This is a genomic window from Vibrio sp. V01_P9A10T6 (assembly GCF_963877065.1).
Taxonomy (GTDB): domain Bacteria; phylum Pseudomonadota; class Gammaproteobacteria; order Enterobacterales; family Vibrionaceae; genus Vibrio; species Vibrio anguillarum.
In genome coordinates this window covers 1-44,617 of record NZ_CAWNTB010000033.1, presented here as the reverse complement: position 1 = coordinate 44,617, position 44,617 = coordinate 1, and the positions used below count along the sequence as shown (strand labels likewise).

The 44,617-nt window shown below is 45.9% G+C and carries 29 protein-coding genes and 1 pseudogene; 14 read left to right on the top strand and 16 right to left on the bottom strand.

Annotated features, from left to right (window positions below; all coding sequences use genetic code 11):
• Positions 1-185 (top strand): annotated as a pseudogene (locus AACQ21_RS02190) (transcription/translation regulatory transformer protein RfaH); the annotation flags it as partial.
• A gap of 81 nt (positions 186-266) precedes the next feature.
• Here AACQ21_RS02190 and asnB read toward each other — a convergent pair.
• The 4 genes from asnB to nagA all read right to left on the bottom strand — a co-directional run bounded on the left by asnB (position 267) and on the right by nagA (position 6,243).
• Positions 267-1,931 carry an asparagine synthase B gene (gene asnB, locus AACQ21_RS02185; RefSeq protein WP_017045499.1) on the bottom strand — a complete coding sequence of 555 codons (1,665 nt, stop codon included), beginning with the start codon at positions 1,929-1,931 and terminating at the stop codon, positions 267-269.
• Between the two features lie 272 nt (positions 1,932-2,203).
• Entirely contained in the window at positions 2,204-3,790 is a 1,587-nt protein-coding gene (locus tag AACQ21_RS02180) for a cation:proton antiporter family protein (protein WP_105976402.1), read from the bottom strand.
• A 99-nt stretch (positions 3,791-3,889) separates the two neighbouring features.
• Positions 3,890-5,104, bottom strand: a complete 1,215-nt coding sequence (gene nagC / locus AACQ21_RS02175; RefSeq protein WP_026028126.1) for a DNA-binding transcriptional regulator NagC — start codon at positions 5,102-5,104, stop codon at positions 3,890-3,892.
• A gap of 2 nt (positions 5,105-5,106) precedes the next feature.
• A complete protein-coding gene (gene nagA / locus AACQ21_RS02170) occupies positions 5,107-6,243 on the bottom strand; it encodes an N-acetylglucosamine-6-phosphate deacetylase (RefSeq protein WP_026028957.1) in 1,137 nt (378 codons plus the stop codon).
• 489 nt (positions 6,244-6,732) lie between these two features.
• Here nagA and nagE point away from each other — a divergent pair, with 489 nt between their 5' ends.
• The 9 genes from nagE to purF all read left to right on the top strand — a co-directional run bounded on the left by nagE (position 6,733) and on the right by purF (position 20,820).
• Positions 6,733-8,220 carry an N-acetylglucosamine-specific PTS transporter subunit IIBC gene (gene nagE, locus AACQ21_RS02165; RefSeq protein ID WP_013857296.1) on the top strand — a complete coding sequence of 496 codons (1,488 nt, stop codon included), beginning with the start codon at positions 6,733-6,735 and terminating at the stop codon, positions 8,218-8,220.
• Positions 8,221-8,548: 328 nt separating this feature from the next.
• Complete coding sequence (gene glnS, locus AACQ21_RS02160) at positions 8,549-10,219, top strand: glutamine--tRNA ligase (RefSeq protein WP_088732089.1); 1,671 nt, start codon at positions 8,549-8,551, stop codon at positions 10,217-10,219.
• Positions 10,220-10,445: 226 nt separating this feature from the next.
• A complete protein-coding gene (locus AACQ21_RS02155) occupies positions 10,446-14,795 on the top strand; it encodes a FimV/HubP family polar landmark protein (RefSeq protein WP_105976401.1) in 4,350 nt (1,449 codons plus the stop codon).
• A 171-nt stretch (positions 14,796-14,966) separates the two neighbouring features.
• Entirely contained in the window at positions 14,967-15,761 is a 795-nt protein-coding gene (gene truA / locus AACQ21_RS02150) for a tRNA pseudouridine(38-40) synthase TruA (protein WP_026027499.1), read from the top strand.
• 175 nt (positions 15,762-15,936) lie between these two features.
• Positions 15,937-16,863 carry an acetyl-CoA carboxylase, carboxyltransferase subunit beta gene (accD, locus tag AACQ21_RS02145; protein WP_013857293.1) on the top strand — a complete coding sequence of 309 codons (927 nt, stop codon included), beginning with the start codon at positions 15,937-15,939 and terminating at the stop codon, positions 16,861-16,863.
• 44 nt (positions 16,864-16,907) lie between these two features.
• Positions 16,908-18,173, top strand: coding sequence for a bifunctional tetrahydrofolate synthase/dihydrofolate synthase (gene folC, locus AACQ21_RS02140; protein ID WP_105976400.1), 1,266 nt, complete (start codon positions 16,908-16,910; stop codon positions 18,171-18,173).
• Positions 18,174-18,719 (top strand): SPOR domain-containing protein, encoded by a 546-nt coding sequence (locus tag AACQ21_RS02135; RefSeq protein ID WP_105976399.1) that lies wholly within the window; start codon positions 18,174-18,176, stop codon positions 18,717-18,719.
• Positions 18,720-18,780: 61 nt separating this feature from the next.
• A complete protein-coding gene (locus tag AACQ21_RS02130; RefSeq protein ID WP_013857290.1) occupies positions 18,781-19,272 on the top strand; it encodes a CvpA family protein in 492 nt (163 codons plus the stop codon).
• A 33-nt stretch (positions 19,273-19,305) separates the two neighbouring features.
• Positions 19,306-20,820: an amidophosphoribosyltransferase gene (purF, locus tag AACQ21_RS02125; RefSeq protein ID WP_105976398.1), complete on the top strand. Its 1,515-nt coding sequence runs from the start codon at positions 19,306-19,308 to the stop codon at positions 20,818-20,820.
• Between the two features lie 82 nt (positions 20,821-20,902).
• On the opposite strand, the gene AACQ21_RS02120 is transcribed toward purF, so the two are convergent.
• Positions 20,903-22,228, bottom strand: coding sequence for a Na+/H+ antiporter family protein (locus tag AACQ21_RS02120; protein ID WP_010318473.1), 1,326 nt, complete (start codon positions 22,226-22,228; stop codon positions 20,903-20,905).
• Positions 22,229-22,249: 21 nt separating this feature from the next.
• The gene (gene rnt, locus AACQ21_RS02115) at positions 22,250-22,909 is read right to left on the bottom strand and encodes a ribonuclease T (RefSeq protein ID WP_010318472.1); all 660 of its coding nucleotides are present in this window, start codon (positions 22,907-22,909) and stop codon (positions 22,250-22,252) included.
• Positions 22,910-23,111: 202 nt separating this feature from the next.
• Here rnt and motY point away from each other — a divergent pair, with 202 nt between their 5' ends.
• Positions 23,112-23,993: a flagellar protein MotY gene (gene motY / locus AACQ21_RS02110; protein WP_105976397.1), complete on the top strand. Its 882-nt coding sequence runs from the start codon at positions 23,112-23,114 to the stop codon at positions 23,991-23,993.
• 107 nt (positions 23,994-24,100) lie between these two features.
• Here the strand turns inward: motY and gloA are convergent, their stop codons facing one another.
• The 10 genes from gloA to fvtA form a co-directional block, all read right to left on the bottom strand.
• Complete coding sequence (gene gloA / locus AACQ21_RS02105; protein ID WP_013857285.1) at positions 24,101-24,517, bottom strand: lactoylglutathione lyase; 417 nt, start codon at positions 24,515-24,517, stop codon at positions 24,101-24,103.
• A gap of 168 nt (positions 24,518-24,685) precedes the next feature.
• Positions 24,686-25,321 (bottom strand): endonuclease III, encoded by a 636-nt coding sequence (nth, locus tag AACQ21_RS02100; RefSeq protein WP_010318469.1) that lies wholly within the window; start codon positions 25,319-25,321, stop codon positions 24,686-24,688.
• Positions 25,322-25,348: 27 nt separating this feature from the next.
• Positions 25,349-26,041: an electron transport complex subunit E gene (locus AACQ21_RS02095; protein WP_010318468.1), complete on the bottom strand. Its 693-nt coding sequence runs from the start codon at positions 26,039-26,041 to the stop codon at positions 25,349-25,351.
• Positions 26,034-26,672, bottom strand: a complete 639-nt coding sequence (rsxG, locus tag AACQ21_RS02090) for an electron transport complex subunit RsxG (protein WP_105976396.1) — start codon at positions 26,670-26,672, stop codon at positions 26,034-26,036. Before rsxG ends, AACQ21_RS02095 begins: the two co-directional genes overlap by 8 nt.
• An 8-nt stretch (positions 26,673-26,680) precedes the next feature.
• Positions 26,681-27,727: an electron transport complex subunit RsxD gene (gene rsxD, locus AACQ21_RS02085; RefSeq protein ID WP_013857282.1), complete on the bottom strand. Its 1,047-nt coding sequence runs from the start codon at positions 27,725-27,727 to the stop codon at positions 26,681-26,683.
• Positions 27,727-29,937, bottom strand: coding sequence for an electron transport complex subunit RsxC (rsxC, locus tag AACQ21_RS02080; protein ID WP_105976395.1), 2,211 nt, complete (start codon positions 29,935-29,937; stop codon positions 27,727-27,729). The genes rsxD and rsxC overlap by 1 nt, the downstream gene beginning before the upstream one ends.
• Positions 29,938-29,945: 8 nt before the next feature.
• Positions 29,946-30,533, bottom strand: coding sequence for an electron transport complex subunit RsxB (rsxB, locus tag AACQ21_RS02075; RefSeq protein WP_013857280.1), 588 nt, complete (start codon positions 30,531-30,533; stop codon positions 29,946-29,948).
• Position 30,534: 1 nt separating this feature from the next.
• Positions 30,535-31,116: an electron transport complex subunit RsxA gene (gene rsxA, locus AACQ21_RS02070; protein ID WP_010318463.1), complete on the bottom strand. Its 582-nt coding sequence runs from the start codon at positions 31,114-31,116 to the stop codon at positions 30,535-30,537.
• 149 nt (positions 31,117-31,265) lie between these two features.
• Positions 31,266-32,066, bottom strand: coding sequence for a 4'-phosphopantetheinyl transferase family protein (locus tag AACQ21_RS02065; protein ID WP_258174165.1), 801 nt, complete (start codon positions 32,064-32,066; stop codon positions 31,266-31,268).
• 55 nt (positions 32,067-32,121) lie between these two features.
• Positions 32,122-34,197, bottom strand: a complete 2,076-nt coding sequence (gene fvtA, locus AACQ21_RS02060; protein WP_105976393.1) for a TonB-dependent siderophore vanchrobactin receptor FvtA — start codon at positions 34,195-34,197, stop codon at positions 32,122-32,124.
• A 164-nt stretch (positions 34,198-34,361) separates the two neighbouring features.
• On the opposite strand from fvtA, the gene vabH reads away from it, so the two are divergent.
• The 3 genes from vabH to vabF all read left to right on the top strand — a co-directional run bounded on the left by vabH (position 34,362) and on the right by vabF (position 44,510).
• Positions 34,362-35,702 (top strand): vanchrobactin esterase VabH, encoded by a 1,341-nt coding sequence (vabH, locus tag AACQ21_RS02055; protein WP_105976392.1) that lies wholly within the window; start codon positions 34,362-34,364, stop codon positions 35,700-35,702.
• Positions 35,703-35,723: 21 nt separating this feature from the next.
• Complete coding sequence (locus AACQ21_RS02050; RefSeq protein WP_013857274.1) at positions 35,724-35,918, top strand: MbtH family protein; 195 nt, start codon at positions 35,724-35,726, stop codon at positions 35,916-35,918.
• A 105-nt stretch (positions 35,919-36,023) separates the two neighbouring features.
• Positions 36,024-44,510 carry a vanchrobactin non-ribosomal peptide synthetase VabF gene (gene vabF, locus AACQ21_RS02045; protein ID WP_105976391.1) on the top strand — a complete coding sequence of 2,829 codons (8,487 nt, stop codon included), beginning with the start codon at positions 36,024-36,026 and terminating at the stop codon, positions 44,508-44,510.
• Positions 44,511-44,617: the final 107 nt, after the last annotated feature.

Here is a 44,617-nt window from a genome sequence, read left to right as displayed (position 1 = left end):
CGGTAGCATCGTTCAATATTCCAGAAAAAGGGCAGGTAGTTCGACTTAAGGGTGGGCAGTTCTCAGGAATTGATGCCATTTACCAAGAGCCCGATGGTGAGACGCGATCGATTATGCTGGTTAAAATGATCAGCCAAGTGATACCGATGAGCATTGATAATAAACATTTAGAATTAGATTCGTGATTGACTCTCTACAGTAAGCTCTTTAGACAAATAAAAGGCGCATTTTGCGCCTTTTATTTGCTTTATTAGCCAGCGTTTTGGTTAGTACGCTTCATTATGCACCGCTTTGACAGCTCGGCCTGACGGGTCAATACAATTTTTAAAGGATTCATCCCACTCTATTGCTTTGGCGGAAGAACAAGCTACAGAAGGACCTCCAGGAACGCATTGTGCAGCAGACTCTAACGGGAACAGCTCTTCGAAGATCTCGCGGTAAACATACCCTTCTTTTGTCGCTGGAGTATTATATGGGAAGCGGTATTTTGCTGTTTCCATCTGTTGATCGGTAACTTTTTCTTCAGCAACACTCTTTAGTGTGTCAATCCAGCTATAGCCCACACCATCGGAAAATTGCTCTTTTTGACGCCAAGCAATCGAGGCTGGCAGATAATCTTCAAAGCACTCACGTAGAATGTGTTTTTCCATCTTGCCATTGCCACACATTTTGTCAGCAGGGTTAAGCCTCATTGCAACATCAATAAACTCTTTGTCTAGGAAAGGAACGCGTCCTTCCACTCCCCAAGCCGCTAAAGATTTATTAGCGCGAGCGCAGTCAAACAAGTTCAACGCCAGCAGTTTACGCACAGTTTCTTCGTGGAATTCTTGCGCGTTTGGTGCTTTGTGGAAGTATAAGTAACCACCGAAGATCTCATCCGCTCCTTCGCCGGAAAGTACCATTTTGATACCCATGGCTTTGATTTTTCGCCCCATCAAATACATCGGAGTAGAGGCTCGAATTGTCGTCACGTCATACGTTTCAATATGGTAAATAACATCACGAATAGCATCTAAACCCTCTTGGATGGTATAAGTCATTTCGTGGTGTACAGTGCCAATTTTTTCAGCAACTTCGCGAGCCGCTTTAAGGTCTGGAGCACCGTCTAAACCCACCGCAAAAGAGTGAAGCTGTGGCCACCATGCTTCTGATTGTTCATCATCTTCAATTCGCATTGCAGCGTAACGTTTCGCAATGGCTGACGTAATTGAAGAGTCCAATCCTCCAGAAAGCAAAACACCATAAGGTACATCTGTCATCAGTTGGCGCTTCACGGCCGCTTCTAATGCTTGTTTTAGCTCTTCTTTACTGCTGCTATTGCCTTGGACTGCCGCATATTCATTCCAATCTCGAATATAGTAGCGTTGTGCACCTGCCTCTTTCGAGCTGTAGTAACTACCAGGAGGAAATTCACTGATAGTTTTGCAAATGCTTACCAAAGCTTTCATTTCGGATGCAATGTAGTAGTTACCGTGTTCGTCATGGCCTTGGTAAAGAGGAATGATACCAATATGGTCACGCCCGATGAGGTACTCATCTTTTTCTTCATCATAGAGCACAAAGGCAAAGATGCCGTTGAGTTCTTCAAGCAGCGCGGCACCCATGTCTGCATAAAGCGCTAATATCACTTCACAGTCAGAGTCGGTTTGAAAATCGTATTTACCTTGGTAACGAGCACGAATTTCTTTGTGGTTATAAATCTCACCATTGACCGCTAATATGTGCTTTTTATTTGGGCTGTAAAGTGGTTGTGCGCCGCTGTTTAAACCGACAATAGAAAGGCGCTCATGAGCCAAGATTGCTTTTTCTGAAGCATAGATGCCAGACCAGTCAGGGCCGCGGTGACGCATTTTTTTAGACATCTCTAGCGCTATTGGGCGTAACGCTGTTGCATCACTTTTAATATCAAGAATGCCAAATATAGAACACATACAACTTCCTTTTGATGATTTTTAATCTGTTGGACCTAATTTGCCATTCTGGTTAAAAAAAGCAACCATATGGTGTCGTTAATATCACATAAGATGCATCTTGGTGAATTTTATTTAATTAATATGCGCTTTGTATGAATTTTTTCTATTTGTTTTCTGTTTTTGAGCGATGGTGGGTAAATTATGCCCAACTAAGCTCTGGGGCCGTATTGAGTTGGGCATAGAAATGACAATGTTTTACCTAAAAATTGCGATGGCTTACCTAGATATTATTACGGTTTAGTAAAATTAGGTTGGAGCTGTTTACATACGTGACGGGCAAAACCGCTACCCGCTTCGCTATAGATGTTGAATGCCGCATCAACACCACTTTCCAATAGTGATTCCAATTGGTCTGGGTATTCGGCGATGGCTGCGATTTGTCCTTTAAAATTACGGTGTTGTAACTGCGATAGCGCGATTTGGTTACCCTGATGATGCGGCATAGCAAGTAGTACGAGTTTTACATTACCAGTGTCTAGAATACGCTCCCAAAAATCAGGGTCGGTTGCATCACCAGCAATAACATTGCGCCCTTGTGAGCGGTGATCATGAGCAACCTCTTCTCGGACTTCTATGCCTAAACTTATTTTGCCATAACGAGAGCGCAACTCATCATATGCACCGGTACCGATGCGGCCCATCCCTAATATGAGTACCTGAGCATGGCCTGGATTAATTAATTGATCTTTGGTGTTGAGTTTTTCAGCGGCATGTTCTTTGAGCCATTGCCGTGAATGTTGATAGAGTTCATGGCCTTTACGGCTTATTGGGGCTGCGATTACAAATGAAATGGATACCGCAATGGCCAGTGCGACCAATATGTCACCCGACATCCATCCCATTTTGAAAGCAAGCCCCCCCACAATCAGTCCGAATTCACTGAAATTGAATAAAGACAAGGTGGCTAACAATGAGGTTCTCACTCGGAATTTAAAGCGGTTGAGTACCCAAAAATAGAGGATACCTTTGATGGGAAGCAGCAGTAAGAGCAACAATGCGAGCGCAAACCCAGTCATTGTGGGCTGCTCTGATAGTCCAATGTTGAGGAAAAAGCAGACGAGAAACAGCTCTTTTAGATTAAAGAGTGATTTTGACAACTCAGATGCTTTGGGATGGCCTGCTAGCAGCATGCCTAAAATCAGAGCACCAAGATCGGGTTTCATCCCAACCAATTCAAATGATCCTGCTCCGACCACTAAGGCAAAAAATATACCAAACAGAACAAGCATTTCACCGTGACCAACCCAGTCGAGCAGTTTGTAAAATAGTGGTCGCATAAAGGGTAGGATCAATAAAGTGGCAGCGTACCAATGAGGAAGTTTTCCTGTCGAGACGGTTAAAAATATGACAGCAAAGATATCTTGCATCACAAGAATACCGATGGCGATAGTGGCGTATGTCGCGTTCATTTCTCCTTTCTCTTGCAGTGATTTCACCGCAAAAACAGTACTGGAGAATGACAAAGCAAAACCAAGCAGAACTAATTGTTCAATTGACATCGAGGCCAGAGAGCTAACCCCTAAATATTTGAATATCAATAAAGCAATGCTGAAAATCCCTGTCGAAAGGAGGTTATGAACCGTGGCACCAGCCCAAATCTCTCTCGCAAGTAAGGTTTTAATCTCTAGCTTAAGTCCAATTGTGAACAGCAATAAGGTAACCCCTAGATCGGCTAGGGTCAGAATGGTATCGCTGCTGTGGTAGCCAGCAGCATTAAGGCCAAACCCAGCAACTAAAAAGCCAACCAACGGAGGTAAATTACATTTCAAGGCAATAAACCCTGCGAAAAAAGCCGTTGAAATTAGGATAAGTTCCATAAATTCCTTTAGTAATGCTTTGGTTTAAAAATAATGTTTTGGTTGTAAAAAAGGCTGTGTCATGACGACACAGCCTTTTATTATAATTCAATCGGTTGCTTAATCGCCAAGTAATTTTTGAAGTAAAACACCATTTAACATTGCCCGTTTAATCATAGCAAATGCACCTATGGTTGGTTGTTTATCAATCTGCGACGCGACTATGGGTAAATTGGTGTGGAAAGTTTTGAGTGATTGATTCTCTACATTTCGTTGAATCGCGGGGAATACGATCTCTTGAGCGGCTGTAATTTGACCTGCAATTACCACTTTTTGTGGGTTGAACAAGTTGATGGTCATCGCAATGGCTTTACCGAGTTGATTACCCACTCGAATTAAGCTCTGTTTTGCTAGCTCATCACCGAGATTGGCGTGCTCACATACATCATTGATGGTAATGCTCTCTATATTCGCTAGGCTAGATTCATAGCCCTGAGCAATCAGTTTTTTAACACGAGATATAATAGCCGGGTTTGCGGCTACCGTTTCTAAACAGCCGAAATTTCCGCATTGACACTGTTCGCCGAGTGGGTCGATTTGGATATGACCAATTTCACCTACGTTACGGTTATAGCCTAGGAATACTTGACCATTGACGATAATGCCAGCCCCAGTTCCTCGGTGAACGCTGACTAGGATAGAGTCTTGACAGTCTTTGCTGGCACCAAAATAATGTTCGGCAAGCGCCATACCGCGCACGTCGTTGCCAACAAAACATTCAACATGAAAATTATCACGAATGATGTCACCTAAAGCGAGTGCATCAATAGCAATATTGGGCATGTATTCTACGACACCCGTTTCTGGGTTGACTAAGCCGGGTAGGGCAATACCAATGGCAATGAACTGTTCGATTCGCTCTTGCTGTTGTTTGATAAAGGTATTGAGGTGGAAAAGGAGCCCCTCAATTAATTGTGTTTGGTGAGAATAGTGAAACTCGTGATAGTCCGACGCGAGTTCTTTGCCCCCTAAATTATACAGGCTGAGCTGAATGTAATCTCGGCCTAAACGTACGGCGACAGAGTGAAAAGGGGCGACTTCGGTTGTTAAGGAGATGGCTCTACGTCCGCCAGTAGAGGCTTGTTGTGCGACCTCTTTAATGAGGCCGCGTTCTAGAAGTTGGCGGGTTATTTTTGTAACACTTGCTGGAGCAAGTTGGCTCACATCGGCAACTTGAATACGAGATATCGGACCTTGTAGGTCGATCAATCGGTACACTGCTGCGCTGTTGAGTTGTTTGACTAAATCTACGTTACCTATTTGTCCGCCATTCATTATCAATTGTGCTCGTATTGTCCGTTAACAACCGTCGCCTGAACATTGAAGTCTCTATCAAATGCAGTGAGGTTCGCCACCATGCCTTTTTTTACTCGGCCTAGTTTGTGATCCACACCAATTGCTTTTGCCGGATACAGAGTTGCCATCCGCAGAGCTTCGTCCAATGCGATACCAACGTGCTCAACAGTGTTTTGCACTGCCTCAATCATAGTGAGTGCTGAGCCGCCCAGTGTGCCGTTTTCATCAACACACTTACCATCACGGTAATATACTTTCTTACCGACAAAAATAAAGTAATCCATGTTAGCGCCTGCAGGAGCTGTGGCATCGGTCACTAATACAAGCTTTTCGCCTTTGATTTTGTGAGCAATTCTGATGTTAGCATAATCAACATGAAAGCCATCAGCAATAATGCCAGCATAAACTTCTGGGGTGTCATAAATTGCACCAACGACACCGGGTTCACGTCCAACCATCGGCGTCATGGCATTAAATAAGTGTGTGGCAAAGGTGATGCCTGATTCAAAGCTTTTACGTGCTTCAGTATAAGTTGCGTTAGTGTGACCAATCGATACCACAATGCCAGCTTTCACCAGACGTTCAATGTGTTCTGGATTGTTGTGCTCTGGCGCCAATGTCACTTTAGCAATCACATCGCTATTTTCACACATAGTGGCGATCATGTTGTCATCTGAAGGGCGGATGAAATCCACACTGTGAATGCCCTTTTTCATCACATTAAGATATGGCCCTTCAAGGTGTAAACCCAGTGATTGGTTTTTATATTGAGAGTGATATTCACGTGCGGCAGAAATCGCTTTGCGCATGTCTTCGTCTGAAGAGGTGATTAACGTTGGTAAAAAGCTTGTGCATCCTGATTTTAGGTTGGCTTTATGCATGATCTGCATCGTAGTCGCGGTTACTTCATCATTCAGCATCACACCGCCACAACCATTCAATTGCAGGTCGATAAAGCCTGGGCTTAGGTTTGCACCACTTAAATCTTGTGTCGTTATATCTTGTGGTAAATCCGCAATAGGACAGACCGCTTCAATCAACTCGTTGTTGATAATCACAGCATGGTCAACTAGCACATCACTGCCAGTGTAGATTTTACAGTTAGTTAGTGCGTACATAATCATCAAATCCTTATCTATCAATATTTTATAAATTTGGCGAGGCGACGAAATGAAAGATGGAATGTGCCAGTACGGTGCTTTCTTTTCTTACTTCAATTAGGTCGCGAATTATCTTGCTAGCAAACAGCCAATGCTGGATGACATTAAAATTAAGTGCTCGTTTTGACTGGGTTATTTGATGGTTATAGTTTGCATTTTATACGAAAAAAGCCAGTCGGGGTTGTTTAGCTTACATGCTATTCGACGATGAAACAGGCAAATATTATCGCCTAATTTCCATTTTTTTTAATTGTAAAATAAGTTTTATGATCTCGCTAGCAAAAACCTTGGTATTTGGCAGATTGTGGTGATTATGATCACAAATGATAAGGTTTTAATTTGCGGAGCAAAATTAATATCATAAACTGAGTTTGACTAAATTGAGCGACTAAAATAAGTGGCTCAACCAAATACAAAAAATCCTAAATCCTATAGGGGGAACTTAAGGTGAATATTCTTGGATACTTTCAAAAAGTAGGCAAGGCGTTGATGGTACCAGTTGCCACATTGCCAGCTGCCGCGATACTAATGGGTATTGGTTATTGGATCGACCCAAATGGGTGGGGTTCAAACAGTGCCTTGGCTGCATTCCTGATTAAAGCAGGTGCTGCAATCATTGATAACATGTCTGTACTGTTTGCTGTTGGTGTGGCTTACGGTATGTCTAAAGATAAAGACGGTGCTGCTGCATTGTCGGGTTTTGTTGGTTTCTTAGTCGTGACGACTTTGCTTTCTCCAGGAGCCGTTGCACAGATCCAAGGTATTGATCCAAGCGCAGTTCCTGCTGCTTTTGGTAAAATCAACAACCAGTTTGTTGGTATTTTAGTCGGTATTGTTTCTGCTGAAATCTACAATCGCTTCTCTACTGTAGAATTGCATAAAGCATTAGCCTTCTTCTCTGGCAAACGCCTAGTACCTATTTTGACGTCGTTTGCTGGTATTTTTATCGCCTTCGTTCTGATGTATGTATGGCCGCATGTTTATGGTGGTCTAGTATCGTTTGGTGAATCGATTCAAGGTCTAGGTTCTGCGGGTGCAGGTATCTATGCGTTCTTTAACCGTTTGCTAATCCCTGTTGGTCTTCATCACGCGCTGAACTCAGTATTCTGGTTTGACGTTGCGGGTATTAACGACATTCCTAACTTCCTAGGTGGTGCAAAATCTATCGCTGAGGGTACTGGTATCCCAGGCGTAACGGGTATGTACCAAGCAGGCTTCTTCCCTATTATGATGTTTGGTCTACCTGGTGCGGCATTGGCTATTTACCACACATCTACAGCGAAGAATAAAGAGAAAGTTGCTTCTATCATGATTGCAGCTGGTTTTGCTTCATTCTTTACCGGTGTAACTGAACCTCTAGAATTCTCGTTCATGTTCCTTGCTCCTGCACTATATGTACTGCATGCAGCATTGACGGGTCTATCAGTATTCATTGCTGCTTCAATGCAGTGGATTGCGGGTTTCGGTTTCTCTGCAGGCCTTGTGGATATGGTATTGTCATCACGTAACCCACTGGCGGTTAATTGGTACATGCTAATAGTTCAAGGTATTGTGTTCTTTGCTTTGTACTATGTGATTTTCCGTACCGTTATTTTGAAATTTGGCCTTAAAACACCAGGTCGCGAAGATGACGACAGCGATAGCAAAGTATCAGGCGCGAAAGAGTCTTCTGAGCTCGCTAAACAATACCTTAAAGCTCTAGGCGGTCACAGCAACCTATCTAACATCGATGCTTGTATCACTCGCTTACGTTTATCTGTCAATGACATGAGCATTATCGACGAGAAAACATTAAAAGCATTGGGTGCCATGGGTGTGGTGAAACTGGGTACTAATAACCTACAAGTTATCTTAGGCCCTCTTGCTGAAATCGTTGCTGGTGAGATGAAGTCTATCAATGCAAACGAAGATCTTTCTAGCGTGAAACTTCCTTAGTCTTAATCGCAACGGATGATTAGGTTATTTTAAAGCCTCTGCTTCATGCAGAGGCTTTTCTTATTCATCAAATGAGCGCTATTCAAATTTAAGACTGCCCACAACGGTAGCTTTTGCCTATTTCTTACGCCCTTTGCCTGAAATTTTGCTTAGCCTAGCCAGACAAAAGGCAATGTCTTGAAATAATCGCATGAAATGCCCACTTTTTATTGTGCAAGAGCGGATAATTGTGGATCATTAGCGACAAACTTTCTGTTTCTGCAAGCATTGCTGCTCTTACATACAGAAAAATCTTCTGACGATACTAAATAATTTTGAGGTGCTATAGATGAGTGAAGCTGAGGCTCGTCCATCGAATTTTATTCGCCAAATCATTGATAAAGATTTAGCGGATGGCAAACACACAAGTGTGCATACTCGTTTTCCGCCCGAGCCAAATGGTTACCTGCACATCGGTCATGCTAAATCTATCTGCTTAAACTTTGGTATTGCTCAGGACTATCAGGGACAGTGTAATTTACGTTTTGACGATACAAACCCTGAAAAAGAAGATATGGAGTACGTTGAGTCAATCAAAGCTGACGTGAAATGGCTCGGCTTCCAATGGTCTGGTGATGTTTGTTATTCGTCAGATTATTTTGACAAACTATACCAATACGCGGTTGAGTTGATCCAAAAAGGTCTGGCTTATGTTGAAGAGCTCAGTCCAGAAGAGATCCGTGAATATCGAGGTACATTGACTCAAGCAGGTAAGCCAAGTCCGTACCGCGATCGCAGCATTGAAGAAAACCTAGCGCTATTTGAGAAAATGCGCGCTGGTGGTTTCGAAGAAGGCAAAGCGTGCCTACGTGCCAAGATTGACATGGCATCATCCTTTATGGTGATGCGCGATCCTGTGCTTTACCGTGTTCGTTTCGCTGAGCATCACCAAACGGGTAATAAATGGTGCATTTATCCAATGTACGATTTTACCCACTGTATCTCGGATGCCTTGGAAGGGATCACGCACTCAATTTGTACCCTAGAGTTTCAAGATAACCGCCGTCTGTACGATTGGGTGTTGGAAAATATCACGATTGATTGTCGACCACATCAGTATGAGTTTAGCCGTTTAAACCTTGAATACACGGTAATGTCTAAGCGTAAACTAAACCAGCTGGTTACGGAAAAATTAGTGGATGGTTGGGATGACCCACGTATGCCGACGATTTCAGGTTTACGCCGCCGTGGATTCACACCAGCATCGATTCGTGAGTTTTGCAAACGCATAGGTGTGACAAAACAGGAAAATATGATCGAATTCAGTTCGTTAGAGTCTTGTATCCGTGAAGACTTAAACGAACATGCGCCTCGCGCCATGGCGGTTCTTGACCCTGTAAAAGTGGTGATAGAAAACTTTGAGGCGGGTAAAGTCGAGACGTTAACGCTGGCAAATCATCCAAACAAGCCTGAAATGGGCGAACGTGAAGTTCCATTTACTCGCGAATTGTGGATTGAACGTGAAGATTTCCGTGAAGAAGGCAACAAGAAATACAAACGTTTAGTGCTAGGCAAAGAAGTTCGCTTACGCGGCGCTTACGTAATAAAAGCAGAGCGCATTGAAAAAGATGCACAAGGCAATATTACGACAATATTCTGCACTTACGATGTGGATACTCTGGGTAAAAACCCGGCTGATGGACGCAAAGTAAAAGGTGTTATTCATTGGGTATCCGCCGATAAAGCCTTGCCAGCTGAAATTCGTTTGTATGATCGCCTATTTACCGTTCCCAACCCGGCGGCGGCTGACAACTTTGCCGAAACCATTAACCCAGATTCATTGGTTAAAATTAATGGTTTTGTTGAGCCTAGTTTGGTGTCGGCACATGCGGAGCAAGGTTATCAGTTTGAGCGCATGGGTTATTTCTGTGCTGACTCGAAAGATTCTAAACCAGAAGCGTTGGTTTTTAACCGCACAGTGGGTCTACGTGACACTTGGGCAAAAATAGACGCAGAGTAAGCTTAAGTACTATTTAAAAAGGTCAGCCAATGCTGGCCTTTCTTTTTATTATGGTACTGTTTTTGTCTGAGCAAGCTCACTTAGCGGGGAAAAATGTGTGAGATTCCTGCGATTATCGTAGTCGTGACACATTTTTTACCTTGCGTCCTATAGTTTTGCTAGCGTTATCCGATATATTAAACAGATCATCGTATTTATTTATTCCAAGCACATAGCTGAGCCTTATATGCGTCAAATTTTTCAGCGTCTACTGTTGCCGATAGCAATGGTTGCCGTGACTCAGACTTCTATCGTTAGTGCCGAGAGCATTCGCCTGGTTGGGCCGAATGGTGAGATCCAGTCTTCTCCTCAATTTTCAGAAAATCTCACTCAAACTCGTAATCTTCAGCAGGCTAATAGCCAACCATCGACGTTTTTTGGGCCAACCTTAGACAGCGACACTTTGTGGTCTATTGCCACTCGACTACGCCCATCGAATAACGTCACTGTACAACAAACCCTGCTGGCCATTTATCGGCTAAACCCTCAGGCGTTCGAAAATCAAAATATTCACAGTTTGATTCCGGGTAGCAACTTACGTGTTCCATCATTGGCACAGGTAAATAGTGCGCCCACCCAAGAAGCGGTCAATATCATGGCCGCGCATCAAGCCAAATTGAATGCTAATACGGCGCAGCCAACAGCGCCTGTTACTGCTGCTTCTACAGCTTTGCCTGAAAAAACAATTGCCTCTACTGTCGCTCAACCAGTTGTTGAAAAGACGAAGAGTGAACCTGTGCTAAAAGATATTGGCACACAAGTTGTAAAATCTGATACTGAATTACTGGCGCTTGAAGAGAAAAATCATAAGTTACGTTTGATGCTGGCAGATGTTCAATCTGAAGTCGATGCACTCAAAGGAGAACTCGGTGACGAAAACCGCATTCGCTCTGAAGTTGAAAAGCTACTTGATGAAGAACGTAGAAAAGCACTAGAGGCGCAAAAGCTTGCACCAAGTGCACTTGATCAACTGCTTTCCAACTCTTGGTTGGTCGCCGCTCTCGCCCTTATTCCTGGTCTGTTAATTGGTTTACTGGTTGTGATGTTGCTTGGCCGCCGATCCAAGCCAACGGAGCAGCCTGTTGTCACTCAAGGTAATCAAGAGCCCATAACGCCAATGGCTGCTGGCAGCCTTGAAGATATTGACGATGATTTAATGTTGGATGATGACTTGTTTGGTGAGTCTGATGATAGTGAGAAGTTATTTGGTGACGACATCACACTGGATGATGAAATCGATGACAACGCTGAGCAAGAATCGGACATTTTTGCCGATTTAGACGATACAGATTTAGACTTCAACCTCGAAGGTGAAGATGGCGAAGACCCATTTGCGAGTATCGGCGATGATGGTGATCTTGCTGCGGATTTAGAAGATTTGACTGCTAGCAGTAACGGCATCAGTGTTGGTGCTGACGAAAAAGCTGTCGGTCTCGATGAGATGGCGCGAGCTTTAGACGAAGCGTTATTAGATGAAGATGATAGCGAAACAGAATTTGATTTATCCGATGATGATGATTCCATTTCTGAAGACGACATTGACGCGTTATTGGCTGGAGATGAGAAAGCTGAAGATCTCGGAAGCGATACTTTAGATCAATCGCTACTTGACGATTTGTTTGCCGCCAATAGTGATGACGATCATCATGATAGTTTTGACTTTGATTCATTATTGGATGAGTCCGAAGATGATTTCAACTTGGATTCAGAAGAGCCTGATCTAGCAAAAACCGGCGGTAACTTCGATTTAAAAGAAGCAGAGCTAGCGTCGGATAGTGAACTTGATGATCTATTCGCAACGATTGAAGCGCAATCTGACCTCACCTCAATAGAAACTGATTCCTCCACTGAAACAGCGCTGCTGGATGAATTATTAGAAGAGCAAGATGAAGACGTCCTAGCAATTGATAGTGACAGTGTCGAACTGCTCGATGAGCTACTCGGTGATGATGAAGAGAACGAGACAGACTTATCGGAAAGCACCGACTTACTTGAAGAACTTGTGCAGCCCGATAAAGACATTGCTTCGAGCGAAGAAGATATTGATGATGTTGACTTCACTGGTGATCAAACTCTGTATGAGTTATTGGGTGAAGAAGCTACGGAATCCGACATTGAAACCGAGCTGGATGAGAATAGTACAGAGCTATTGGACGAACTATTTACTGACAATGGTTCTGAATCACTTGAGTTTGAAAAGGCAGACCAAGAGCAAGAAGGTGCTGAAGATAAGGATAGTCTCGCTGAAGAAGATGGTACGGCATTATTTGAAGAGTTGCTGGAAATCGAGCAGCATGCTCAGAATATCGAAGAGACCGAACAGAAAAATAGCGAGTTGTTGGATAATGGAAACGATAGCGTTGAAGATTCCGAGTTTAACAGCGACATCTTCATTGACGATCTGCTAAGTGCCGCTCCTGAAAAAGATCCTCTACTGGATGATGAACAGATGGGAGTGGTTGATGGCGACATCGATGAAGAATTTATCGACGACTCATTTGATTTTAACCCAGAAATTGAAGGGGCAAGTTATCCGGATCTGAAGCCGAATGAGGAGCAACCTCTAGGCAGCTCGACATCCCCGGAAAAAATAGAACCCGCACAGGTTAGCAAACCAGAAGTCAGCCCTAACGAATTTGGAGTTCCACAAGATGAAGACTGGGACATTGGTGAGCTAGAAGACGAAGAACCAAGCCAAGCTGATGTTGAGCCGCTTCAAACCAATTCAGCAGAATCATCGGCAAAGTACCATGTTGATGATCTCCACGATGACAAGTTAGTGGAGTTCGAAGAAGAAGATCTCCTTGCTTCCTTTAATGAGCCATCGCTAGAAGAACAGTCACAGAGCGAGCTTTCCGAAGTCCAACTGCCAGAGCAGTCAGAAGAAGACGCGCTGGCGGATGCGATAGCTGAGCCTCAAGAGGCGGCGTCAGAGCCTGTTGCTCAAGAAAGTTTTGAAGCGATTGACGAGCAATCCTTACCTGAATTCGGTGAAGAAGATGCACTTGCTTCAATTAGCAAGCCTTCTCTAGATGAAAAGGAAGACGAGAGCGACCTTACGGATCTTGAGCTGCCAGAGTATACAGAAGAAGACGCGCTGGCGGATGCGATAGCCGAGCCTCAAGAAGCGGCGTCAGAGCCTGTTGCTCAAGAAAGTTTTGAAGCGATTGACGAGCAAGCCTTACCTGAATTTAGTGAAGAAGATGCACTTGCTTCAATCAACGAGCCTCCTCTAGAAGAAGAAAAGGAAGACGAGAGCGACCTTACGGATCTTGAGCTGCCAGAGTACACAGAAGAAGACGCACTGGCGGATGCGATAGCCGATCCTCAAGAGGCGGCGTCAGAGCCTGTTGCTCAAGAAAGTTTTGAAGCGATTGACGAGCAATCCTTACCTGAATTTAGTGAAGAAGATGCACTTGCTTCAATTAGCGAGCCTTCTCTAGAAGCAAAGGAAGACGAGAGCGACCTTACGGATCTTGAGCTGCCAGAGTACACAGAAGAAGACGCGCTTGCGGATGCGATAGCCGAGCCTCAAGAAGCGGCGTCAGAACCTGTTGCTCAAGAAAGTTTTGAAGCGATTGACGAGCAAGCCTTGCCTGAATTCAGTGAAGAAGATGCACTTGCTTCAATTAGCGAGCCTCCTCTAGAAGCAAAGGAAGACGGGAGCGACCTTACGGATCTTGAGCTGCCAGAGTACACAGAAGAAGACGCGCTGGCGGATGCGATAGCCGAGCCTCAAGAAGCGGCGTCAGAGCCTGTTGCTCAAGAAAGTTTTGAAGCGATTGACGAGCAATCCTTACCTGAATTCGGTGAAGAAGATGCACTTGCTTCAATTAACGAACCAGCACTAGAAACAGAGCAACAGTCGCTTTTAGAAGATGATTACGTAGACCAATTGCAGAGTGTTTCAAAACAGGAGTTCGATGAGAAAGCCTTAAAAGACTGGCTAGATGAGGAAAGTGTATCTTCTGCGCCATTCTCTTTTGATCGACCATTAGATGCTCGTACCATTGATAGTGCTGGTATGAATATTGATGCAATGTTAGAGGTAGGTGGTGAAGATTGGAACGGTTTTAATTTAACGCCAGATCAACAAGCTTCCATCCCAGATGACGTGCCTGAAGAAGAGCTTGCCGTTTGGAACGATGAGATCCAAACCGACGAGCCTCAAATTCTTGATGAAAACTGGGGAATTCAAGATGAACTCGATGATTTTGAAGCCCAAAAGAGCCAGTACATGACCATCGATGAGCTAATGGCTCAAGTTGAGGGTGAAGAGGGGATCAGCCCTGAAGATGAAGAACTCAAGTTAGATGTTGGTTTAAGTGAATTTCCGGATGTGATTGGTGACATTGGTGATATCGATGTAGACAATAACTCTGAGGCGGCGGGTAAGCTTGACCTCGCCAAAATTTACATCGAGATGAACGATGATAAAGGGGCGATAAAACTGTTAGAGGAAGCCATTGTTGATGGTAGTGATGATATCCGACGAGAAGCGAAATCCTTGATTGACAGCATTAATCGCCGAGCTTAAAAACAAACGAGGCCGTGAATATACGGCCTCGTTGTTATTGAATAGCCTTTTCTGACTTGCAGATGACCTGAACTTCACATTGAAAGTTGTTGGGGGTAGATGACTTGTCGATTAGAATTTTTTTTTGATTGCGATTATACTGCCCGACCCATTTTCAAAGAGAATCAGATGATGAGAATCGCTTTAGGTATTGAGTACAATGGTTCTCAATACTATGGTTGGCAGCGACAACGTGACGTTAAAAGTGTCCAAGAAGAATTAGAAAAAGCACTCACAGTTGTGGCGAACCATCCGGTTGAAGTATTGTGTGCGGGGCGCACCGATGCAGGGGTTCACGGCACAGGACAGGTGATACATTTTGATACTACGGCTTGCCGAAAAATGGTCGCTTGGACAATGGGTGTCAATGCTCATTTACCAAAAGATATCGCTGTTCGTTGGGCAACTGAGGTTTCAAGCGATTTTCACGCTCGCTTTTCGGCTACAGCACGCCGTTATCGCTACATTATTTATAATCATGCTTATCGCCCTGGCATATTATCTTCAGGTGTCAGTCATTATCATGGCGATTTAGACGTTGAGAAAATGCAGCAAGCAGGGCAGCTTTTATTGGGCGAAAATGATTTCACCTCTTTTCGTGCTGTGCATTGTCAATCGAATAGTCCTTGGCGAAACGTCATGCATTTGAATGTGACTCGGCATGGCAACTATGTCGTCATCGACATTAAAGCAAATGCTTTTGTTCATCATATGGTGCGAAATATTACCGGTAGCCTCATCGTTGTCGGCCGGGGTGAGCAGCCTCCCGAATGGATAAAATGGTTGCTTGAAGCCAAAGATAGAAAACTGGCGGGTGCAACAGCCAAAGCTGAAGGATTATATTTGGTTGCTGTTGATTATCCAGAAGAATTTTCTTTACCAAAAGAGTCGCTTGGGCCGCTATTTTTAGCTGATAATTTGAACTAATAACGCGTAAAGTGTCCAAAACAGAGTCGTGACGTGTGTGAAAATGACAGCCAGAAAATAGGTACAACCAGTTTTTTGTCTACACTAAGCATTTTATATGTTTTAATCCTCACGCATAAATCCCAAATTTGTATCTTTCGCAATCACGCGAGAGAGTTAAGAGTAAAGGTCTTCCATGAGTTGGCTTGAAAAGATTTTAGAAAAAAGCAATATCGTAACTTCGCGTAAAGCATCCATCCCTGAAGGGGTTTGGACTAAATGTACTTCTTGTGAGCAAGTGTTATATCACGCTGAGCTTGAGCGTAATTTGGAAGTGTGCCCTAAATGTGATCATCACATGCGCATGAAAGCACGTCGCCGCTTAGAGACTTTTCTTGATGAACAGAATCGTGTCGAGATTGGTGACGAGTTAGAGCCGCAAGATAAACTCAAGTTTAAAGACTCAAAACGTTATAAAGAACGCCTTTCAGCCGCTCAAAAAAGCAGTGGTGAGAAAGACGCTCTTGTGGTGATGCAAGGCGAACTATTGGGTATGCCTTTGGTTGCTTGTGCTTTTGAGTTTTCTTTCATGGGTGGTTCAATGGGGTCTGTAGTTGGTGCGCGTTTCGTACGAGCTGTTGATGCCGCTATAGAAAACAACTGTGGTTTGGTTTGCTTTTCTGCCAGTGGTGGCGCGCGTATGCAAGAAGCGTTAATGTCATTGATGCAGATGGCAAAAACCAGTGCGGCGCTTGAACGTTTATCAAGCAAAGGCTTACCTTATATCTCAGTGATGACGGACCCTACCATGGGTGGCGTATCGGCAAGTTTAGCGATGCTTGGTGACATCAATATTGGTGAACCTAAAGCACTGATTGGTTTTGCAGGTCGTCGAGTTATCGAACAAACGGTACGTGAAGATCTACCTGAAGGTTTCCAACGCAGCGAATTCCTAATTGAGCATGGTGCGATTGATATGATTGTCGATCGCCGTGAAATGCGTCAACGCGTGGGGGGATTGATCGCTAAATTGACCAATCACAGCTCACCGTTGGTCGTTTCTGTTGACGATTCACCGATTGAACCTGATTACGCTGTACCAGAAGCGCACGAAAAAGGGTAAAGTAGGCACTAACACACTAACTGCTTAATGGTTATAAACGTTAGATGACTCAAAACCTTATCCCACAAGCCACATCCTCTCTTGCGATGTGGCTTGATTATTTAGCGAATATTCATACCTCCGCTATCGACCTTGGCTTGGATCGTGTTCAAGCTGTGGCTCAAAAAGCGAATCTTATTAAACCTGCACCTACCGTAATCACCGTGGCTGGAACGAATGGCAAAGGCTCGACCTGTGCATTGATGGAAGCCATTTTATTGGATGCAGGTTATCGCGTGGGCGTTTATAGCTCACCTCATCTTATCCGTTATAACGAACGCGTGCGTATTAATGCGCTTGAGCTCAGCGATGAACAGCATACGCAAGCCTTCGCTTTTGTTGAAGCGCAACGGGGTGACATCAGTTTAAGCCTATTTGAGTTCGGTACATTGGCGGCGCTGCGTTTATTTCAAACGCAAGCGGTGGATGTCATTTTATTGGAAGTTGGGCTAGGTGGCCGACTTGATGCGACCAATATCGTGGATCACGATGTTTCTGTGATCACCAGCTTGGCGATTGATCACGTGGATTGGCTCGGCGATGACATCAATGTTATTGGCTATGAGAAAGCGGGGATTTATCGCGCAGGTAAACCCGCTATTTGCGGCCAGCCTAAGCCACCACCAACGGTTGCAGCGCATGCCGATGATATTGGTGCGGAGATGTACCAAGTCGGTATTCAGTTTTCCTATGAACTTGCCTCTGAAACAACGTGGAATTGGCGAAGTGGTCCATTTGAGTTATCTGATTTACCGCTCCCTCGCTTGCCCTTGCCTAATGCGGCTACGGCATTAATGGCACTCGGCTGCTCCGGTTTAGCTGTGAGTGATGTCAATATCGTCAATGGGCTTAGCAACGCAACACTTGCTGGGCGGATGCAAAAAATCAGTGATAGCCCAGAAATCATTCTTGATGTTGCACATAATCCCCATTCGGCCGAATATTTGGTGGCGCAGTTCAAACAGCGTTACGCACACAAAAAGGTCCATGTAGTGATTGGCATGCTACATGATAAAGATGTGAAGGCCACGCTTCATCAACTGAAATCAATCGCTAACGTTTGGTATCCTGCTTCATTAAGTGGCCCTAGAGCCGCGCAAGCGAATGAACTGTGTCAGTACCTTGAGCCTGGCGTTAAACCGTTTGCTAACCCAGTCAGCGCTTTTGAAGCCGCGATGACACAAGCCGATAGCAATGATGTCATTATCGTGGTTGGGTCGTTTCATACTGTGGGTGAAGTATTAGAGCACTGGCAGAACAAAGGAGTATAAATGGCAAGTAAGTTTCAGAGCCGCTTGGTAGGAACAATTATATTGGTGGCGATAGGGGTGATAGTGTTACCTGATGTATTGGATGGCAAAAAGATCCACTACAAAGAAGATATCGCCAGCATCCCAATTAAGCCTGAATTAGACAGCGACGTAGAGAAGTTTGAAATTCTCGACCCCGTTGAAGATCAAGTCGCGTTGCCCGATTCGCCTGTTGAAGTGATCGCACAAACTAACCAGAGCGACGCAGCAACGCAGAGCAAGCCACTCACTGTGAAAGTGAAAGAAACTGCGGAAAGAAATGATTACCAAGATAGTGCTTGGCTCATTCAGTTGATGGCATTAAAGAATGCCGAAAATGCAAAAACCGTGGTTAAAGATCTGCAAAAACGGGGTTATCAAGCTCATACTAAGCAAGAAAATGGCTTCACTCGGATCATTATTGGCCCAGATGTTTCCAAAACCAAGCTTGAGCGTCAACTCTTAGAACTGGAAAAAATTACCGGTGCAAAAGGTCAATTGCTCAAATTTAAACCACTAAACCCATAAGAAAACGTTTGCGTCGCGTTTTTTTCTGTTAAAATGCGCGCCAACTTAAGATGTAGAACTCATGAATTGGTTAGATATTGTCATTTTAAGTGTGATCGGCCTATCGGCATTGATCAGTTTAGTCCGTGGCTTTGCTAAAGAAGCGTTGTCATTAGTGATATGGTTCGGTGCATTTTTTATTGCCAGCCAATACTACGCAAAACTTGCGGTGTATTTTTCAAATATCAAAGATGACATGTTTCGTAATGGCGCGGCCATCGCAGCACTGTTTGTTGCAACACTCATTGTCGGAGCGATCATTAACTATGTGATTGCTCAATTGGTACAAAAAACGGGCCTATCAGGAACTGATCGGGTACTGGGCATTGTTTTTGGAGCATTGCGTGGTGTGTTGATTGTTTCAGCTGCCTTGTTTTTTATGGATGCGTTTACCGCATTTCCAAATTCAGAGTGGTGGAAGAGCTCGCAATTGGTACCGGAATTTAGCCGTATCATTGCGCCGTTCTTTGAGCACTTACAAGCAACATCAAGTTTTCTCTCTGGCGCGATTTAGCGCCAGTTACTGTCGCAAATCGAGGATCAGGACATGTGTGGTATTGTTGGAATCGTGGGTACAACGCTGGTAAACCAGTCAATTTATGACGCGTTAACGGTATTGCAGCATCGTGGCCAAGATGCCGCTGGTATTTGTACCATAGAAAGCAATCGTTTCCGTCTGCGTAAGGCGAACGGTTTAGTGAAAGATGTCTTTGAAGCAAAACACATGCAGCGTCTTCAAGGAACGGTGGGTATTGGGCATGTGCGTTATCCTACTGCGGGTAGTTCGAGTGCCTCAGAAGCTCAACCTTTCTACGTTAACTCCCCGTTCGGTATCACGCTTGCTCATAACGGCAACCTCACCAATGCCAACGAAGTACGCCAGAAGTTGTTTGAAAAAGATCGTCGCCATATCAATACCACTTCAGATTCCGAAGTGCTGCTTAACGTCTTGGCGCATGAAATTGATACAGTCAGAGGCAATGTAACCGCAGAAGATGTGTTTCGCGCTGTCGCTAATGTACATCGCACCATTCGCGGTGCTTATGCTGTTGTCGCGATGATCATTGGGCATGGGATGATCGCGTTTCGTGACCCGCATGGTATTCGTCCTATCTGCTTAGGTAAACGTGAAGTCGATGGCCGTACTGAATATATGGCCGCTTCGGAGTCGGTGGCGCTAGATGCTGTCGGCTTTGATTTTGTGCGTGACCTTGCCCCCGGGGAAGCGGTGTATGCGACCTTTGATGGCCAGCTATTTACTAAACAATGTGCCGATAATCCAACACTTAACCCATGCATTTTTGAATTTGGCTACTTCGCCCGCCCAGATTCGTTTATCGACAAAATTTCGGTTTACAGCGCGCGCGTAGAAATGGGTAAAAAGTTGGGTGAGCGCATCAAGAACGAATTTGCTGACTTAGATATTGATGTCGTGATCCCCATTCCTGAGACTTCGTGTGATATCGCATTGCAAATTGCACAAGCGATTGATATTCCATATCGCCAAGGTTTTGTTAAAAACCGCTACGTTGGCCGCACATTTATTATGCCGGGCCAGCAACAGCGTAAAAAGTCAGTGCGACGTAAACTCAATGCGATTCGTTCTGAATTTAAGGGCAAAAACGTGTTGCTAGTGGATGACTCGATAGTGCGTGGAACTACGTCAGAGCAAATTATTGAGATGGCTCGTGATTCTGGTGCAAACAAGGTGTACATGGTGTCAGCCGCGCCTGAGATCCGTTTCCCTAACGTTTATGGCATTGATATGCCAAGTGCTAACGAGTTGATTGCTCATGGCCGAGATGCCGATGAAATTGCGCAGCGAATTGGTGCCGATGCTCTGATTTTCCAAAATCTGGAAGATTTGGTGGATGCCGTCGGTATGGGTAACCGCGATATTGCAAAATTTGAAGCATCGGTATTTAACGGCGAATACGTCACGGGCGATATTGATCAGCAGTATCTTGATTTTCTTGAATCGATGCGCAGCGACGATGCAAAAACGGTTCGAGAAATCCAGCAAGATCTCGCCAACCTAGAGATTCATAACGAAGGCGCGTAATCGAGCGCATCTCCCCAAATAGGCTGCAAAGAAAAAGGCTTCCATCTAGGAAGCCTTTTTTGTGCTCGTTAACAGGGTTTGACTAAAGGATCATTGCCGCAATCCAGCCAAACACAATCAGTGGAATATTATAATGGATGAAGGTTGGAACCACTGTTTCCCAAATATGTTCGTGCTGGCCATCTGCATTTAGGCCTGACGTTGGCCCCAAGGTGGAATCTGACGCTGGAGAGCCAGCATCGCCCAACGCAGCAGCGGTACCCACTAGCGCAATGGTCGCCATAGGCGAAAAGCCAAAGGCGAGGGCAAGGGGCACGTAAATGGTTGCGATGATTGGAATCGTTGAGAAGGATGAACCAATGCCCATAGTGACCAACAAACCGACGATCAGCATTAATAAAGCGGATAAAGCTTTATTGTCACCAATGCTTACTGATAAGGCTTCGACGAGCGACTCAACGCCACCGGTGGCTTTCATCACGGCGGCAAATCCGGCCGCTGAAATCATAATAAAGCCAATCATGGCCATCATATGTACACCTTTGGTGAACACATCGTGCGTCTCTTTCCACGCAATCACACCACCAAAAGTGAAGACCATAAAACCAGCCAGTGCGCCGATGATCATTGAACCTGTGGACAGTTGTACGGCAAGTGCCGTGATAATACCGAGCGCGGCAATCAAAATATGCTTTTTGTTGATCGCTTTTGGTTCGGTATTAATGACAGTATGTTCCGTCTCTTGATACTGGCGAGGTTTACGATAGGTAAAGAAAATGGCGACCAGTAAGCCAAAAATCATCCCAGCGGCTGGTAGCAGCATGGCTATCGGCACTTGGCTTGCCGTGACGTTTTCAAGGCCATTATCGCGTAAATTCTTGAGTAAGATGTTATTGAGGAAAATCCCACCAAAGCCGACAGGCAAGACCATATAGGGCGTGATAAGGCCAAAAGTGAGCACGCAAGCAATCAGCCTGCGGTCAAGCTTCAGCTTGGCAAAGACGCCCAATAGCGGTGGAATTAAAATCGGAATAAAGGCGATATGGACAGGAATGATATTTTGCGATGACATGGTAACTAGAACCAGCGCGACCAGAACTGCATACTTCAAACCTGTGGTGGCCGCGCCATGCTCTTTGCCATGGATACGCTTAATCACGTTTTGCGCCAGTAAGTCAGTAATACCAGATTTAGAAATCGCGACGGCAAAGGTGCCTAGCATCGCATAACTTAGTGCGATGGTTGCACCACCGCCTAAGCCACTTTCAAATGCAGAAACAGCGTCATTTAAACTCATCCCTGCAACTAAACCACCGACGATCGCACTAAATGTCAGTGCGACGACGACATTGACCCGCATCAGCGCAAGAAGCAGCATGATGCATACAGAAATTACTACAGGATTCATATATTTCTCGGTTAGTTGTGTTTACTTGTTATTGTTTTCTGAAGGTTCAACAAGTGGCCATCCGCCAAGGGCCTTCCATTTGTTGACGATACCGCAAAAAAGTTCGGCTGTTTTTTGCGTATCGTATAGCGCTGAATGCGCTTCTCTATTGTCAAATTCCATCCCAGCGGATTTGCACGCTTTGGCCAAAACGGTTTGCCCATAGGCTAAACCACTTAGCGCAGCGGTATCAAAAGTCGCAAAAGGGTGGAAAGGGACTCGTTTTAGCTTGCAGCGTTCACTGGCTGCCATCACGAAATTCAAGTCAAAGGTAGCATTGTGCGCCACCATGATCGCGCGGCTACAGTCATTGTCGCGTTGCTCTTTTCGGACTAGCTTATAAATTTCTCTGAGTGCTTCGGCTTCGCTGACGGCACCGCGTAATGGGCTAAATGGGTCACGAATGCCATTAAACTCAAGCGCCTCTTTTTCAAGGTTGGCACCTTCAAAAGGCTCAACATGAAAGTGAATCGTCGATGCTGGGTGCAGATCACCTTGTTCATCCATACGCAACGTAATCGCGCAGATTTCTAATAGTGCATCGGTCTTTGCATTGAAACCGGCTGTTTCGACGTCGATGACGACGGGAAAATAACCGCGGAAACGCTTTTTCAGTGTCAATGCTTCATTTACTTCAGTCATGCTAGCTCTTGGTTGTGTGACAGGGCTGGCATTATTACAGATTCTTTCTACGATAAAAACCAAACACGTTAATAAATGCAGGTTTCACTATGCGTTGGATAGTGCGGTGATGTGGCTAGATTTTTGCATTAACTTAGTCAATAGAAAGCGAAGCGGCAATTTTCCGCCATCGTTGTAGTATCGCTCGGAGAATAAAATCGTTATGAATAAATGGGTTACTGCCACTATTGTGATGACCAGCATACTGACATCTTTTGCCCCTATGGCGATGGATAAGCGTTATGTGGCAACACCACAGCAGTCTACGTGGCAGATGGTGACGAATACCCCTTTAGAGTGCCGTTTGGTCCATCCTATCCCCAATTACGGTGACGCTGAATTCTCTTCACGTGCGAATAAGAAGATTAACCTCGATTTCGAACTCAAAATGCGTCGCCCAATGGGCGAAACTCGCAATGTAAGTTTAGTGTCATTACCACCGAGTTGGCGTCCGGGTGAGAGTGCAGACCGTATTATCAATTTGCAATTCTTCAAACAGTTCGATGGTTACATCGGTGGTCAAACCGCTTGGAGCCTACTCAGTGAATTGGAAAAAGGACGCTATCCAACCTTTAGCTACCAAGATTGGCAAAGCCGAGATCAGCGCATTGAAGTGGCTCTCTCGTCGGTTCTTTTTCAAGAGAAGTACAACGTGTTTAGCGATTGTGTGAGCAATTTGCTGACGTACAGTTTTGAAGATATCTCATTTACGATTCTGCATTACGACCGCGATAATGTGCAACTCAATAAAGCTTCGCAAAAACGGCTTGCGCAAATTGCTGACTATATTCGCTATAACCAAGATATTGATTTGGTGTTGGTTTCTACCTATACCGACTCTGTTGATAGTCGAGGAGTGAGTCAGGATCTTTCTGAGCGTAGGGCTGAGGTATTAAGAGACTACTTTAAATCACTGGGGTTACCTGAGGATCGCATTCAAGTGCAAGGCTATGGTAAACGTAGGCCGATTGCCGACAACGCATCACCCATTGGCAAAGATAAAAACCGTCGCGTGGTTATTTCACTGGGTCGAACAATTATCTAATAACGTTAGAGTAAAAAAGCAGCCCATTTCAAAGACTGCTTTTTGTGATGTTATCCGGGAAACTTTACGCATCTAGTTTATATAACTAGCCGATGCTGCAAAGAGGCTTATCCTTCTAAACCTGCTGATGCTTGTTTGTTTTGGATAAGTTCAATCATGTAACCATCAGGATCTTTCACAAAAGCGATATGCGTGGTACCGCCTTTTACTGGGCCTGCTTCACGGGTCACATTACCTCCAGCCGCTTTAATCGCGTCACAGGTGGTATACACATCTTCAACACCAATGGCGATGTGGCCAAAAGCATTACCTAGGTCATAGCTTGTGGTGCCCCAGTTATAGGTCAGTTCGATCACCGCACCCTGAGATTCATCGCCATAACCCAGAAATGCCAATGTGTATTTGTATTCTGTATTTTCATTAGTACGAAGCAGTTGCATACCCATGACCTTGGTGTAAAACGCGATCGATTTTTCTAAATCGCCTACGCGTAGCATGGTGTGCAAAATACGACTATTTGACATGTTGAGCTCCTAATTTTCTGATGAAATATCTATCTCCACCCGACCACTGTGGCGATGATGTTGGCTTACGTTCACCCACTCCAATCACAGAGTTTATCTATGTTCAAAGGAATTCGTTTACTTACTGCCTACTTGCAGAGTTGAGTCTTTTGGGGATTTGGTTAAATTTTATAGGTCAGTTTTATCAGAGAATTCGCAAAGATCTTCAATGATACAACTGCCACAACGCGGCTTTCTTGCGACACAGGTGTAGCGACCATGTAAGATCAACCAGTGATGAACATCAACTTTGAATTCTTTAGGGACGACTTTGAGCAGTTTTTGTTCCACTTCATCAACGTTTTTACCCACCGCAAACTTGGTTCTATTTGAAACTCGGAAAATATGCGTGTCAACGGCGATGGTTGGCCACCCGAAAGCGGTGTTCAATACCACATTGGCCGTTTTTCTGCCAACGCCGGGTAGCGATTCTAATGCTTCACGGCTCTCAGGCACTTCTCCTGCGTATTGATCCAATAAGATACGGCAAGTTTTGATGACGTTTTCTGCTTTGGAATTGAATAAACCAATGGTTTTGATGTATTGCTTTAGCCCATCAACGCCAAGCTCAAAGATGGCTTGTGGCGTATTAGCAATAGGGTAAAGTTTGTCAGTGGCCTTATTAACGCTGACGTCAGTCGCTTGAGCGGAAAGCAGTACTGAGATCAGTAACTCAAACGGTGTGCTCCATTTAAGCTCGGTTTCTGGCTTCGGGTTATTGGCCCGTAAGCGCTCGAGGATCTCGACTCGTTTGACATTATTCATTGTTTGGAAAACTTCCTTATGATTTCGCTAAGCGTTGGTGACGCGTGCTCGTTCTATGACGGGCTTTTGTTCTTTAGGTTGGCGAGCAGCCAGATTTTTATCGATGATATTTTTAGCTGCAATCAAAAAGCCAACACCAATAAACGCTCCAGGCGGCAAGAGCGCAAGCAAGAAGCTGTTGTCAAAATGGAAGACCTCAATGCGTAAAATGGTTGCCCAATGACCCAGTAATAAATCAGCACCATCAAACAGTGTGCCATTGCCAATTACTTCACGCAGTGCGCCCAAAATGACCAGAATAGTGGTCATTCCCATGCCCATCCAAAATCCATCTTGTGCTGAAGGCAACACTGCATTTTTTGAGGCAAATGCTTCGGCGCGACCGATGATGATACAGTTGGTCACAATCAGAGGAATGAAGATCCCTAGCGATAGGTACAGGCCGTAAGCGTAGGCATTCATTAACAGTTGTACGCAAGTTACTAGTGCGGCGATGATCATCACAAACACAGGGATACGAACTTCTTTGGGGACATAATCTCGTACTAATGAGATGGTGACATTTGAACAGACGAGAACCAGCAATGTTGCAACGCCTAAACCTAGCGCATTAGTGACAGTGGAAGAAACCGCTAGTAAAGGGCACAGTCCAAGTTGTTGAACGAGCGCAGGGTTGTTGCTCCACATCCCGTTTTTAATCAGTGTCTTATGATCACTCATTGCTGGCTCCTTTACAGTCAAAAGGTTGTGCTAATAGTGCTTCTCGATGTTGATTCACAAACTGAGCGGTATTTTTCACCGCTTTGACGACGGCTCGCGGCGTAATCGTCGCTCCAGTAAACTGATCAAATTGTCCCCCATCTTTGCGCACTTTCCAAGTCTCGATATTTTGCTCAGTGACTTGCTTGCCAGTAAAGCTCAATATCCAATCAGTGACGCGTAAATCTATTTTGTCACCTAACCCCGGTGTTTCTTGATGAGACAGAACGCGAGTCCCTGTGATGGTGCCATCGTGTTTGATGCCAATAATTACCTTGATCGCGCCGTTATAGCCATCAGGTGCGATGGCTTCAATAGCCAGTCCACTCGGTTCACCGTTTTGTGTGGCAATATAAGCGTGCATAGGTTGGTCTGTACCAAGTGCAGGATAAGTCACCAGTGTACAGGATTTGTACAGTTCGTTGTCGTGCAAACTGTGCGGGATCACTTGGTTTAAAATCGATTGCAGTTGAATCTGCTCTTGCTTGGTTATTTGATCTTTTGTTAGGTATTGGGTTAACGCTACAACACCTGTTGAAGCACAGGCAAAGATAGCGAGAATCAAACCGTTATTGCGAATGGCGGTTAACATAGCGCTCCTTAGTGCCCGTAGGTTCGAGGTTTAGTGTAGTAATCAATCAGTGGGACACACATGTTGGCAAGTAACACAGCGAAGGCTACCCCGTCAGGGAAGCCTCCCCAACTGCGGATAATGAAAATCATCATGCCAATAAATGCGCCGTAAATTAAGCGACCTTTGACGGTTGTGGAAGCGGTGACTGGATCGGTTGCGATGAAAAAAGCGCCGAGCATAGTCGCGCCCGAGAGCAAATGAAACAAGGGTGAGGCGGTTGCTCCCGGTTCAATAAGCGCAGTGAAAGCACTTGCCATTACTAAACCACACAGCACCGCAATCGGAATATGCCAGTTGATCACACGTAGTTTGATCAATAATAAGCCGCCAGCTAAATAGGCAAGGTTAACCCATTCCCAGCCAAGCCCAGCTAACCCACTAAATTGAGGCTGGCTCATCGCTTCATGCAGAGTCTCACCGTTATGTAATCCGGTTTTTACAGCGTCCAATGGGGTGGCCATAGTGACACCATCGATACCTGTTCGGATTTGTTGTAGTGATAAACCTTCTACGTTGAAGCCACTGAAAATAAGTGAAAATGCATCACTAAACGAGATTGGATCCGGGGCTAATTCCGTTGGAGCAATCCAACTGGTCATCTGCACAGGGAAAGAGATAAGCAAAACCACATAAGCAATCATGGCGGGGTTGAATGGGTTTTGTCCTAGTCCGCCGTATAAGTGTTTTGCAATAATGATGGCAAAAATAAGGCCAATAAAGATAACCCACCAAGGGGACATCGGAGGAATAGCAATGGCCAGAAGCCAAGCGGTGACCACGGCGCTGTAATCTTTGATTGCCAACAGTGGTGAGCGCTTACGCAGTAGCATAACGGCAGATTCAAAAGCCAAAGCGATGATGATAGCGAGCATTAGTTGAATGAGAGTACCCCAACCAAAGAAGTAGCTCTGCGCGATAAGCCCCGGTAAGGCGCACAAGGCGACCCACTTCATCAGTTCTGATGTGCTGCGTTTGCTGTGTGCATGGGGGGAGCTGGCAATAAAAAAGGCCACTAATTATTCTCCTCAGAATTATGATTGTTTTTCGCTTGTGCCGTTTGCTGCTCTGCTTTGCGCGCTTTTGCGCGAGCAATGGCGGCAGCGACTGCCGCTTTTTTGGCATCCTCAGGTTGAGTAGGTGCAGGTTCAAGCGTTGGCTGAGGCTCACTCGGAGCCGTTTGCTGCTCTGCCTTGCGTGCTTTCGCGCGGGCAATGGCAGCAGCGACTGCCGCTTTTTTTGCATCCTCAGGTTGAGCAGGCACAGGTTCAAGCATTGGCTGGGGTTCACTCTGCGCCGTTTGTTGCTCTGCTTTGCGCGCTTTTGCGCGAGCAATGGCGGCAGCGACTGCCGCTTTTTTGGCATCCTCAGGTTGAGTTGGTGCAGGTTCAAGCGTTGGCTGGGGTTCACTCGGCGCCGTTTGCTGCTCGGCCTTGCGTGCTTTCGCGCGGACAATGGCGGCAGCGACTGCCGCTTTTTTATCATCACCAGTTTCTGCTGGTGGCGCATCAGCACTGGTTTGCTGCGCTTTTTTCTCGCGAGCTTGACGTTTGCGCTCTTCGCGCAATTTAACCATTTCAGCGTTATCTGGCTCGACTTGACCTGCTTGCAGTGCTTCGGCTTGCTTGGCTTTAGCGCGAGCAATAGCCGCAGCAACGGCGGGTTTTACGGTGCTTGGGTTGTTTTCTGTTTGTGCTTTTTGCGCTTGAACGCGAGCAATGGCCGCTGCAATCGCATCGTCGCCGCCTGTTTGTGTCATCTCTTGACGACGTTCATCGGCTGCTTTTTTGAAACGATTCTCGCGATCGGCTTTATCGCGTTCTAAACGTGCTTTTTTCTCTTCGAAACGTACTCTGGCACGTTCAGCGGCTTCTGATTCTTGTTGGCGAGTTTTTATCTCGGCCTTGGCTTGACGATAGTATTGCACCAATGGAATTTCACTGGGGCAAACATAAGCACAAGCCCCGCACTCAATGCAATCTTTGAGGTTCAGTTCTTCACACTTATCATATTCTTCCGCTTTCGCGTGCCAGAACAGTTGCTGAGGCAATAAGGAGGCCGGGCAGGCTTCCGCGCACTGACCACAGCGAATGCAGGCCATTTCATGTTGTGAAGAGGCAATCTCTTTACGAGTGGGTGCCAGAATGCAGTTGGTGGTTTTGGTGATCGGAACTTGTGAATGAGGCAGGGTGAACCCCATCATCGGGCCGCCCATGATAAGACGCGGTAATTTTTTATCTGCCTTATAGCCAAATTGTTCGAGTAAATATTGTACGGGTGTGCCTAATAAAACCCAGACATTCCGGGGCTGTTTAAACGTATTGCCCGTTAAGGTGACTACGCGGTTAATCAGGGGTTCGCCATCCATGACGGCGCGTTTAATCGCGTAGATAGAGCCAACATTTTGTACCATCAAGCCAATATCGGCTGGAATTTTACCCGCAGGCACTTCTTGGTTGGTCAGCAATTTAATTAACTGCTTTTCACCACCTGAAGGGTATTTGGTTGGGATCACGCGGATCACGATGTCTTTATGTATTGCGGCGGCTTCTAACGCTTGAATTGCTTCTGGTTTGTTATCTTCAATACCGATGATGGTTAATTTGGGCTTAAGAATGTGCTCTACAATACTGATCCCATCGATGATCTCTGCGGCATGGTGCTGCATGAGTACATCATCGGCCGTGATGTAAGGTTCACATTCGGCGGCGTTGATGATCAAAATATCAGTGCGAGCGAGGCCTGATTGCATTTTTTTTGCAGTAGGAAAACCGGCGCCGCCCAACCCTGAGATGCCAGCTTGACGAATGACTTCAATCAATTGCTCTGGGGAGTGTTGTCGATAATCAGCCAGTGGTGCGCGCACTGCCCACTCATCTTGCTGATCAGGTGTGATGACAATACACATTTCACTTAACCCGGAAGGGTGCGCCGTGGTGCGCGGTTCAATGGCGGTAATGGTGCCAGAGGTTGAAGCGTGTACAGGCAACATGAAGGTTGAGGTGTATTGTGTCAGTGGTTGGCCTTTGAGTACTTTATCGCCAACGCTGACCAATAAATCACCGGCTCGGCCAATATGCTGTTTGAGTGGCAATACAATTTCTTGCGGTATACCGGCATGAGTCAGTGCCGTTTGATTTGACTGCTGTTTATTTTCTGGCGGGTGAATGCCTCCTGGGAAGTTCCAGAGAGTGCCAGCTTTGATTTGTTCTATTAATGACAACATACCAATCCTTAATTCACGCTTTTCTGCGCACGTGAGGCAGAGTCGGTAACATCAACAACAGGAATCGCGTTCATTTGCCACTTCCAAGTATCGGTCGTAGTTTCTACCGGGATCATTTCAATACAGTCCGTTGGGCAGGGGGCAACACACAGATCACAGCCAGTACATTCTGACTTGATCACGGTATGCAGAGCCTTAGTTCCACCAACAATGGCATCTACGGGACAAGCTTGAATGCATTTTGTACAACCAATGCACATATCTTCATGAATGAAGGCAACGGTTTTGACCTTATTATCAAGATCATGCGCAGACTCTTCGGCTTCAACGCCCATTAAGTCAGCCAATTTTTCAATGGTTGCTTGGCCGCCGGGCGGACACTTATTGATTTTATCACCATTGGCAATGGCTTGTGCATAAGGGCGACAGCCCGGATAGCCACATTGACCGCATTGTGTCTGCGGTAAAATCGCATCAATCTGATCGACGATAGGATCGGCTTCTACTTTAAAACGGATAGAGGCAAAACCTAAGATAGCGCCAAACACAGCGGCCAATGCGACAAGTGCAAGAATAGCGATGAGTATTGTGCTCATATTACAACTTCACCAATCCTGTAAAACCCATGAAGGCGAGTGACATAAGACCTGCGGTTATCATAGCAATTGATGCCCCTTTGAAGGGCGTTGGTACGTCGGCTACGCCGATGCGTTCGCGCATGGAAGCAAACAGAATCAATACCAATGAGAACCCAACCGCGGCACCAAAACCATAAATAATGGATTGAATGAAGTTATGATTTTCGTTGATGTTGAGAAGCGCAACCCCAAGTACCGCACAGTTGGTGGTGATAAGAGGAAGGAAAATCCCGAGCAGGCGATATAACGTTGGGCTGGTTTTGTGTACCACCATTTCGGTGAATTGCACCACCACGGCGATCACTAAAATAAAGCTCATGGTGCGTAAGTACTCAATACCTAATGGTTTAAGAACATAGCTTTCTACTAAATACGCACACACTGACGCTAGAGTTAGCACGAAAGTCGTCGCTAACCCCATCCCTATTGCGGTTTCTAGTTTTTTTGATACGCCCATGAAAGGACATAGCCCTAGAAACTTTACCAGTACAAAGTTATTGACCAGTACAGTGCCGATTAATAACAAAAAATATTCGGTCATAGTTATATAAGTCTTAAGTTCCGATCTGGTGATTATCGTGCTTTGCCAAGCGAATAACAACCAAGGAAAGATAAGGTTTTATACCTTTGACGGAATTTTGTACGCTGCTACGCCAGTATGAGGTTGATATGGGGCGTTATAAAGCAGTGTCAGCCGGCTATTTTTTTATGTGTCGAAAAATGGGCTTGACTTAAATAACACCAAGTCAGTACATACTCACTGTCAGGCCAGTGGTAACCAACGCTGATTGTGTATGATGGATTTAAAAAAGGATGAAGATCAGTGTGAATCTGAAAAATGAGTCGTTTGGCGTGTTTGTCAACGTGGATCAGTTCTACCACGTGAAAATCAAGAACCTGTTCAACCCATGGATAAATGGCTTTATAAATCGATTCCTTCGCGGAAAAAATCAGCGTAATAAAGTTCGCTAATTGGGCAAAGTGATGAGCAAAAATGTGCTCTGCGTGTGTCATTACTTGCTGGCGAATATCACTGAGCCATTCATCTCGTATGAGTTGTTCAATATCAATACCAAGAGCGGCACACGCTTGAGTCTGGTGAGTGGCGGCTGCGATAGCGTAGCCATGGCAATGGGATATTGAGCCTACGATATTTTGCGGCCAAACCGCTTGGTTCCCCTTGCCAATCTCTAACGTTAGCGACTGTGATTGATCCAGTTTGGTTAGGCAGTGTTTTGCACACATCCTGCCAGCTAAAAATTCACAGTGGCGCTTTAGCACGGCTTGGTTTAAAGAAGAGGGCAGGGAGATCCCTTGCTCTTCAAGTTTATTTTTGTATTCAGGTAGATACTTCACTTCAAGCTGGTGGTATTGGATGAAAGATGGCCAGTTTGGAATGATGAGCATGCCTATTTTACCTATCGAGTGAGTGAACTTGTTCGATGCGTCGCCTGCATGGTGACGTTTATCTAAGATTGAGTGAAAAATCACTCCCCCAGTCAAAAACAAAGTGTTGATGTCTAGGAGAGTGAGTCAGAGTGACTAACTAGAACTGGTAATCAGCGACTATGCCAAAGGTGCGTGGACCGCCGACTTCGTAGAGATCACTTTTCTGGCGAATCACGTACTCTTCATCAGTGACGTTTTTCACGTAAGCGCGAATAGTCAAATCGTTGAGAGTGTAACCTGCATTCAGATTGAACACGGTGTAATCGCCAGCCGTTTTACTCTCTGTGTTGGCTAAATCGGTATAGTAATCGGAAACGTGGTTAACACGAGCACCAAAAAATAGACCAGAATCTAAGTGTTGAGTAAAGCCCGCACCTGCAGACAGTTTAGGAGCGTAACTGAACTCATTGCCTGAGAGATTGGTAGAGGTACCGGTTGGTCCTTCGCTGATGTCTGTTTTAAGAAGACCGACAAACGCAAACAGGTCGAGCCCAGAATCAAACCAGTAAGAGGCTTCAACTTCCGTACCGTAAGTTTTCCCTTTCGGTATATTGGTGATATAGGTGTCGAAGCGTTTGCCGCTCTCACCAGAGACCGAAGTTTGATAATTTTTGTAGTCGTTGTAGAACAGGTTAGCAGTCAGATCCAGCTTGTCATCCAGGAAGCTTGAACGAGAACTTAGCTCGTAGCTCCAGACTTTTTCTTGTTCAAAAACAAAAACTTCTTCTTTGTACTCGTTATAGCCTAATCCACCGGCATTGTAGCCTTTACGGGCCGTAAGACCGAGGGTGGAGTGATCTGAGACATCAAGTAATAGACCAATCTTAGGCAATAGGATGCCGTCATCTTCATCGGCTTTAAAATCGAGTGGTAGGGTAGCGTGATCGAAATCTCGCTTCAGTTCATCTCTTTCATAACGTGCACCTAATAATAGCTGCCAGCGATTATCCAAACGAATTCTTGAATCAAAGTAGATTGAGTTGGTTAAAACTTCATCTTTACGTTTTAATGAATCTGTTTCGGTGTATTGATCTTTGAAGAAGCTGGCTAGGCCTAGAATCGCATTGTACTTTCCATCAACTGATTGATATGTAAGCTTTGCTTCTGCGGTGTAGTTATCTTCATCCACATCACCATACCAATTAGTTTGAGGGTAAGCTTTGAACTTGGTGGTGTAGTTACGATGGGCGACTAAAATATCTGTTGTCAGTTCATCATTAATCACATAATTGACGTCTAGGTTGATATTCCAGCTTTTGGTTTCTTGGCGACGCGTGCCACTTTTGCTATGTAGTTCAAGTGTGCCCGGCTTGGTAACGAAGTTGGTGTATTGCCCCTCTTCATTACGGCTACCAACCGTTAGCTTGGCTGTTAGCTTGTCATTTCCTTGAGGTTTCCACAATAATTTACCACGGACATTATAGGATTCGAGCTCGGAAGGATCCCAAGGGTACTGATCGCCGTTAGGCAGAGAGTAATCGATAGGGGTATTGCCTTTGGTACCTTCGGCGGCAAGACGAAACGCTAAAGTATCTTCAACCAGAGGTGCCGACACGACCCCTGCGAGATGATATTTACTGTCTTCATTTTCATAACCAGCGCGAACTTTACCCTCACGGTGGAACGTTGGATCCTTAGTTTTGATCACAACCGCACCGGCAATACTATTGCGGCCTTGGTTGGTGGATTGCGGCCCTTTATAGACTTCCACTTGTTCTGTATCCCACAGTCCAGCTTTGCCAAACGCTTCTCCAGACCAAGATTCAGACACGCCGTCTACCGTTGTATTGACGCGAGGTGTTGCGCCTGTCATGAAGGTAAGAAAACCTTCGCCAGGGCCACGTCCATCGACCCCACGAATGTGTGGAATGCCCGAAGGTGCATTGAGTACGTTTGGTACGCGGTCGAGCAGATCGTAATAATCTCGGCTTTCACCATCATCCACTTCATCGGTGAATAGGGTGAGCGAACTGGTGTTTTCGGCCAGTGTTCCTCCCAATTTCTCACCCACCACAACCACAGTATCTTGCTTTCTCTGTGGCTCTTTTTTTTCGAGCTGTTCCGCGACAACATTTGCGCTAGTACTCACGCAGAGGATGCCAATCAGTGTGGCGAGTTGAGTCTTATTGATATTTCTGACTGCCTTACCGTTATTCATATCCATGGGCTTCATGACCTAAAAGTTCCTTAATAGAAAAAATGATGTTGCTGCAACCATTATCGAATCAACTGTTGCTGGTTGTAATGTTAATGATAATTGTTATTATTTGCAATATCATCAATGCAGTTTTATGCTACTTAGTTTCTATGTTTCAAAAATACTAGGCTTGATATGGGGTGGTTTTAGTAATGATTGTTAATCAGGAGAGCTCACAAGAGAGGGCTGAGCTCAATGGGGTATTGGCCCGTTTTATTCAAGAGGGCGGCTCTATCGGTGACGAGCTTTGGTGGGCACATGTGCAATCGATCGGCATGCCTTATGTAATTGAAATAAATGGCGAATATGCAAAAGTGCTTTTTTTATGGCGTGGGTCGAAGCCGAGTGTGGCCGCAAATCAAGCGATCTACGTTGATATTAATGGTGTCACCGATCATCACAGTTTTTCGATGGCGAAGTTTACTCATGTCGATAATACCGATGTGTGGTTTTATATCGATAGCGTCAAACAGAGTTGGCGAGGAGGGTACTCTTTTATTCCTGTCCCAGAAGCGTTAGTGCAGCCGAGTTACCAAGGTTCATACGATGCAATGCGCCACCAACATCGGCAATGGCTACGCTCCATTTTTCCACTGAGTTGCGCTGATCCACTGGCTCAAAATGATTTGTCAAAATGCGAGTGGGGGCGCGCGAAAACACCTTGTCATATGCCTAAAGCGCTTACGCAAACAGAGTGGCTCGGTTTCGATTCAGCGCAAGGTCAGTGCTTCAAAAGTGCTGATTCGACCTTTACTTGGCGCAGCACTTTGCTCGGTACATCGCGCGAGATTTGGCTTTATTCGACTGCGCAAAGACCCACCACTGAGCCGTTACCCTTGGTGTTGATGCTGGATGGCCGTTTTTGGTCTCAATCGATGCCGGTTTATGAGGCTCTTTCACAGGCGACCCTCAGTGGAAAGCTTCCAGCGGCGCTCTATGTGTTGATTGATGAAATTAGCGCTCAACAACGCAGTGATGATCTCAGCTGTAATCCGCTGTTTTGGCAAGCCGTGATGGAGGAGTTACTCCCCTCGATTAACGAGCGCGTCAGAGTAACCCGCGATGCAGACCAAACGGTGATCGTAGGCCAGAGTTTAGGAGGCTTAGCGGCAATGTACGCGGCATTACACTGGCCGCAGCGATTCGGTTCTGTGGTTTGTCAATCGGGTTCATTTTGGTGGCCCGATTTCTCGATCGTTAAACCCCCCAGTGAATATTGTCCACCGAAAAGCGACTCGCGATTAAGCAAAATGAGCCAAGAGGTACATCAAGGTTTAGGTGCCAATTCACGTCTTGCGCTTTTCCTCGAAGTGGGTAGCGGCGAAGACATCATGATCGATTTAAGTCGAGATCTATACCAACAATTGGCTTCACAACAGCATCGAATTCAATTTCGTCTGTTTGATGGCGGTCACGATCGACTCTGTTGGCGCGGCGGGATCATCGATGGCTTGTCATATGTTTTAGAACCTTATCTTTAATTTTCAGCGGTAGAGAGAAATATGTCAGAAAAATACACCAACCCTTTTGATGAATCTAAGCATCAATTTTTAGTGCTGATCAATTCGCATAATCAATACAGTTTATGGCCAGAATTCAAAGCCATTCCCGCTGGTTGGCAAGCCATCCTTGGACCGAGGTCAAAACAAGAGTGTTGCAACTACATCGAAGCTCAGTGGTTAGATATTCGAGCTTAAACCAAACGAGTTTTGACTCCTGCAATAGCGGCGCTGTTCATTCATGCTTGTTAAGCGGGGTAACAAAAAGGGACATAGGCAATGACTTTTGTTAGGAATAAAGAGATGCACAACTCATCAGTGCAAGAGGATCAGTGGCCTCTTATCGGCACACAGCAAGGTATTTGGTTTGCCGAGCAGATGATGCCCAATCCAGAGCAATTTAATGTTGCCCACTACGTGGTGATTCAAGGTCAAATCGATATTGAGTTATTTTCAAACGCGGTAGCCATCGGCTTGCAAGGCGTTGATTCCCTTCACTGCCATTATTTAGAGAGCGATGGCAGCGTGAGGCAGCAGTTTTATCCAGCGGATGAAGAAGGGCAGTGGCTTGAAATTCTCGACTTTTCACAAGCCGCCTTGCCAGAAGAGTCGGCTCGGGAGTGGATGAAGCACGATCTTGCGCAGCGGTTGGACATTTCATCAAGAAAGAGGCGTTTCCGACACTGTTTAATTGATGTTGGTTCAAGCAATGCACCGCAATGGTTTTGGTATCAACGTTACCATCATATTGACGTGGATGGGTTCAGCGTGAATGCCATCAGTCAATACATCTGCCAACTTTATAACCATTGGCGGATTGGCGCTGCGAAACCTCAAGAGTTCAGCGCTTTTAGTGATGTAATTCAAGAATATCAGCAATTTTTAGACTCGGCCGCGCGCCAGCAGGCGTACGACTTTTGGCAAACGCAAGCGGCTCATTTACCCAATGTTATTTCGCTCACCACAGGTAGCGCAGCCAATACATCATCGAGCACGATCACTCACACCGTGCCATTAATCGGTGGAGAGTGGTTAACTTGCTATAGTCCACAGTTGTTACCCGCCGAGCTTGCGATGGCGATGGTATTTGCTTATCTCCATTTACATTCTGGGCAAGAGCAAGTGTGTGTCGGTGTCCCCTTTATGCGCCGAATGGGCAATGCCGCCACTTGTGCCGCTGGTGCGGTAGTGAATGTACTGCCGGTGGCGCTGTCACTTCATCCACAAATGAGCATTATTGATGTGGCGCGAGAGATGAATAAAACCATCCGCCAAGTTCGTCGCCACCAGATGTATGACGCTGAGCAGATCCAGCGTGATTTGGGATTAGTAGGCCAGCCGCTCTATGGCCCGATACTCAACTTTAAACCCTTTGAAGCTGCACTGAATTTATCTGGCGTAGAGACTGAGACACATATCCTCTCGGCAGGTCCGATTGATGAGATTGAATTTTCGCCAGTGCTCGATGGTCAGACATTGAGTGTTAATATCACGGCCAACAGCACCAAATATAGCCAAGAGTCATTAGAACTTCATGCCGCTCGTTTTGTTGCGATGGTAGAGCAGATTGCCAACCATCCAACACAGCCACTTGATTTGGTAGAGTTAATCCCGCCGAGCGAGAAGCAGCAGATTGCTCTGTGGTCGGTGGGGCCACAACATGAATATGAAACAGAGCAAACTGTGCTGGATGTATGGCAGCAGACTGTTGAGAGTAAGCCAAACGAAGATGCCTTGGTGTTTAAACAGCAGCGTTGGACATTTGATGCCTTCAATCACCTTATTGAAACTCGAGCGGATCAACTGATTACCGCAGGCTTGCGCCAAGGCGATATTGCCGGTGTCGCGTTACGACGTGGGCCTGAAAGCGTCGTGACTATGCTAGCCATTTTGCGAGCGGGTGCGATTTACCTGCCTATCGATCTTGATTATCCCGTTGAACGTATTGAATCGATTGTTGAACAAGCACGCCCTTGGTGCTTAGTTGTGGAGGAGAATGAGCAAAACATGGCTTATTCATCGATAAGCTACGTCCCTAGGTTTATTGCTCTTCCTGAATTGGCTCGCATTCACACAGCGCCACAACCCAAACCGACGATCAGTCACAGCGACGTGGCTTATATCATCTTTACTTCAGGTTCGACTGGTCACCCGAAAGGGGTCATGAACACACATGGAGCGCTGTTGAATTTACTGCGCTCTCATCAAGGTTCGATTTTTTCTGCGGCTATCAGAAAACTGGCGACACGTCGTCAGTTACCAGAACAAGCTATTACTGTTCGTGCAGCGCATACGACGTCATTCTCCTTCGATGCTTCTTGGGAGCAAGTACTCTGGATGTTGTCTGGCCATACTATGTATTTGTATGACGATGAACAACGGAAAGACGCCTACGAACTGGTTCAGTGTGTTGCTGAAGATAATATCGATGCTCTTGATTTACCGCCTTTACTGTTTGATCAAATGCTCGATAGTGGATTAATGACGAACGATCACGTGCCGACGTTAGTTTTGATTGGTAGTGAAGCCATACCACAAAAGCTTTGGTCACGTGTGAGTGAGTTTCCCGAACTGCTGGTGGAAAACTTTTATGGACCAACAGAATTTACGGTTGATGCGATCAGCGCTTCGCTTGATGCAGATGCATCGCCTGTCATTGGTCGACCAATTGCCGGTGCTTGTGTTTACGTGCTTGATGAAAATTTAGAGTCTGTCGCTATTGGTGAGGTGGGTGAGCTTTATTTATCGGGTGCGGGGTTAGCAAAGGGCTACCTCAACCAGCCAAGTATGACAGCAGAACGTTTTGTGGCGAACCCCTTTGCGTATGGCAAGATAATGTACCGCACTGGTGATTTGGTGAAGTGGCGAGACAATGGGTTACTGGATTTTGTTGGCCGGTGTGATCACCAAATCAAAATTCGCGGTTTTCGTATTGAATTGGGCGATGTAGAAAGTGCTATTAATGCGATTGATGGTGTTAATACGACGGTAGTCGTAGCAGAGCCTGTTGGCGATACTCATCGTTTATTGGCTTACTGTACTTTAGAGAAAGGGACTCAGGGTGAGTCAGTTCAACCCGCGTTCACAGAGCAAAGACTGCAAAGTCTTATCGCACAGGCGCTGCCTGACTATATGCAGCCAGCCAATGTGATGATCTTGGATGCTTTCTCTTTGAATGTGAATGGGAAAATCGATAGAAAAGCGCTCCCTAAGTACTCGGCAGGCACGCGTAGCGAACGCGTGGCCCCAATAACCCAACCAGAGCAGCTGTTATGTGATGCGATCACCGAGCTACTCGGTGTCAGTGACGTAGGAATGTCAGATGACTTCTTTAACCTAGGCGGGGACAGTATTTCGGCAATGAGCCTTGGGACGCGATTGCGAACGGCGGGCTATGATCTACGACCCAAAGCTATTTTTGCAGCCCGTCAACTGGGTATGATGGCGAGCCAAATGGTGCCACTACAGCAGCAACAGCGCGAGAAACAAGAAGGCATTATTCGGCCTCTGCCTATGTGGCAATGGTTTGAGGAGACATTTTCTAATACAACCAGTTATGTGCAAAGTGTGCTTGTTGAGGTGGAAAGCGAAACCCAATTAGCGCACTTGCAAGCCAGTTTAGTGCAACTGGTCGCCAACCATTCCGTGTGTCGCTTGGTCCAAAAAGAGCAGCAATACCATATTGAGGCGCTGCAAAATCTTGATGTAAAAAACTGGGTTGAATCGGTTTCGGTTGAGAGGCTAGATGGCCCCGTGTTGGACAGTCTGTTTAGCCAGCGCAGTCAGTCGATGTCAATATCATCGGGTCAGCTATTACGCTTGATGATGATAACGGAGCGCAGTGGGCGTAAAAGCCTCATGATCCTTGCTCACCATTTCCTTATCGATGGTGTCTCTTGGCGAATATTGCTTCCGCAGTTGCAGGCATTAACTCAAGCACAAGTCACAGGTGAAGTGGCGGTGATTTCTGAGGAGGTTACCGGTATCCATTGTTGGTCAAAAGCGCTGTATCAACATTTAGCGGTCGCTGCTGCGCAAATGCCATTTTGGCGAGCGCAGGCACAGCGTGCTGTTGCTCCCATCAAGGATCCTGTCGATAAAATACGCATGACGCATTGGCGTACGCCACTCTCTCATGCCGTTACGCAGCCGTTATTGGAATTACCCACACACCAGACGAATCTCGATATTGAAGAGATGCTATTAGCCGCGGTCACGGGGGCGATCGCAGGACTTTATGGGTGTGAAGAGATTAAAGTGAACGTCGAATCTCATGGCCGTGAAGAGTGTGAAGAGGAGATCGATCTCAACCAAACTCTAGGGTGGTTTACCACCGAATATCCGTTGATCATTAACGTGCCAAAACAGGGTGATTACCGCGAGCGGTTACGTGAAGTGAAGCAAAGTAAGCGCAGTGTGAAAGATAAAGGGCTAGGTTATATGGTGCTGCGCTATCTTGATAATCCGTATCGAGATGAGTTACGCACGTTGGCGAATACACGCCAACCGTCATTGCTGTTTAATTACCTTGGCCGTTTCCAAAGCAGCGATGGTCAGTGGTCACCACAGCAATATAGCGGGCAGTTTGCCGATACATTTGCCGTCACCTTAAACAGTGAACGGGCTTTGCAGCATCCCTTAGAGCTAAATATTTTCGTCGAAGAATCGGCAACGCCACGATTGGTGCTCAACTGGTCTTGGAATACTCACCTGTTCAGCCAACAGGAAATGGTGTCGCTGAGCCAACAGATTGAAAGTGAGCTGCTCAAAATACAGCAAGCGCTACAAGTTGGCGATGGTGCTGAGTTGGACCTCTCTGTACCTGCTGACTATACCGAGCCGGGAATCACACTGCGACAAGCGAGCCTATTGCAACACCACTATGGCAAGTTAGCGGATGTACTGCCAGCATTGCCTTTGCAAGAAGGATTACTGTTCCAATCTCAATTAGGGGATAAAAATAGCAGTTATAACTCCACCACGCGTCTTACTTTCCAAGGTCAACTGTCTGAACATCGCGTGAGCGAAGCGCTTAATGCGGTGATTAGGCGTCATCCGCAGTTGCTCGCTCGATTTGATAGTTCGATATTGGGGCGCACCGTACAGGTGATGACGCAGGTTAACCCAAGCTGGCCACTGACACGTTATGACATAACAAATATGAGTGGTGATGAGCAAAGCGCGTTGATTGATCAGTTAGAGAAGCAAGAGCTAAGCCGCCAGTTTGACCTTAACGATCCTACCCACAGCCTGTTGCAGGCCCAGTTGATTTTTCATGGTGATCAGCAAAGCACACTGCTCCTTTCGGCACATCATCTGGTGGTCGATGGCTGGTCAACGCCGATTTTATTGAATGATTTTCTCAGTGCATACGCCCAAGGGGTCTCGAACTTACCTCCGGTAACCGTCGGCTATGCTCATGTTGTGAGCCAGCTAACGCAGCGTGATAAAACCGTTGCGACCGAGCTTTGGCGCAAAGTATTAGCTGATGTCCAGCCGGGTATGGCTTTTGATGATATTCCGCTTAGCGAGGAAGTTAACGAGCATCAGTTATGGCTATCAAAGCATAAAACGGATCAGTTAAATCAGTGTTTACGACATCATGGCTTAACCATGAGCACCTTAATGCAAGGCCTTTGGGCGAGTATTCTCGCCAGCATGACGGGCCGTGAAGAGGTGGTTTTTGGTACGCCAATCTCTGGTCGGTTCAGCCGTATTGCAGGTATTGATGAACAGATAGGGTTATTCAGTAATACCGTGCCTGTCCGTGTGACACTGCAACCTCACCTTAGTTTGAGTGAACAATTAAAAGCGCACCAAGCGATCCAAATCCAATTACTGGAGCACGATGAACTTGGCTTGGGTGAGATCCAGCAACTGGTGGGCGGAAAAACACTCTTTGATACTTTGCTGGTGGTCGAAAACTATCCAGATCATAGCCGTTGGTACCAGCAAGATTTTAGCGGCGCGAAATTAATGGCTATCCACAATCGTGGCTATACCCATTATCCATTAACCATTCTCGTCTTACCGGGAGAGCAACTGCATATCCTGTTTGAATATCGAGACCGAGTCGGCGTAGCAAAACAGATCGTACAACGATTTGAGCAAATGCTGGATGAGTTTATGGTTTCGAGTGATAAGCCTTTCGCTGAATGGGATCTGCGGTTAAGTGGCGAAATTGAATTGCAGCAACGCGTCAACCAGACCAAAACCGCCGTTGAACACACGACACTGCGTGACTTGATGATCACGCAGCAACAGTGTTCTCCACATCAGTTGGCTTTGATTGATAGTGAGCACCGTTTTACCTATCAAGCACTGGCTGAGCAGGTGGCCGCCATTGCCGATTTGCTGCTTCAGCAAGGTGTTAAGGCTGGGGATATTGTCGCTGTTGCCTTGCCACGCAGCGCAACCTTGAGCTTGGCGATCTACAGTATTATTGAATGTGGTGCGGCTTATTTACCGTTGGATGTTGGTTATCCAGATGAGCGCTTGGCCTACATGATCAATGATGCTAAGCCTGCGCTGATCATCACTTGCTCTTCATTCACCTCACGTTTTGAAGGTTTAGCGACACTATTGTTGCTGGATAAGTTACCAGCCCCCGTGCGCGCAGAGCGGCAGAACCGCGCAGATGGGCTTACCCCCTCAAATGCGGCCTACTTGCTTTACACTTCAGGTTCAACGGGTAACCCCAAAGGGGTGTTGGTTTCTCATCAAGCGATTGTCAACCGATTGAAGTGGATGCAGCACCAATATCCCTTGAGCTCTGATGATGTGGTATTGCAAAAAACGCCGTGCAGTTTTGATGTCTCCGTGTGGGAGTTTTTCTGGCCCTTACTGGAAGGGGCGAGCTTAGTGATGGCTCCGGCTGAAGCGCATAAAGACCCTGAATGGTTATTGCAAATAATTGACGATTATCACGTGACCACGATGCACTTTGTACCTTCAATGCTGGCAGCTTTCATGGCCTCAATTGAAGCAACTCACCCAACGGGTTTCACCGTAGCACCAAGCCTCAAGCAAGTATTTTGCTCAGGTGAAGCGCTTGCGAAAGAGCTCTGCCATCAGTACGCACGTAGAATTAATGCACCGCTGCATAACTTGTACGGCCCGACGGAAGCGGCGGTTGACGTGACTTACTATCCAGCTTACGGCGAGGCATTAAACGCAAGCGTTGGCCGTAGTGCACCGATTGGTTTACCGGTATGGAACACCCAAGTTTATGTGCTCGATAGCTTTTTAAGAGCGGTACCAATCGGTGTGCCGGGCGAGCTCTATCTTGCTGGCGAGCAATTAGCCATCGGTTACTTTAATCGCAGTGCGTTAACGGCGGATCGGTTTATCGCCAATCCGTTTACTTGTGGCGAGCGAATGTACCGCACTGGTGATGTCGTACGTTGGTTAGCATGTGGCTCGATTGAGTATTTAGGACGCAGTGATGATCAGATAAAAATTCGCGGGCAGCGTGTGGAACTGGGTGAAATTGAAAGCGCATTACAGGCACTTCCTGCAGTAAAACAAGCGGTGGTCTGTGCTCAGACGCTCTCTACTCATTCAGGTATGTTAGGCGCTGATGAACGGCAAATTATCGGTTACGTCATCGCGCATGATATGAGCGTAACGAATGGCGAGAAGCTACGCGCTGAACTTTCCGAACATTTACCAGCCCATATGGTTCCGGCGGCTATCGTGTTACTGGATCACTATCCGCTTAGCGCCAACGGTAAGCTAGATAAAAAAGCATTACCGCGGCCAAATGACCTCGCAGTACGGGTAGGGCGCAAGGCTCATCCGGGCCTTGAAACACAATTGGTGACCTTATTTGCTCAAGTATTGGCTGTCGAAACACTGTTTGCTGATGATGACTTCTTTACGCTCGGCGGGCATTCACTGCTGGCGATGAAACTAGCGGCAGATATTCGAAGAGCGCTAAACCTACCTGTCACAGTGGGTCAAATCATGGTCAATCCTACGGTGGAGAAACTGGCGAGTTTGTTACTGGATGAAGATGCTTTTAACGACCCAACCTTAGCTGGTTTTGGCGAAGTGCTGCCTATCCGCGCCGGAAGTGGCCCAGCACTTTTTTGCGTCAACTCTGCTTCTGGCTTTGCTTGGCAATACACAGGGCTACCTAAATATCTGACAGGACATTATCCCATTTATGGTTTGCAATCACCTCGGCCCGGCGGAGCGATGGCGACCAGTGAAACGATGGAAGAAGTGTGTGATCGTTTATTACCCGTCTTAAGAGAGGTACAGCCATTTGGACCTTACCATCTATTAGGCTATTCATTTGGCGGGATTGTGGCACAAAAATTGGCCGCGAAGCTTCAACAGCAGGGTGAAGAGGTGCACTTTTTAGGGTTATTGGATACCTATCCACCGGAAGGTCAGAACTGGGATGGCCCGATGGATGAAGAAGAGCAGTACGAAATTGAGCGTGAAAAAGAGCAGTTTCTGGCCATCAATGAGCTAACCGATATTGAATTAGATGAGCAACGTTTGGCGATGTTCAATGAGATTACCGCTAACTATGAAGATGCGGTACGTCTACTTGCACAGGCACAAACGTCTGATTATCAAGGTCCGGCCCACCTTTTCGTGGCGCAGCGTACCGTGCCAGATGGTTATGATATTGATGCTCATTGGCAATCTTTTGTCGGCCAGTTGATTAAACATCAGTTTGATTGTTCACATGAAGATATCTTGGCCCCAGAAAATGTACGCCAGATTGGCGAATGTTTAAATACGCTGCTGGAGTCGAAGGCAGCACTGAAAAAATAACAAAAACCACCATTGACGAAACCAGTGCTTATCAAGGCTGGTTTCGTCTTAATCTTCGCGATGTTTTGAAAGCATTACATTCTGGTTTGAATAGATAATAGTATGAA

What these genes read in the sequence shown, in the direction of transcription:
- gloA (WP_013857285.1), bottom strand. Translation starts at nt 24,517, where the DNA reads ATGTCAAATAGTCGTATTTTGCACACCATGCTACGCGTAGGCGATTTA.
- folC (WP_105976400.1), top strand. Translation starts at nt 16,908, where the DNA reads ATGACTCAAAACCTTATCCCACAAGCCACATCCTCTCTTGCGATGTGG.
- AACQ21_RS02095 (WP_010318468.1), bottom strand. Translation starts at nt 26,041, where the DNA reads ATGAGTGATCATAAGACACTGATTAAAAACGGGATGTGGAGCAACAAC.
- nagA (WP_026028957.1), bottom strand. Translation starts at nt 6,243, where the DNA reads ATGTACGCACTAACTAACTGTAAAATCTACACTGGCAGTGATGTGCTA.
- AACQ21_RS02180 (WP_105976402.1), bottom strand. Translation starts at nt 3,790, where the DNA reads ATGGAACTTATCCTAATTTCAACGGCTTTTTTCGCAGGGTTTATTGCC.
- AACQ21_RS02130 (WP_013857290.1), top strand. Translation starts at nt 18,781, where the DNA reads ATGAATTGGTTAGATATTGTCATTTTAAGTGTGATCGGCCTATCGGCA.
- asnB (WP_017045499.1), bottom strand. Translation starts at nt 1,931, where the DNA reads ATGTGTTCTATATTTGGCATTCTTGATATTAAAAGTGATGCAACAGCG.
- AACQ21_RS02155 (WP_105976401.1), top strand. Translation starts at nt 10,446, where the DNA reads ATGCGTCAAATTTTTCAGCGTCTACTGTTGCCGATAGCAATGGTTGCC.
- nagC (WP_026028126.1), bottom strand. Translation starts at nt 5,104, where the DNA reads ATGAATGGCGGACAAATAGGTAACGTAGATTTAGTCAAACAACTCAAC.
- accD (WP_013857293.1), top strand. Translation starts at nt 15,937, where the DNA reads ATGAGTTGGCTTGAAAAGATTTTAGAAAAAAGCAATATCGTAACTTCG.
- truA (WP_026027499.1), top strand. Translation starts at nt 14,967, where the DNA reads ATGAGAATCGCTTTAGGTATTGAGTACAATGGTTCTCAATACTATGGT.
- glnS (WP_088732089.1), top strand. Translation starts at nt 8,549, where the DNA reads ATGAGTGAAGCTGAGGCTCGTCCATCGAATTTTATTCGCCAAATCATT.
- AACQ21_RS02050 (WP_013857274.1), top strand. Translation starts at nt 35,724, where the DNA reads ATGTCAGAAAAATACACCAACCCTTTTGATGAATCTAAGCATCAATTT.
- rsxG (WP_105976396.1), bottom strand. Translation starts at nt 26,672, where the DNA reads ATGTTAACCGCCATTCGCAATAACGGTTTGATTCTCGCTATCTTTGCC.
- rsxA (WP_010318463.1), bottom strand. Translation starts at nt 31,116, where the DNA reads ATGACCGAATATTTTTTGTTATTAATCGGCACTGTACTGGTCAATAAC.
- purF (WP_105976398.1), top strand. Translation starts at nt 19,306, where the DNA reads ATGTGTGGTATTGTTGGAATCGTGGGTACAACGCTGGTAAACCAGTCA.
- AACQ21_RS02120 (WP_010318473.1), bottom strand. Translation starts at nt 22,228, where the DNA reads ATGAATCCTGTAGTAATTTCTGTATGCATCATGCTGCTTCTTGCGCTG.
- motY (WP_105976397.1), top strand. Translation starts at nt 23,112, where the DNA reads ATGAATAAATGGGTTACTGCCACTATTGTGATGACCAGCATACTGACA.
- rsxB (WP_013857280.1), bottom strand. Translation starts at nt 30,533, where the DNA reads ATGAGCACAATACTCATCGCTATTCTTGCACTTGTCGCATTGGCCGCT.
- rnt (WP_010318472.1), bottom strand. Translation starts at nt 22,909, where the DNA reads ATGACTGAAGTAAATGAAGCATTGACACTGAAAAAGCGTTTCCGCGGT.
- fvtA (WP_105976393.1), bottom strand. Translation starts at nt 34,197, where the DNA reads ATGAAGCCCATGGATATGAATAACGGTAAGGCAGTCAGAAATATCAAT.
- AACQ21_RS02135 (WP_105976399.1), top strand. Translation starts at nt 18,174, where the DNA reads ATGGCAAGTAAGTTTCAGAGCCGCTTGGTAGGAACAATTATATTGGTG.
- nth (WP_010318469.1), bottom strand. Translation starts at nt 25,321, where the DNA reads ATGAATAATGTCAAACGAGTCGAGATCCTCGAGCGCTTACGGGCCAAT.
- vabF (WP_105976391.1), top strand. Translation starts at nt 36,024, where the DNA reads ATGCACAACTCATCAGTGCAAGAGGATCAGTGGCCTCTTATCGGCACA.
- rsxC (WP_105976395.1), bottom strand. Translation starts at nt 29,937, where the DNA reads ATGTTGTCATTAATAGAACAAATCAAAGCTGGCACTCTCTGGAACTTC.